Annotated in this window: 50 protein-coding genes and 4 tRNA genes; 11 read left to right on the top strand and 43 right to left on the bottom strand. The window is 40.9% G+C overall.

The genetic code is table 11. The annotated features are described in order from the left end of the window. Nucleotides 1-178 precede the first annotated feature (178 nt). Nucleotides 179-550, bottom strand: a complete 372-nt coding sequence (locus HY817_02610; GenBank protein ID MBI4836127.1) for a transcriptional repressor — start codon at nt 548-550, stop codon at nt 179-181. A 118-nt stretch (nt 551-668) separates the two neighbouring features. Here HY817_02610 and HY817_02605 point away from each other — a divergent pair, with 118 nt between their 5' ends. Beyond that, the gene (locus HY817_02605; GenBank protein MBI4836126.1) at nt 669-1,598 is read left to right on the top strand and encodes a zinc ABC transporter substrate-binding protein; all 930 of its coding nucleotides are present in this window, start codon (nt 669-671) and stop codon (nt 1,596-1,598) included. A 2-nt stretch (nt 1,599-1,600) separates the two neighbouring features. On the opposite strand, the gene HY817_02600 is transcribed toward HY817_02605, so the two are convergent. The 13 genes from HY817_02600 to HY817_02540 all read right to left on the bottom strand — a co-directional run bounded on the left by HY817_02600 (nt 1,601) and on the right by HY817_02540 (nt 13,593). Further along, nucleotides 1,601-2,224: an HD domain-containing protein gene (locus HY817_02600; GenBank protein MBI4836125.1), complete on the bottom strand. Its 624-nt coding sequence runs from the start codon at nt 2,222-2,224 to the stop codon at nt 1,601-1,603. Between the two features lie 93 nt (nt 2,225-2,317). Continuing rightward, complete coding sequence (locus HY817_02595; GenBank protein MBI4836124.1) at nt 2,318-3,235, bottom strand: CYTH domain-containing protein; 918 nt, start codon at nt 3,233-3,235, stop codon at nt 2,318-2,320. Nucleotides 3,236-3,280: 45 nt separating this feature from the next. Beyond that, nucleotides 3,281-4,180: a hypothetical protein gene (locus HY817_02590; GenBank protein ID MBI4836123.1), complete on the bottom strand. Its 900-nt coding sequence runs from the start codon at nt 4,178-4,180 to the stop codon at nt 3,281-3,283. 18 nt (nt 4,181-4,198) lie between these two features. Next, nucleotides 4,199-5,077 carry a hypothetical protein gene (locus HY817_02585; protein ID MBI4836122.1) on the bottom strand — a complete coding sequence of 293 codons (879 nt, stop codon included), beginning with the start codon at nt 5,075-5,077 and terminating at the stop codon, nt 4,199-4,201. A 133-nt stretch (nt 5,078-5,210) separates the two neighbouring features. Next, nucleotides 5,211-6,233 (bottom strand): hypothetical protein, encoded by a 1,023-nt coding sequence (locus HY817_02580; GenBank protein ID MBI4836121.1) that lies wholly within the window; start codon nt 6,231-6,233, stop codon nt 5,211-5,213. 65 nt (nt 6,234-6,298) lie between these two features. Next, the gene (locus HY817_02575) at nt 6,299-7,180 is read right to left on the bottom strand and encodes a hypothetical protein (GenBank protein ID MBI4836120.1); all 882 of its coding nucleotides are present in this window, start codon (nt 7,178-7,180) and stop codon (nt 6,299-6,301) included. A gap of 203 nt (nt 7,181-7,383) precedes the next feature. Then, the gene (locus HY817_02570) at nt 7,384-8,106 is read right to left on the bottom strand and encodes an NUDIX domain-containing protein (protein MBI4836119.1); all 723 of its coding nucleotides are present in this window, start codon (nt 8,104-8,106) and stop codon (nt 7,384-7,386) included. Continuing rightward, complete coding sequence (locus HY817_02565) at nt 8,103-9,104, bottom strand: hypothetical protein (protein MBI4836118.1); 1,002 nt, start codon at nt 9,102-9,104, stop codon at nt 8,103-8,105. The genes HY817_02570 and HY817_02565 overlap by 4 nt, the downstream gene beginning before the upstream one ends. A gap of 61 nt (nt 9,105-9,165) precedes the next feature. After that, nucleotides 9,166-10,542, bottom strand: coding sequence for a hypothetical protein (locus HY817_02560; GenBank protein ID MBI4836117.1), 1,377 nt, complete (start codon nt 10,540-10,542; stop codon nt 9,166-9,168). Continuing rightward, the gene (locus tag HY817_02555) at nt 10,532-11,224 is read right to left on the bottom strand and encodes a TIGR03943 family protein (GenBank protein ID MBI4836116.1); all 693 of its coding nucleotides are present in this window, start codon (nt 11,222-11,224) and stop codon (nt 10,532-10,534) included. The genes HY817_02560 and HY817_02555 overlap by 11 nt, the downstream gene beginning before the upstream one ends. After that, nucleotides 11,214-12,110, bottom strand: a complete 897-nt coding sequence (locus HY817_02550; GenBank protein MBI4836115.1) for a permease — start codon at nt 12,108-12,110, stop codon at nt 11,214-11,216. The genes HY817_02555 and HY817_02550 overlap by 11 nt, the downstream gene beginning before the upstream one ends. An 86-nt stretch (nt 12,111-12,196) precedes the next feature. Next, the gene (locus HY817_02545; protein ID MBI4836114.1) at nt 12,197-12,520 is read right to left on the bottom strand and encodes a hypothetical protein; all 324 of its coding nucleotides are present in this window, start codon (nt 12,518-12,520) and stop codon (nt 12,197-12,199) included. A gap of 116 nt (nt 12,521-12,636) precedes the next feature. Then, nucleotides 12,637-13,593 carry a hypothetical protein gene (locus tag HY817_02540; protein ID MBI4836113.1) on the bottom strand — a complete coding sequence of 319 codons (957 nt, stop codon included), beginning with the start codon at nt 13,591-13,593 and terminating at the stop codon, nt 12,637-12,639. A gap of 94 nt (nt 13,594-13,687) precedes the next feature. On the opposite strand from HY817_02540, the gene uppP reads away from it, so the two are divergent. After that, nucleotides 13,688-14,470, top strand: coding sequence for an undecaprenyl-diphosphatase UppP (gene uppP, locus HY817_02535; GenBank protein MBI4836112.1), 783 nt, complete (start codon nt 13,688-13,690; stop codon nt 14,468-14,470). 4 nt (nt 14,471-14,474) lie between these two features. Here uppP and HY817_02530 read toward each other — a convergent pair whose 3' ends face one another. Genes HY817_02530 through HY817_02520 form a run of 3 tightly spaced genes read right to left on the bottom strand, consistent with a single transcriptional unit; the run spans nt 14,475 to nt 17,262 of the window. Continuing rightward, on the bottom strand, nt 14,475-16,166 hold the full coding sequence (locus HY817_02530; GenBank protein MBI4836111.1) for a hypothetical protein: 1,692 nt from the start codon (nt 16,164-16,166) through the stop codon (nt 14,475-14,477). 56 nt (nt 16,167-16,222) lie between these two features. Then, the gene (locus tag HY817_02525; protein MBI4836110.1) at nt 16,223-16,852 is read right to left on the bottom strand and encodes a hypothetical protein; all 630 of its coding nucleotides are present in this window, start codon (nt 16,850-16,852) and stop codon (nt 16,223-16,225) included. An 8-nt stretch (nt 16,853-16,860) separates the two neighbouring features. Further along, the gene (locus HY817_02520; protein MBI4836109.1) at nt 16,861-17,262 is read right to left on the bottom strand and encodes a hypothetical protein; all 402 of its coding nucleotides are present in this window, start codon (nt 17,260-17,262) and stop codon (nt 16,861-16,863) included. Nucleotides 17,263-17,386: 124 nt separating this feature from the next. Between HY817_02520 and HY817_02515 the strand changes: the two genes are divergently transcribed. Further along, on the top strand, nt 17,387-17,878 hold the full coding sequence (locus HY817_02515) for a hypothetical protein (protein ID MBI4836108.1): 492 nt from the start codon (nt 17,387-17,389) through the stop codon (nt 17,876-17,878). A gap of 73 nt (nt 17,879-17,951) precedes the next feature. Next, nucleotides 17,952-18,026 (top strand) — tRNA-Thr (locus HY817_02510). A 56-nt stretch (nt 18,027-18,082) separates the two neighbouring features. On the opposite strand, the gene HY817_02505 is transcribed toward HY817_02510, so the two are convergent. From HY817_02505 to HY817_02495, 3 genes are all read right to left on the bottom strand, one after another. Then, nucleotides 18,083-18,712, bottom strand: a complete 630-nt coding sequence (locus tag HY817_02505; GenBank protein MBI4836107.1) for a transposase — start codon at nt 18,710-18,712, stop codon at nt 18,083-18,085. 865 nt (nt 18,713-19,577) lie between these two features. Beyond that, on the bottom strand, nt 19,578-20,084 hold the full coding sequence (locus tag HY817_02500) for a hypothetical protein (GenBank protein ID MBI4836106.1): 507 nt from the start codon (nt 20,082-20,084) through the stop codon (nt 19,578-19,580). A gap of 4 nt (nt 20,085-20,088) precedes the next feature. Then, nucleotides 20,089-21,687, bottom strand: a complete 1,599-nt coding sequence (locus HY817_02495; protein MBI4836105.1) for a hypothetical protein — start codon at nt 21,685-21,687, stop codon at nt 20,089-20,091. Nucleotides 21,688-22,161: 474 nt separating this feature from the next. Here HY817_02495 and HY817_02490 point away from each other — a divergent pair, with 474 nt between their 5' ends. Further along, on the top strand, nt 22,162-22,605 hold the full coding sequence (locus HY817_02490; protein MBI4836104.1) for an EVE domain-containing protein: 444 nt from the start codon (nt 22,162-22,164) through the stop codon (nt 22,603-22,605). Nucleotides 22,606-22,607: 2 nt separating this feature from the next. On the opposite strand, the gene HY817_02485 is transcribed toward HY817_02490, so the two are convergent. From HY817_02485 to HY817_02440, 10 genes are all read right to left on the bottom strand, one after another. Next, complete coding sequence (locus HY817_02485; protein ID MBI4836103.1) at nt 22,608-23,147, bottom strand: hypothetical protein; 540 nt, start codon at nt 23,145-23,147, stop codon at nt 22,608-22,610. A gap of 104 nt (nt 23,148-23,251) precedes the next feature. Continuing rightward, nucleotides 23,252-23,482 carry a hypothetical protein gene (locus tag HY817_02480; protein MBI4836102.1) on the bottom strand — a complete coding sequence of 77 codons (231 nt, stop codon included), beginning with the start codon at nt 23,480-23,482 and terminating at the stop codon, nt 23,252-23,254. 1 nt (nt 23,483) lies between these two features. Beyond that, nucleotides 23,484-24,317: a hypothetical protein gene (locus HY817_02475; GenBank protein ID MBI4836101.1), complete on the bottom strand. Its 834-nt coding sequence runs from the start codon at nt 24,315-24,317 to the stop codon at nt 23,484-23,486. A gap of 61 nt (nt 24,318-24,378) precedes the next feature. Beyond that, nucleotides 24,379-25,116 (bottom strand): hypothetical protein, encoded by a 738-nt coding sequence (locus HY817_02470; GenBank protein MBI4836100.1) that lies wholly within the window; start codon nt 25,114-25,116, stop codon nt 24,379-24,381. Between the two features lie 92 nt (nt 25,117-25,208). Then, nucleotides 25,209-25,943, bottom strand: a complete 735-nt coding sequence (locus HY817_02465) for a hypothetical protein (GenBank protein MBI4836099.1) — start codon at nt 25,941-25,943, stop codon at nt 25,209-25,211. A gap of 50 nt (nt 25,944-25,993) precedes the next feature. Continuing rightward, nucleotides 25,994-27,769 carry a hypothetical protein gene (locus HY817_02460; GenBank protein ID MBI4836098.1) on the bottom strand — a complete coding sequence of 592 codons (1,776 nt, stop codon included), beginning with the start codon at nt 27,767-27,769 and terminating at the stop codon, nt 25,994-25,996. A gap of 36 nt (nt 27,770-27,805) precedes the next feature. Continuing rightward, on the bottom strand, nt 27,806-28,489 hold the full coding sequence (locus HY817_02455; protein ID MBI4836097.1) for a hypothetical protein: 684 nt from the start codon (nt 28,487-28,489) through the stop codon (nt 27,806-27,808). A gap of 72 nt (nt 28,490-28,561) precedes the next feature. After that, nucleotides 28,562-29,062, bottom strand: a complete 501-nt coding sequence (locus HY817_02450; GenBank protein ID MBI4836096.1) for a dihydrofolate reductase — start codon at nt 29,060-29,062, stop codon at nt 28,562-28,564. A gap of 232 nt (nt 29,063-29,294) precedes the next feature. Then, nucleotides 29,295-29,370 (bottom strand) — tRNA-Met (locus HY817_02445). Nucleotides 29,371-29,459: 89 nt separating this feature from the next. Further along, entirely contained in the window at nt 29,460-29,774 is a 315-nt protein-coding gene (locus HY817_02440) for a hypothetical protein (protein ID MBI4836095.1), read from the bottom strand. 170 nt (nt 29,775-29,944) lie between these two features. On the opposite strand from HY817_02440, the gene HY817_02435 reads away from it, so the two are divergent. Continuing rightward, on the top strand, nt 29,945-30,712 hold the full coding sequence (locus tag HY817_02435; GenBank protein ID MBI4836094.1) for a hypothetical protein: 768 nt from the start codon (nt 29,945-29,947) through the stop codon (nt 30,710-30,712). Here the strand turns inward: HY817_02435 and HY817_02430 are convergent. The 12 genes from HY817_02430 to HY817_02375 all read right to left on the bottom strand — a co-directional run bounded on the left by HY817_02430 (nt 30,709) and on the right by HY817_02375 (nt 41,275). Beyond that, nucleotides 30,709-31,887, bottom strand: a complete 1,179-nt coding sequence (locus tag HY817_02430; protein ID MBI4836093.1) for a class I SAM-dependent rRNA methyltransferase — start codon at nt 31,885-31,887, stop codon at nt 30,709-30,711. The genes HY817_02435 and HY817_02430 overlap by 4 nt on opposite strands. Next, nucleotides 31,877-32,116: a glutathione S-transferase N-terminal domain-containing protein gene (locus tag HY817_02425; GenBank protein MBI4836092.1), complete on the bottom strand. Its 240-nt coding sequence runs from the start codon at nt 32,114-32,116 to the stop codon at nt 31,877-31,879. Before HY817_02425 ends, HY817_02430 begins: the two co-directional genes overlap by 11 nt. A gap of 16 nt (nt 32,117-32,132) precedes the next feature. Further along, nucleotides 32,133-32,519, bottom strand: a complete 387-nt coding sequence (locus HY817_02420) for a septum formation initiator family protein (GenBank protein ID MBI4836091.1) — start codon at nt 32,517-32,519, stop codon at nt 32,133-32,135. 11 nt (nt 32,520-32,530) lie between these two features. Then, complete coding sequence (locus HY817_02415) at nt 32,531-33,457, bottom strand: hypothetical protein (GenBank protein MBI4836090.1); 927 nt, start codon at nt 33,455-33,457, stop codon at nt 32,531-32,533. Between the two features lie 41 nt (nt 33,458-33,498). Then, entirely contained in the window at nt 33,499-34,548 is a 1,050-nt protein-coding gene (locus tag HY817_02410; protein MBI4836089.1) for a PD-(D/E)XK nuclease family protein, read from the bottom strand. 5 nt (nt 34,549-34,553) lie between these two features. After that, nucleotides 34,554-36,947, bottom strand: a complete 2,394-nt coding sequence (locus HY817_02405) for an S-layer homology domain-containing protein (GenBank protein MBI4836088.1) — start codon at nt 36,945-36,947, stop codon at nt 34,554-34,556. Then, a complete protein-coding gene (locus tag HY817_02400) occupies nt 36,944-37,399 on the bottom strand; it encodes an NUDIX domain-containing protein (protein ID MBI4836087.1) in 456 nt (151 codons plus the stop codon). The genes HY817_02405 and HY817_02400 overlap by 4 nt, the downstream gene beginning before the upstream one ends. Nucleotides 37,400-37,508: 109 nt before the next feature. Next, the gene (locus tag HY817_02395; protein MBI4836086.1) at nt 37,509-38,444 is read right to left on the bottom strand and encodes a hypothetical protein; all 936 of its coding nucleotides are present in this window, start codon (nt 38,442-38,444) and stop codon (nt 37,509-37,511) included. Between the two features lie 221 nt (nt 38,445-38,665). After that, nucleotides 38,666-40,231 carry an ATP-binding protein gene (locus tag HY817_02390; protein MBI4836085.1) on the bottom strand — a complete coding sequence of 522 codons (1,566 nt, stop codon included), beginning with the start codon at nt 40,229-40,231 and terminating at the stop codon, nt 38,666-38,668. 11 nt (nt 40,232-40,242) lie between these two features. After that, nucleotides 40,243-40,437 (bottom strand): 50S ribosomal protein L28, encoded by a 195-nt coding sequence (gene rpmB, locus HY817_02385; GenBank protein ID MBI4836084.1) that lies wholly within the window; start codon nt 40,435-40,437, stop codon nt 40,243-40,245. 109 nt (nt 40,438-40,546) lie between these two features. Beyond that, nucleotides 40,547-40,870 (bottom strand): RNA-binding protein, encoded by a 324-nt coding sequence (locus HY817_02380; protein MBI4836083.1) that lies wholly within the window; start codon nt 40,868-40,870, stop codon nt 40,547-40,549. A gap of 198 nt (nt 40,871-41,068) precedes the next feature. Beyond that, nucleotides 41,069-41,275, bottom strand: a complete 207-nt coding sequence (locus tag HY817_02375; protein MBI4836082.1) for a DUF2892 domain-containing protein — start codon at nt 41,273-41,275, stop codon at nt 41,069-41,071. A 124-nt stretch (nt 41,276-41,399) separates the two neighbouring features. Here HY817_02375 and HY817_02370 point away from each other — a divergent pair, with 124 nt between their 5' ends. Both HY817_02370 and HY817_02365 read left to right on the top strand, forming a co-directional pair. Continuing rightward, the gene (locus tag HY817_02370) at nt 41,400-42,929 is read left to right on the top strand and encodes a UDP-N-acetylglucosamine 1-carboxyvinyltransferase (protein MBI4836081.1); all 1,530 of its coding nucleotides are present in this window, start codon (nt 41,400-41,402) and stop codon (nt 42,927-42,929) included. Between the two features lie 160 nt (nt 42,930-43,089). Beyond that, nucleotides 43,090-43,701, top strand: coding sequence for a site-2 protease family protein (locus HY817_02365; GenBank protein ID MBI4836080.1), 612 nt, complete (start codon nt 43,090-43,092; stop codon nt 43,699-43,701). Here HY817_02365 and HY817_02360 read toward each other — a convergent pair. Next, entirely contained in the window at nt 43,696-44,289 is a 594-nt protein-coding gene (locus HY817_02360; protein ID MBI4836079.1) for a hypothetical protein, read from the bottom strand. The genes HY817_02365 and HY817_02360 overlap by 6 nt on opposite strands. Before the next feature lie 219 nt (nt 44,290-44,508). On the opposite strand from HY817_02360, the gene HY817_02355 reads away from it, so the two are divergent. The 3 genes from HY817_02355 (at nt 44,509) to HY817_02345 (ending at nt 45,424) form a co-directional block, all read left to right on the top strand. Further along, nucleotides 44,509-44,943: a hypothetical protein gene (locus tag HY817_02355; protein MBI4836078.1), complete on the top strand. Its 435-nt coding sequence runs from the start codon at nt 44,509-44,511 to the stop codon at nt 44,941-44,943. Between the two features lie 187 nt (nt 44,944-45,130). Continuing rightward, nucleotides 45,131-45,207, top strand: a tRNA-Pro gene (locus tag HY817_02350). Nucleotides 45,208-45,347: 140 nt separating this feature from the next. Further along, a tRNA-Pro gene (locus HY817_02345) sits at nt 45,348-45,424 on the top strand. Nucleotides 45,425-45,561: the final 137 nt, after the last annotated feature.

The raw sequence follows: 45,561 nt of genomic DNA, 5'->3' as shown, positions 1-45,561 counted from the left end.
GCATCTCGAAAGTTTCCTTAGCTCATGGCTAAGGTTAAAAAGAATCTCAATTATGAGAACTGTAAAAAAAGAAAACAAAATACTTGTTAGGCCATAATTATGGCAAATTCACCCGGCAAGTTAAGGTACATAAAATACTACGGGTGTAGTCTAGCAGTTATTACAGTTTTGTGAACAACTAAAGAGTGTTTTTTTGCAGACAAGTTTTACACACGCCAGCAAAGTCGAAACTATGAAATTTGAAGCCAGTTTTTTGCTCCCATTTTTCAATAGTATGATCAAATTCACAAGGCAAATGATATATCTCCAAACAGCGCTCACAACGAAAGTGGTGATGATGATCATGATCATCACCTAATTCATAAGCCTTTTCGCCAGTTGGCAGATGCATTTCTCGGACCATACCAGCTTGCAGAAAAGCATCCAGCGTACGATACACTGTAACCTTGTCGAGCATGGGATCAATACGCAAAATGTCTTTTGCGGAAACTAACTTCTTAGCATTTTTGATAATAGCCAGAATTTTCTCCCTAACTACAGTAAGACGCATAACTTGCTAATCACTCAACGAGCAGCGTAATCAAAAAGGTGACGCAAAGCAAAGTGCAACCAAGTTGCACTCAATCCTCCAACCAGCTAGTATGCAACTGAATTGCAAGTAACTAATTATGAAAACTCACACGTTCTTCGCAAGTTTGATCATCTGTAGTTTAGCATTAAGCAGTTGTGGCAATGCACAACCCATGACAGTAGAAACAAACAAAAAAGAGGTAGTAGCAACATTCTTCCCCTATTATGTCTTTGCTAAAAACTTAGCCGGTGATTATCTCAGCGTTAATTCACTTATTTCGAGTCAAGTTGGTCCTCATGATTATCAGTTGAAGCCCAGTGAAATCAATTTGTTGCGACAAGCCAACTTAGTAATTAAAAATGGTTTGGGCGTAGATGACTGGGTAGAGAAAGCAATTACCACTTCGGGAAGTAGGGCTAAAGTTTTTACCGCTAGCCAAGAATTGACCATCTTGCCTCCTATCGAGGAACAGGTGCTGATTGGTGCCCACGAAGAAGAAGAGGACGAACATGGACCACATGATCCTCATGTCTGGGTGTCGCCACGCAATGTTTTGCAAATTTTGCCACGTATTAGTGCCCAATTTCAACAATTGGCACCTGAACACAAAGCGGAATTGGCCATATTACTTGATCAATACACCAGACAGATCGAAGCACTTGATCACAGTATCAGAACAGAAACAGCAAACTTAACAAATAAACAATTTGTTTCCTTCCATTCTACTACACAATACTTCGCTCGTGATTATGGTTTCACAGTCACTGCCTCTATCGAAGAATATCCCGGTGAAGAGCCGACACCATATTATCTCAAACAGCTGATTGATTATATTAAAAATAATCACATAAAAGTAATTTGTACCGAGCCCCAGTTTTCTCCCCGTATTGTCCAAACTTTAGCCCAGGATTTAAATTTACAGATAATAGAATTTGACCCAATGGAAACCGGTATCTACTCTCCGACTGCATATCAAGATGTCATGCTCAAAAATGTTCACGCCTTAGCTGCTGCTTTAAAAGCGTAGTATTAAGATTTAGCTAAAAAGAACAAAAAGTTGGGCATTTGATCAAGCGTTTTTAGCCAATCATTAATCAGATTAGTTAGAGACTTTTGGATTTTGGGACAGCTCATTAATTGAATCAGGCGATATAGTGCTGGTACTGCCATATCAAGATCCGTAGCAGAAAGGGCGTTAACAAAGTTTTTGTACTGTAAGCATTCCAGATAGTCAGCAAGCTTTGCCAATCTCGCCTCATCAGTTTGGCAGAGATGTGCGGCATCTATTACCGCTTGGATATGTGTCCGTTGCTCACCAAAGTATTGAAGTAGGAATTGATTATTCTCCTCTTCAAAAACCTTAGCAGCTTTGCGGGCAGCAGGATTGTGCTTGGCATAGAACCAATTAATATCACCGCCGAATAATTCACCCAAATCGTGAACCAAACATATTTCCAACACTTGCATAGTATTTATATTGGCACCAGCAAACTGACAATGAAGAGCCATTTGCCAGCCGATAAAAGTAACTAAATAGTGATGTTGAGCAAGATCACTCAACTTTTCTTTGGGCACACCGCTGAGCAAATAACCATACTGAGTTTGGGATCGGGTGAGTTGCAGCAACTGTAGTAATTGACTAAAAGAAGACATGGTAAAAATAGCTATCACTAGCATAAGTGACAGTTAGTAGTATGCATACCGAGTCGGCTCTCGGTATCTACCCATTTTTCAGATAAACCTTCTTTAGGATTGCCTTCGCGAAAACTCTTTTCTTAGTTCAAACCCCTGCGCTTGGGTGATAACATGTGTCTCTACCAAACGAGCCACATCTTGACGTCTCAAATCGCCAGTTGCACATAATGCTTTTAACTGTTTATGAGTCAACTCCCCATGGCGAACAAGAGCTTGCAAACGATCAGTTGGTAGATGTCGCCATAAACATAAAGTAGCACTGCCAGGAACCAGAGGCATCGCTCCTAACTCATTAAGACGCATTCCTATCCAACGGCGATTATTCCCCTCCACCCTGCGAACCAATGCTCTGAGTGCACCTTGACTAATCTCCTGATTTACTTGCTCAATTCGTTCTGCCTCTAAAATACTCCTGACCCTATCAGGATCATGCATGCAGGTACTATCGTCAATAGTTAGAGTTGTCGGACCAGTGCGACTTTTACGGGTAAATTCTTTTCTATCTGTATGGATACCACCGACAATTTCATAATTAGCTCTTTCCAATGCTGTGACCAGTGCAGCAAAACGATCACTTTCGCCATTCAAGGACAAATTTAATTGTCTAGCAATCTCTGCCGGATCTTCAATCTCTCGTTTGGTTCTTTTTTGTCCTCCATCAATCACAGGTAACTTAAGAGTAGCTTCTGTTGGTGAAGTGGCCAACAGATAGCGCAACAACGATAAACGAGTAGTGGCACGTGCCTCATCCATAAACATCATCACTTTTTTCATGTCAGGTTGATAACCACGCACTCGCAATACCACCCCATGTGAACGTAATTGCAAATTTGGTGTATCAACTAAAACGTTTACATAACGCATTTCACGAGGATCACCGAATCTTTGTCTCAATATGTCAGCCGCTTTTTTACGTTGACCTATTGTGAGCCGATAGCGATCTTCTACCTCAATCTTGGCAACTTTCATGGAATAATATAAGAAGACACTATAGTAGACGATCTTTTATTCAAGTCAATGCTCAAGCCGCATTGTTTGAATTGCTTGGTATTGTTCAACAGAAATAATTTCTGCTCTTTGTAGCAAAGCCAAACGTTCATGATCAATTTCACCTACTACTAAAGCTTGGCGGACTTGAGCAGCTTTTATACCACGTTTTTTTAAGATTGCACGGACATCATCTATTGGCATATGGTTAATTACACACAAGGCAGCTGTACCGGGCACTCTAGGCCAATCAGCAATATTTTCTCTTACCCAGGCATTATTTTGTTCTTCAGCAGCTCGTAGCAAATCATTTCTTCGCGCCGCCGTACTAAGAGGATTAATTTCCAAACATGTTTCTACTTCGATAATAGATCTCGGACTGTCTGGTCTTTCTAATTGATGCCCACAATAGTCAGTATTCCAAGCAACTGTCATTTCACCAGTAGCGACCAAAACTTTTCTAAAGTTTGTCCGTTCGGTCGCAATGAGATTGTGAATATCATACCCAGTTGAGATAAGTGCCTCGAGGAGATCGCGCACTGTATCACCCGACAGCTTTTTCACCTGCAGCTCTCGGGCAATGCTTGCTGGTTCATCAATTTCTTCTTTGCCCGCACTATTACCACTGGGCTTTTTTAACATACAAGATACCGCCTCATCTCCCTTTAAAGATGCCAGCAGAGTAGCTAAGTGATGCCTACTTTCCATTACTAAACAGGCAAAGTCTCTACCGACACCTGACAGACGCATTCGCAAATTCCAACCTTTGGCTTGTATCGGCAAATGCTCGCGCGCACCAGATAGCTGATCAAGAAGAAAACTAACAAAACAAGTGTGTTCTGGTGGGTGCCATCCTTTTTTCATCAAGCGGCCCATCTCATGAACTGAGTTACCCTTTACTAAATAGCGTTGCTCAACTTCAATCATAGACATAAGCACTACTTATTATTTTACTCCACTAATATCAATTCCCTGCGATTTAAGTCGTATTAGTTTCCGATCGGGAAGAAAACCCGCGTCTCTGACAGATGCAATTTCTGACACATCAATTGCGCCAACCCTTACTAAAGAAGCTAATCTGGCAGCAGCTCCGTCACGAATTAGGCAGGTGGTATCTGGGTCAGGCATAGAATGACAATTAGCAGCGCAAATTCGCGCGATACGCCAACGTTCATTTCTACTCATTACATCTCGCACTAAACGTTCACTGACAATATCAGGAAGTGTATTGGGAAAAGCAAGCACTGTTTTCATCTCTAGAACCCGGTAGGGTTTACCAGTAATATCCTGAGCAGGGTGAATACAATCATGTTCCAACCATGTTACTTCACCAGGAGCATGGGGATCTAATGCCAGCTGGCGAAAACTATCACGATGAGAAACTACCGCACTATATAAGCTATAGGCTGATGACAAAAGTAATTCAACAATTTCACGAACAGTCTCGATACCATGCCTATCACCTACTAATACCCGAGCCAACTCATCTAAAACTGTTTCCCGGTAATACTGATCAGCATTCATGTCATTAACCCATAACATTGGCTGAAGCAGTTCGGGAGCTATTTCTTCTAATTGGCGCAGCAATAATTGAGGATTACGCATGACACGCAAAACAGCATCTCTAGCTAAACCTTTAACACACAAAGAAAATCCTACTGGCACAACTCCACTGCGCAGGCTTTCATTTACTGGGGCACTAAATACAAAAGTACAGGAATCGTTACTTTCAACTCTTTCCCAGCCAACCATAGCCTGCGCTTGAACTTTTTCATCAACACTTTCCGGTACTAACCTTGCATCTAGCACATCAATTCGGGCCATGAAAATAGACAAGTAGCAACACTACTATATTCAAAGATCTCGTCAAGGAGCAAAATAGAATAAAGGAACGAAAGAGGAGATCATAAAAGACCAAGACCGAGACGAAGACAAAGACAGGAACAAACTGGAAAACTTAAGCCCACTGTTCAACTGCAGCAATGATCTTTTTTGCCATAGTTACTGACCGACCGGGAGTCAAACTGATACCAGTTTCTTTGGCTAGCATAATGCCATCAGCCCCATCTAGAACAATATTAGTTAGATCCAGAACTTCAGCGCGAGAAGGAATGAAAAAGTTCACAATACTATCTAAAATTTGGGTAGAGACAATTACCTGTTTATGGCCAGCTTTAGTAGCTTTCACAATTTGTTTTTGAAAAATGCCTAATTGTTCAATTGGGCAAGTGAGGCCCAAATCCCCTCGAGCAACGAGTACAATGTCCACTGCTGCTACAATATCAGCAATGTTTTGCACGCCTTGCAAGGTCTCTACTTTTGCCACAACTTTTGGTTGCCAATCAATAGTGAGATGAGGCTGCAATAATGCCTGCGCTCGCTTCATATACTCCGCACTATTTACAAAAGAAAAAGCGACCCATTCAGGTTTGAGGACAGCCAACTGTGCCAAATGGGCAAGCATTTGAGGAGTGAAATGATCGACTGAATCCATAACGCTACCCAAATTGATTCCTTTGAACTCGGAAAAACTAGCAGTACTAATCGCTACCGCTTGAAAGCTTTTTTCATCGAGCAATTCGGTCACTTCAAAGCCGGTCTCACCGTCTCCCAAAGTTACTATTTGGCCAACAGTTACTAGTTTTCCAATATCTTCCCAGTTAACTGCTAAATATTCATGGGGATTATCTGAATGCTTCCCCTCTTGAAAACGCATTTTCTGGCCTGCCTGTATTTTGATTTCTCCTCCCGCGAAACTTCCCAAGCGAATCTTGCTACCAGGTAAATCTGCTAGTATTTTCACTTCGCCTTCTTTACCCAATTCACTAATCACGGCTTGAGCTATTTGCACTTTGGCATGCATTTCTTCAGGTGTACCGTGACTAAAATTGAACCGTAAAACAGTGGCGCCTGCTTGAATAATTTCTGCAATTTTTTCTGGGGAATAAGAATTTTTGGAAATGGTGGCAACGATAAACATAAGAATTACAAATTACGAATTACTAATTACGAATGGGAAAAGGAAGAAAGGAAAGAAGTTATGAACTATAGATTACGCATTAGAGGAAAGAATAGAGATGATAAAGCTTCACGCATTTCAACCGACACTTGTGATAGTATTCTGTGAAGATGATCGAGGGGCAACTCGGTATTGGTAACCAAAGCACTTAACTGCGCTGGGACAATACGCTCAGCCTCAATCAGTCTAGCGACATACCTGGGATCAGTGTGAGCGGAGACACAGGCAATTATGGTACTAGGAATGGCTGCCGTTAGTGCCACATCACCTAGTGCGCCAGTCACCACATCACGAATTTTTGCTCTGGCCTCAGCTTCCGCTCCGGCGATAGCCATGATTTCTACTTCAGTCACTTGGCGAATCACTGGGAAATAACCACTTATACCAGTATGAATACAGGTACTATCATCTGCAGTCAGTATCATGCCATCATCAGTCCCATATTCTTCTCTACGTGTAGAAAAACCAGCATCAATGGTATAACCATCACGTTGTAATCGCTCTAGTAGCTCAGCTTCGTTTCTAGCATCACTTCCTAATTGTGCTGCTATTCCTGCCACATCTTCAAATTCTTGGGCAAAACCTAAAGTTGGTTTTGGTAACTTTAGCGTAAACTTGGGTCTCAACCCTAATGCAATCAATAAAGCCAGTCTCTTTTCCTGGGTTATTTCTACCATTTGCTTGATCATTGCCTGATCAGGATTTGCCACCCGAGCACGTAGCCAATTTCCCTTTATTCGCAGTCCCCTCTCAGTCAATGGCTCTCTATGCTCGATACCAAAGTTTACAAAATACTTCTTTGCTTTTAGCTTCGCCCCAACGCATCGCCGCAGGACGCCACGCTGCTGCTCAGAAAAAGCAAATCTTTCTTCTACTTCCCGATCAGCATTCAAATTGGCTAATGTCATAAAGTTTAGGTGAGAAAATAAAATATACTATTTTGTCTGAGAATCTACCGAGCGAGTACTAGGTAGGGATAACAATTCTGAATGCGGAATTCAGAATTCGGAATGGACAGTAAGACGAAAGTTATTTCATAAACTATGATGTATATTTTTCTTAACCAGACTAAAAGCGGGATAACCTCCTCCCTCAATTTTAAATTCAGCATTCAGAATGCTGAATTTAAGAGGCTTTTCTTTTCCCAATAAAATAACGGTAGATCACGAAAGTTTTGTTTTTTGAGCGCTGTGAAAAACTTTACTAATAATTGTAATGACCCATGATGTTTTTTGTGTTCTTGAATCGCCTGTTCAATAGGGCACCAAAAATTTTCTCCGTAGTCAGTCTTCGCTAGTAATTCACCTTCAAATAAATCTGTGCAACAAATATGAAACAGCACATCTTCCACAACCAGAACATTCTGTTTATCTAGATTCACTTGGCGAATCAGACCACACAGCTTGAGATTGGCAGTTAGACCAGTTTCTGTTTTCAATTTGCGCTGAGCAGCTTCAGCCACCAGCTCCCCTTTGCGGATAGTACCACCCATCACGCTCTTTGAATCATAAAAAGGGTGGCGTTTGCGAGTTTGCATTAGTACTTCCAAGTTTTTTCCTTGGCCTCGCAGCACTACTGTGAGTACATTCATTTTGAAGCGATCTGCAGTACGACCGCTGGGACTCAAAGGGTTTTGCTCGGCAACATGATACTTACCCAAATTACTCAGACTATAAATTTTGTCATCTTTACTTACCAAACCCATTTTAACCAGATGCTGTAGATGATAGTTAAAAAGATCATTGCCAATTCCTTCCGGATGAATATCCCCATACTTTAAGCGATCAGCTTTCAACAGTGTTGCTAAAATTTCTTTTTTGACATCTCGCTTCATGCATTTGTTAGTAAAGCTTTAGTAATACACCCTCTTAATTTTTCTACCAATCTAGCACGATCAGGCACTTTATGAAAAACTCCGCCCAACATAATTGCTGAAACTCCTGATCGTACTTGGACAGCAATGTCTTCTCTATCGGCAGCGGAAAGATCCCACTCAGAAAGCATAGAAGAGGCGAAAGCGCCACGGACAATAATTGGCTTACTGGCTGTTCTTCCCACAATATCATCAAATGTGTGGGCACCATAACGATCCCCCATATCTATTACTAATTGGCGTCTGTTTATGACAATGCCATCAGACTTTTGAGCAATGGCAGCTAAGTTTTCGATTCCTGTACCGCTAGCAATCTCTGCTAATACTTTCACACCAGTATCAGATAATTGCACCTGCGCTCTGGTGACAATATCCGCATCTCTCACATCACCTAAAACTATCTGATGGGGACGACGCTCATGCACTGTTAAGCGACGAACAGAAACCACTTGATTATCTGCTATTTGACCATGAGCAACCAAATTATCTTTTGCCCAATGAATAGATTGCTTTGCCAATATACAGCCAGCACATAATGCTTTGGCAACCAATCTTGAACGATCTTCCGCCAGCGATTCTACCTGAAAGGCAATACGGCCATCGCCCATAGTAAAGATATCACCGACCTCGAGACTTAAGGGAATGGTGGCGAGATTGACAGGAATAAATCGACTACCATGATCTAATTTAGGCTGACAAACAAAACTGATTAACTGCCCCTTGATTAAATTTAATGAACGTCTATTCCCCAAGTCCCCAGTGCGTATTTCTTGTCCAGGAATGTGGACTAACACTTGAGATCTTGCAAGTAGCTCTGCTAAAGATTGCCTATTGGCCTCAGCAACAAACTTCTCTACACCCATGCAGACACCATCGATACCAGCAGTAGCAGCTGGACAAGCTGACGACACATCATCAACACATGTTAGAATATTTATCTTATTCGGCTGTCTTGTCATATTAATTCATAAGTAAGCACGCTACTCTATGGATTATTTAGCCACAAGTACCTTTTTATTACTAAGGCAAAAACTGCATACCAGCACCCTGAATATGAAGATCTTTCTCTTCCCCACTAATAAAATCTTTTAGCCATAATTTACCAGTCACAATTTTCCCTTGATAATCATTCCAGCCTGTGAGCACATAGCCCTTATTGTCATTTTCTACACATTGCCAGGCTAATAAAGAGCCATCAGGATTGGGAGTGGGATGGAAAGCAGCACAATCTTCTCGATCAATGACAACTTGGAAGGTATTTTTTTCATAATCAAAAGCGACAATCTTGTCTCTCCGTTCTTTTCCTAAACTGATTTCTTGGGTCCAAACAATCTTTTTTGTTTGAGGGACAAACATCATATCAAAGTTCGTGCTCTCGGGCAGTGGAATCTCTTTTTCATTCCCTTCGGCATTTACTAAGATTGGTTGATTGGTAAGATCAAAAGCATTGACGCTTTGGGGAGCGATGTAAGCGAAATAATCTCCTGTCTCATTGAAACCAACAATATCAGTAAACGTCGTAGCAATTAAAGCACCATTACCTTCAGGCATATCACCCAAAATCAAAGCTCCGTCACTATTGATGTATACTATTTTATTGCCATCGGGCGTGAAATAAAAACTATAAGCACGGGCCTTTCCTGTGGCAATCTCCTGGACTTTTTCACTGGCCATTTCATACCAAGCAATCCCCTCGGTATTGTTGCTCATATTAATAAATGTATATCCGATGCCACTGCCATCTGGTAGCCACTGTAATTCATCTAACACTTTTCCCTGCTCATTATTAACTAATTGTAGGTTGCCCGCATTGAGATCATAGATATACAAACGGAACTCACTACGATCTGTACTATTATCTTTGCTAGTGGTGGCCAATAGAGCCAGATGTGTTCCTAGAGGGGAAACAGAAAACTGTTGGACAAACAAATGCTCCGGCGTAAGCGACTTTACTGTATTAGCCGCCAAAACTAATTGCTGAACCCTTCCCTGTTCATCTAAGAAAAGTAATGATTGCTCCTTCGTTTTTGCTTGGAGAGTGATAGCTGGCATTACCTTACCAGCACGGTCATGAGCGCCAATAAAGGTAATCGTGAAATGCTCATCATAATGCAAAGGTGCATCTGCTGTGAAAGCAAAAGTTCTTCCAGACCAGCTGAACTTACCTTTTATTGCAGGGAAAATACGAAATGAGCTCTCAACGCTTTTTTCATCCATGAGTCGATTGAAGCGAAATAAAAATTGCCCTGTTTGAGCGGCAATAGCTTGTTTTTGACCATTAAAATATTGGATACGTGGCTCGGTGAAATCACCACCAGCCACCATACCGATAATGAAAAGGCTCAATATCAGAACAATACTCCAAGCAACTTTGTCGAAAAATGATCTAAATTTCATAAGGGTCTTCAGGTATAGCAATTAGATCAACCTTAGTGGGAATAACAATTAAAGAGCGCTTACCATCTTTCTCTTCAACTGCCATTTTACCCATCACATGTACCCATTGATCATCCTTGAGGGTAGCCACGCTTTCCTGAGTGCTCTTGATAGGCAAGCTCAAGACACGAGCATCAGCCGCACAACAAGTCAAAATGAAACGCGCGACCAAAGTCTGTCCCTCTTGATGCATAATAAAACCTTTCACATTCACCGCCTGACCTTCATAATGACTAGGTTCAGGGTCGGCATTCAGAGCAATTACCCATTGATATAATGAACGCTTCTCCGGTTTGGTAGCAAAACCACCAGTAGTAAAGCGCCGCCCCACAGTTAAGGCCCCCGTGTTTATCCCACGTTCTGCCGCAGCAATACTGGATAGAGGTTTGAGATCAGTGAAGCAAATCAGTAAAAGGGGCAAGCACAAAAGGAGTATTCGCCATCGCTTCAGCTTCACAGCATGATAATGAGCTAAGCTAAAAATACTGAAAGCAACCAACAACATGATTACTGCAGCGGCCACAGCTAAAGGAACGAAATCTGGGTGTAAGAAAAGTAATAGCTTCTTTTTTGCCAACAACCAGAGAAAGCCAAGCCCGTAACCAGCAAAAAGAAAAATGAACAGTCCTTTTTTAGCTAACATAGAGATTCATTAGCAAAGTGAGCACAAATACCAATTGCAGAGTAAGGATAGTCATGAGCACAATAGCCTTGGTTTTGAAGGTAGTCGACATCATAATGAGACTTTTGATATCAATCATAGGGCCAAAAACTAAGAAAGCGAGAATAGCTCCGCTAGAAAAAGTGGAAGCATAGGCTAGAGCAAAGAAAGCATCAACATTGGAACAAATAGAAACCACAAAAGCTAATAACATCATTACCACAATTGATATCACTGGCCCGGTACCCAAAGAAGTGATTAACTGTCTCGGTAAAAATGTTTGTACGGCAGCTGCGATCAAACCACCAATCACCATCAATACCATCATTTCAGCAAATTCACTTTGCATATTTTGCATAAAAGTAGACCAGCGAGAATGGGTATGGGCATGTTCGACATGACAATCCACAATGCTAGTTTCTTTGACAATTTCACGTTTGTCCTTGGCAAAGCTAAAAATATAGCCAACAATAATAGCCACGATAAAGGCGAAGACAAAACGCAGAATTACTATTTCGGGAATGTCACGGAAGGCAGCATAGGTTGAGAATACTACTATTGGATTTAAGACTGGTGCTGCTAGAAGAAAAGTGACTGCCAAATAAGGAGGAATACCTTTCATCGTAAACTTTCGAGCTAGAGGAATATTGCCACATTCACATACTGGGAGCAGAAAGCCGGTAAGAGAGGCATAGAGCAAAGCTAAGAACTTATTACGAGGAATAAAACGAAGCACTTTTTCTTCGGTAATAAATAAAGAAAGTAAACTCGAGAGTATTACGCCAAGTAAAATAAAAGGCAAAGCTTCTATCACTAGACCTAAGAAAATGATGAAGAAATCATTGAGTTGCGATGGGAGAGAGAACATGGGGGCAAGCAATTACGAATTACGAATTGCGAATTACGAATTATGAATTATGAATGAGGTTCAGAAAAGAGTGATAAATAACAGAACTATGCTAATGATTTTGCTTCCCTAGTTGTTACTAGCGCTTTCAATGTTTGGCGTAATGCCATTTCGTTACGAGTGCTGTCAGTAAGCCTTAGAGCGTCATCCACATCCCGTTCAAGAATACTTTTCTCTAACATATTTGCTAGGGCCTCCTGCCAAACAGTCTCATCCCAAGGAAAATCTATCATACTTTGTATCTTTATCTTGATCCGTGCTTCGGAAATAGCCTCCGGATATTGATAAAGAAATATCATAACAAAAGCAATCACTATGCGCAGCATTGACTGTTGTGACTCGGGATTTTCTATGGATTGAGCGAGACTCATATAGTACGAAGCTTACTAGCCTGTAGTATATAGATAGAACTGAATTAGGAAAACTTGACTGGGAAATAGGGGGATGGAGAGCTAAGAGCTAAGAGCTAAGAGCTAAGAGCTAAGAGCTAAGAGCTAAGAGGAATGCGGATTACAGTTTGAATGCAATCCAATGCTACTAGATTGCTTGTTGGGATACACTCGGTAATCAAACTAGGTGGGCCTGGTTGGATAGCAGTACTACTAGAGGCTTGGCAGTCATCAGCAAATGTCACTTGGGGATGAGAGTCCTCTAGGGTTTTATTACCTGCCGCTATTACCAGATTGTATCTGTCTGGAGCCTGAGCATTAGTAGCTAGTTTTTGGACAAACATCAGGTATACCTCTTCTAAAAGAGCAGCCGATACACCAGTACCTGCCAATGCTTCCACTGCATCATCTAACTTCACTAAAAATCTCCCTTCATCTCCAGGAATAGGACCAGGAGTTTCTCTGTACGCAGCTGGCGCTAATGCTCCGAAGGTAGTTTTGCGCAAGGACAGCAGCCATGGAGGACAGTCTTCTTTTGACTGAATTGTCCTACTTACATTGTAATCTAACATGCGTGGTGCAGCATCTAAATTATTATAGTCACATACGGTAAAATCTTGACCTAATCTTTTCTTCAAAAAACGCTCAGTCCATTTATACACATCGGCTAAAGACATTTTTCCGGGAACAAGAGATAAAGCTTCATAGCCTTCTGCTTGCTTTGCGATATAATAAGCAAGATTATCTAGTATCGCCGCTACAATTTCTGCCAATTGAGGAAAACAATGAAAGCCTTGATTATCATCTTCATATCCCAATTCTCCACTGTTTGCTGATACCTGAATAAAGTTTGCTTCCCGCAAAAGATCCCGCCACTCAGCATATTGTTCTGCTAACTTTAAGCTCCTTAAGTAGGCTAATGCAGTGGTTTGATCGAATTCTGGAGAGATATTATCCCCTTGATCCTCAATCCAGCATTGCACCATGACAGGAATCTGTCTGTTATCGTCGATATTGTCATTGGTTAGTATATCAGGAGATCTTGATGAAGCCATATAGATAGTAACTATTTAATTAAGAAGCATACACTTTTCTGAATTATTGTAAATTACAATTCATCCTTGTACTTTACTAGTACAAACTTATTCTATGCTCTCCTTTATTCTCCTTGGCATTATTCAAGGTCTCACTGAGTTTTTACCTATTTCTTCCAGTGGGCATTTGATTTTGGCCAGAGATATTTTAGGATTTGTTACCCCCTACCCGCTGGCTGTAGATGCTATATTACAACTAGGTACTATTGGAGCTGTTTATATTTATTTTGCTCCTGAACTTTGGCAGTTATTAAAAAGCTTTTTTCAGGGAAAGCGCACGCTTGGTTGGGCAATACTAGTAGGCACAATACCCGCACTACTTATTGGCTTGATAGCAGAAGAATATATTGATCTTTATTTACGTTCCGCTTGGGTAGTAAGTATGGTGTTGATTGTCGGAGCATTGCTTTTTTTGCTTACCGAAAAGTTCTTCTCTCAAGGAAAGGATCGAATTGAACAAATAACCATAAAAAGTGGCTTGATTACTGGCATAGCCCAATGTTTAGCCTTTATTCCTGGATTCTCTCGCTCTGGCGCTACCATTATGGCTGGTATGACGCAAGGATTAAGCAGAGAAGCTGCCGCACGCTTTTCTTTTTATCTTTCTTTGCCGATTATCACTTTATCAGGACTGAAAAAACTTTATGACTTATCTCAAATAGGACTGCCGCAAGGAATTGGTTTAGAATTAACTATAGGAACAATCATTGCTTTTATTGTCGGACTAGCTTGTATTCATCTCCTATTGAGCTATCTCAAAAATCATTCTTTAGCAATCTTTGCTTGGTATCGCATTATTTTAGCAATGCTCTGTTTATTTATGCTCATTAGCCGCTAAGCTACTAGCTATGCTCTGCCAGATAACACTGCTCACAATAAATATTTGCATTATTGTCAGGCTTATACGTTGTATAAAATTCCTTGCCATCTTTGGGGCAATTACGTTTATAAAAGATCTTGGCATTACGAGCATGAACACGATGCAAATGGCGAATATCAGGGTGACTATCAGGTAGCGGTATGTTATTAGCACGATAGAAATCTAATTCTTGGCGGATAATACGAAAAGGTTTTTCCGTTTCTTTGCAGAGAATAGCCTGATCCAAAATGGAATCAGAAACATCAGCAATAATTGCTGGTAAAGTGGCCACCGCTACTGCTGGCACTTGTGGCAGTGGCGCTTGGTAATCGCTCCAATTCATCCCCTTCTTTAAGGCCTCTTCTTTGCTCAAAGGATATGCTACTGAGGCAATAGTTTCATTGTAGCTAAAGGGTGCTAAGTGAGCAGGAAAAAATAATCCCCATTCTCCAGTTTTTTGCATATGCTCAATAATCTTGGGTACTAACTCTTCATATACTTCTTTGGTGTATTGCTTATTGAATATACAATAACGGGCATGATTTCTAAGACCAATACAGCCGAAACAATCTTCTACATTGAAACAATGATCACAGTAGATAACATCTCGTGATCCCCAGACAAAGGTAGTACAAATAGCATGATAGAGCTTGAGTCCAGCACTCATCACATTGAAACACAATTCAACCCCATCGGCTCCCTCACATGAGTCCACTGAATCTACTATTCCTCGAGCAAACCTTGTGACGTAAACGCAATCTTGAGCCTCCTCCAGATCGAAACAATAAAGACAGTTTTTGCAATCAACTAGATAGTCACCTAAACAGCTCTCAGCATTACGCAAATATAAGGGGCGATGAGGTAATAGCTTGGCAAAATCGGCAAATTGTTTTTTTATTTCCTCAATTTTCTGTCGTGATAAGTGTCCTTTAAATTCTGTGAGCCTCTGCTCGAATTCCTCTTTGGTAAGTTGCTCATTGAACCAACAATAACTTTTGCTACGCAAACCGAAACAACCAAAGCAGCTCTGACAGCCAGAACAATCTTCACAAAAATAAATATCACTGCAATGACCACAGTCTTTAGAGAAAAAGGAGCGATAACAATGATCACAGTGAATAGTATCGTAGGAAACTTCATTAGCTAAACTCATATAACCGTCTACCACATTTTTTGAATGGTACAATACACCACCATACATACAGTCTTCATTTGCTGTGGATGGCGAACAGAGATAACAATTCCTATTATCTGAGCCAATAGCAATATAGTCACTATTGTTGGGATTTTTGTTAATCATCGCCAAACGTGGCACAGCCTGCATCAATTCAGCAAATTGCTCAAAAAAAGGCCGCGAGAAATCAAAATCCCTACCATATGCCAGTGGATCCCACTGATCACTCCACCAAGCAGTCATGCTATAGACTGGAAAAGACTTTTCTGGATGATAGACAGATAAAATATCATTACCAGTTAAAGCACACTTTCGGCGATACAGATTTCTATCATTACGAAAAGCCAAACGATTTCTCAGTCTTTCTTGGGGGCAGATTGTGGGTAAGGGTAAAGCAAATTTACGCCCATTAATTACTGGACTAATTTTGTCGAGTAGTTGCTCTTCTAAAGGAAGAATTTGAAACGGTGTTCCTGTGATACGGCAATTTACTTCTTTCATAATTCATATTCATTTGGCAATAAAGTAGCATAAGTGCCCTCAACCGTCGCGCGATTTTATTTGCCTTCAAGGACACGGCTGATCTGTTCCCTTAACACATGCCGGACATGCTCATATTGCTCATTACTCCCTGCTCCAATCCGATAACGCATAAATTCATTCATTGCTAAACGTTGGCACCATGGCAAGGGCTTTTCTAATAAAGCAGCTAATTGTTGTAAAACAGCCGGCTCAGGATAGGCATTCACTACTGCAGTGACAACGGAATGAGTATCAAAAGCCGCCCCCATTCTTTGACGTAAAGATGAAGATAAGGATAATGTTAAGTTTCTCAGGTCAAAAGCATGTTGCTGGAGAGTAGGAATTTCCCGACGATAACTAACTTCAGCATCTACCCAAATTGGCAAACCATCTTCAGTAAACACAAGATTAGGCAAAATAGCTTCACCAACCACTTTCCCTTGGCTGTGCATATATGCCAAAGCTGTGGTCATGGCTGGTATATGTTCTATCCAGTCCTCTGCTGACATATCCCCAGCCCACTCAAAAGGGCCCCAGTCACTAACTTCATGCGGACGAGCAATAGCATCATAGGCATTCACGGAAGGAAGAAATGGCTGTAATATCAATCTTTCTCCAGTTGGGTCAGGATTTTCTCGTCCCCAATCTGAAAGTGCAGGGAGCATAGTGTTTTCTACCACCTGTTGTTTCCATTCATTTGGCCGTGGTTTGCGATTTCATCACCAATTAGAAATTCTATTAAGCGATCGGTTTGTAATCGTCTTCGTCCTGCTCGATAATTATATACAGCCCATAATTCTAATCCTGCTTGAGATCTTAGTATCCGTGACTGTGTGGTCCAGCCTTGTACTTGGGCATCATAACTCGCTGGCACTTTTTTACCAGGAATTCCGTCTCTATCAGCCATGCGCATCCAGGGATGTAATAAGGCTGCTAATTCTTTTCGGACACTATCAGGGAGATTAATTTGGTTGTTTGCCTCATCCCGATATTCTTGAGAAATATTCCCCCAAATTACTGGTGCTAATTTCTCCCCATATTCATGCACTGATATTGAAGCAAGTGTATTAGCCATATATTTGGGTAAGTTAAGATTAAGATAACATAATTTGGGCTCTTGCTAAAAAATAATTTGTATTGCGATGCACTCTTGATCTTACATTTTATTCTGCTATTTTGACCGTCGCTAAGATATACTCATGTCCCACAACTGTGTTGAGACCGATTTTTCAGCTTCGCAAGGAATTGCTTTTGAGCATAAGAAAAGAGAAGTAAGTCCTCAGGAAATTGAGCTAAGAGCGTTGTTACTTTCGATTAGAAAAGTTCTTGGTACTATCCTGAGAGCTGATCATGATATTTATGCACCTCCATTAGTAGATACTGCTAAAGTAAGTGTTATATTTGATGATAGTAAGGACACTGCTCGGGCTGAAGCAATACTGAGTTATATTGATCCTCAAGAGAATCGCCGAGTTTATTTAGCAGTACCAACAGAATTTTCACAACACGCGATATTTGGTGAAATTAGCATTGAAGATGGCATATCATTATTGCGTGAGTTCTATGCTAAGTTACAAAATCCTTTAGCAGTGCGCCTACACTTTCATAATATGTTCCCGGCAGCTTCAAATGGTTCTCATGATGGGAATGATCCCACGCTTTTACATCAAACAGACAGACAAGTTTGCTAGATGAAGGTTATTTGCCATAAAAGTCTTGAAGAAAATAAGAGAAGCCAGTAAGATGCTGACGTTTTGGCAATAGGCCACTTTAGCTCAATGGTAGAGCAATCGCTTTGTAAGCGAAAGGTTGTCGGTTCAAGTCCGACAAGTGGCTCCACGAGCTCGCACCAATCCAGGCGAGCGAGTGGATACCGTCCCAAAATGGGTTGTTTTTTAGTGAAATAAGCTAGGTAAGAAGCCATTTCGTTTTTTTGTTCTTCCAATCGAGTTTGTACCATTCAAATATTTGAACTTACGGCTACAGTCTGTGAATAGCTTGTATCTTCTTCTGAGTATGTATGCATTCAGCCAGAGCCTCGCTGTCCGAAATGTTTCAAACCCCTTTATACTCTTTAATCTCCCTTCAAGATGGGAGTTGTACAACTCAATGAGATTCGTATCTCTCGGTGCTCCTACATATTCAGCTGCTGCTGTTAATAAACCTGTATAGCTATCTATCTTTAGCATGTACTGAAATACTACTGGATCGGCTTCATACCTCCTCATGATTCGGTATGCTTTCTTCTCAAAGTCTGGACGCGTAATCTTTTTACGAAATAAGAGATTCACTATGTCCGTAAGAAACGGTCGGAACTTCTCTTCTGTTCTGGTTTGTAATGCTCTTCGGATATTCTCTACAAAGTGCACCTGACATGTTTGGATACGCACATGAGGAAACATATACTGTGCTGCTCTCATAATATTTTCATTGTCATCACAGATGACTAAGCTTAAGGGATAGTTTGCCGATTTCAGGAGACCAAAGTACTTCAGCCATGCTGCATAGCTTTCTGATCGTGCCAACGTAAAGACTGGTAGATCATGCGTGAAATAGTCTATTCCCCAGAGTAAGGGTATTTTCTTAGCAGCCCCTTTGACCCGAACATACTTCCCATCTACGACTAAGATGCCACAGAACCGGTTACAGTACTGAAACGTTATGTCATTGTTATGCGGTAGTTTTTCTAACTCTTCTAAGTACTGTCTTCCTACGACTGATTTTGTGCTGTGTGTATGCCGGGCTATGTTTCTGATTGCTGTTCCATCGATGTGATCTCTGAGGATGTGTTTCTTTCGTGGCCGGTAATCTATGCTAAAGCTCCGTTCGCATTGATCACAGAAAAATCTTTGCAGGCCTCGTCGCTTCCCGTGCTTTCGTACTTGTTCCTTGGAACAGAACTTACACCGAGGCTTTTTTGTGCATAGTAAGTTACCTAAATTGTCCTCTTTACTCTACCACATCATCCAAAACCCCCATTTTTAACACCCATTCTGGGACGGTATCTTCCTCGTTCCTCATTCCTAGGAGCATTTTTGTATCTAGGCCTTTTTGCGAGCTCAAGGAATCAGGAGCAAGGAACTAGGAATTGATTGAATAAGAATATTTTCATAATTTATTTAGTAAAATAAACTTGTGTTGCTGTGTTGAACTTGTTACTAGAAGATGAATTACAGATCGATCAGCGCATGAAATGGAAGCAGGCGTTATTGATTATACACAAAATGTTGAGTGGACTAATCACCTCCATGATTCAGAGTAATTCACCAAGAAATTAGTCAGACTTTTTTAATTTTCTCCAAACTACAACTAGCAATCGGGTAACTCAGATCTTAAACAAAATACATACCCAATTTCATCCTCTGCTATTCAGTTTTTGGATGACAATTTCTATAGGTTCTGCAAATTACCAGCAACGCGAATTCTCTCTCGGGCCGCATTTAGTAATGCTGGTACGATAGTAGTAAGGTCGTCAGTGGTAGGTAAATCGATACGACCGGCCTGCCATACAGCTTGTGGGATAGCACTATATAAAGGTTCTTTATAGATAGTCTGGTCTGCATGATAAGGAATGCATGCTAAGTAGTCGCCATTACGCAATTGTTCTTCAGTCCACGGTACACCTATGTAGGTACACGGAAGAACTACCAGCACAAAGGCTGTCCCTACGCCATGATGTGGCCGTTGTAACTTAGCTTGCATGCGGCTCATAAATGCAGCCCACGCTACTTCCCCAATTGCTGGTGTTAGTATCTCTTTGAGTGCTTCTAAATAATCTTTTATCACGATGACCTTAGGGTTAGTGGCATCATTAAGAGCCATCTTAGCTAAGGCGACCCCATGACAGAAGTCAGTAATTACTGATGAAGGCTTATCCGGATCCGAAAGCTTAAGCATAAAATTAATCAGGTAATTGGGCAAAACTTTGATAGAGACCATCTAACTCGCCTGTTGCCATACATTGTGATGCCACTCTTTCCAAATCTTGAGCAATGTCTCTTAGCGAACGTAAATTCGCAACTGGCACATTCATATTACCTAATTCATCCACTAATGCGAGCAGACCATGAAGCGCTGGAGTAGGAAACTGCGTCGGATCTAAGGCTAGTTTCACTTTAAGATCAGATACACGATAAATCTCAGGATTTTGCCAATCAGCATATATGCCGCTAAGAATGCCGGCACTTTGGAGAAGATCAATTATCATCACTGCCAAAGCCTGTCGGTCAATTACTCTGATATCGTGGCCTTGCTCAAAAGCCTGAACTATATTTACAACATTTGCAAAAACTGGAGTTAAGCCAATTGGTTCTAATACTTCTCTATCACCCTGCGTATAGGCACGGAATAGTCCCCCCTTACTGGGATGATCATCAGACAGTTCATATTTAAGCCTCTCATCAATCGTTGTGGTACTACCTGGATCAGAAAGTATCAATTCACCTCTATGATTTACTAATGTGTTCTCAGGTTTAACATCACAATGAGCCAGTCCTGGATCTTGGTAATTAGCAATAGTATTACACAAACCAGCTAAGGCAAGAATTTTCCGTGAAGGTAGGATACTTTTGTCTTTAGCATAATCAATACCGTCACAAACCTTGCCATTTTTGTCAGTAATCTTTTCATAGACTAGTACTGGCAAACCATTGGGCCGAGGTTCGGTGACTGCTAGACATCTTGCCACACCGGGAATGGGATCTCTTAGATAGAGATTCGCATTAGTCGCTTCTCTCATATATGCAGTGATCCGCTCTTGTTCTTTTCTTTTTTCCTCAGCTCGCTTTGCCGCATCTTTACCTTCTCTGTCTGCTAAAATAGGCTCTTTGATTACTACTCTCGTTAAAACATTATTCTTTAAAATATAACCATCTTTCACCACGCCAACGCCGCCTTTCCCCAGAACACCGCCTTCTTTCAAGGAAGCCAGGGTATAAATACTGACAACACTACCATCTAAATCTCTCAAATATTCGCCACCAATACACAAAGCTTCGCGTAGGGCAAAGTCATTAAAAACTGCTTCACGATTGGCAATCACGGCATACACTACTTCATTTGAAAGTGCAGGATATTTACCAAGATAATCATTAGCATTTGGTCCAGTCCAATTGCTGCCAAATGTACTGTAGATGTCATCCAGCAAACGCGCTAACTGTGCTCGTCTCTCCGCAAGTACCTGCTTTAATCGTTCTATTTCTAATTCAGCATTATCTAAATCAGGTCCCGACTTAGATAATGCTGATAAAGCAGGTTGAGGCAAACTTGATGCCATTACTCCTGTTGCTCGTTCATCATCTTCCTTATCCCTATCATCCGATGGATGGTCTACCACAGTATTTCTCTCCTGCTGAAGAGTAGTGTTTGCTGTTAAGCCACTAAGTATACGGTTAAGAGGCCCACCATCTAACTTAAATCGGGTAGGATCATAAGTAGGCACTGTGGGTTCTGGCTCTGTTACAGCTCCAGCACGTAATTTCTGATCTAATTGCTCAGCCATTGCCTATATTTTTGTTTTCAGATAATTGTACCATAAAATGGATAACTAGCGGACAGGTAGTATCCTAGCAGGGAGGACGAGGGACGAGAGAGAAGATCATGGAAGACCAAGACGAAGACTAAGACAGAAGACAAGATATTAATTTTGAGCGGCACACTTTTTATTATGTCACAAGTATCCTTCATTTCGATGAGCAAAGCTTTCCAACTTTTTCTAGTTTTTTTTCTGTCTTCGTCTTGGTCTTTGTCTTCGTCTTTATGATCTTCTCTCTCGTCCCAATTCGTTCCCTAAAGTATTATTGGACAAAATGCCTCGTCCCAACACAATAATGGCAGCAGCAGGAGTAATCATTCCCATAACTTATGTGTTATCAAAAACCTTTGACTTGCCAATGGTACCTTATTCTTGTTCATCTCCACCACTTGTATTTATCTTACTCAATTGATTAAGTGTTTAGTGTAACCTGTTTACTCTATGAATTATTGGATTCTAAAAAGTGAGCCAGAAGCTTATAGTTTTGACCAACTGAAGAAGGATAAAAGCACAGCTTGGACTGGAGTGAGAAATTATACAGCCCGCAACAATTTAAGGAAAATGGCAGTCGGAGATATTTGTTTCTTCTACCACAGTGGAGACGAGAAGCAAATTGTAGGTATAGCAAAAGTGATAAAAATTGCTTATCCAGACCCAACTGCATCAGGCGAAAATTGGACCACGGTGGATATTGCATATATAAAGCCCCTGAAGCCTGTTGCTTTGAGTAAGATGAAAGCCACCGAGTCACTAGAAAATATGGCCATGCTGAAACAAGGACGCTTGTCAGTAAGTCCTATTACCGAAAGCGAGTACTCTCAAATCTTGTACATGAGTGATCCTGCTCAATTTCTCAATGATAATGCCTGTATCGCTGTTAAATAAGCTTATTCACTAATGGTATCAGCAGGTCCCTTATGATAGAGCTGTTTCATCTTGGTAGAATCAGCCAAGGCTTCTAATAAACGAGTGCGAAAGGTTGCGGATGACCACAGGTGACTTTGATCTGGTACGATATCTCGACAGGAAATATCAAATGGAAGAGTAGGTGCTTTGTAAATACCTTTATCAGTAACACTATCAGGCAATAAAGAAACATTTGCCTGCGTATCCAAACCAAAGGGAATCAAAATCTCCAATCGTAAAGAACCTTTTGAAGTAGCTGGCTTGATAAAAATTTCTAATAAACAAACTCTCACTCCAGCCACCTCAGCCTCAGATAATTGGGAAAAGCGTACATCAACACTTGCTGTATGGTCTGCAGCAACAGGAATATGATCGAGGCTCCACTGTAAGTGTGGTTTTTCATGACGAGCTGCCTCTGAACAAAGTCTATGTAGATAATCTCCAAATTTCGCTGTTTGGGCGACAAAGCTACGATCCAAAGCACGGATTAAACCAGAATGGTGTCTACCAGGATGACTCATAATAAATAACTTATGTCATAAAAAGAATGACAAGTTATTATAAAGGGCTTACTCAAGAAGTCAATGCTCTGTTGTGTGTAATACTGTTCAGCAACTAAGGTTTGTTAGAATCCAATACGCCTTTTTCTGGGAAGACTCCATGGCAACTGTTCATAGGGAGACGGTACTTGGGGGACAAAAGGTTCTCTCGCCGGCACAGGCTGCGGGGCTTCAATTGGCAGAAAGCCTGGCGCATAAGGACCTGCAGGAGATTCGTGTTCTACAATTTCCCGAATCCCACTACGGAAGTGCGCATCACTTCCTATATGCCGCTTTCTTTCTAATTGTTCTGGCATACTAAGCTTTAGCCTTTATTGCACTCAACATCGCTCTCGCAAGCAAGGGTGCTACCGCAAGATCAATGCCCATTACATCAGGCTTGAAAGGGGTGGTTGGGGTTATTTTTTCCGGACAAAAATTTGGAATCATTTCTCCTTGATTCGACACACGATAAGAGAACCATACGCCAGCAGGAGTACGCCGCACGGTCATTTCATATTTGTTTCCATTCGGAGCAAAAGCGATTGAATCAAAGCTTTCACCTGGTGCCATTAGATTGCATACTGCTACCAGGTAACCAGCTAAAAGCTGTGATTCCGGAGCAGCACTCACAGCAGCCTCCTTAGTTTTGAATTCTGCCAAAGCCGTACCCTGCATTGCTGGCATTGCTTGCGTTAGTTTACCCACCGGCAACATTCCCACTGACGAAACTCTACCATCACTGGTAGTGGCTGTCATAAAAACATTTAATACTGCTTGAAATACAGCAACCATTTCTGCTGTTTCGAAGTCACCATAAGTCATTATCTGGTCACGTTCATTTAATCTTCCCATAAACGTGGGCAAGGAAGAATCTCCTAAAGTGATACAAGAGAATTCTAATCCCTCCTGACTCAAATTGAAATCCACACTATAGCGCTGCCCATTAGGCACAGCAACAACATCACCAAACGATGCTAAGCCACGCGCTTTCATTTGGGCAACACAGGCACTTAAGTGTGGCTTCAGCCCTCTGCCTTTAGCTCCTTCCATTGCCGCAGCAACCATTACACGAGTTTTGCGTAATTCAACAAGATCAGCCTCCATCCCATCCCCAATCTCAGGCCCTTTGCCAGCTAATACATCAGTCATAATTTAATTTAAAGAGAGTGCAGTGTAACAAGAGACACATTTAGACTCAAGAGCCATCTCCTCAAATTACTGCCCGCCACAAAGGAGTTCCCCTCAATAATTGACCTTCTTCTACCATCCGCCCATGGACTACTCGGCAATAAGTTCCTTGCTGCAAGAAATATTGTGTATCCATTAAGAGTACTGAATCTGCATGCCAATGATGGCGATATATCCAATCTTGATAATGTTTAGCTACTTCCGCCATAATCTCACGTATAGCGTGTCTCGTGTAAGGACAAGGGACATTAAATTCCTGAAAAGCCTTTTCAAATGCTGAAACTGTAGGACTTTTATCGGGGCCAAATAATCTGATCAAAGTATCGCGCACGGATTCTTGATAAGCAGCTAACTTCATTTGGGTCATTATTTTCAAAGCAAGAAAAATAATATCCGCTGATGCCACAAAAGTATCAGGCTCTCGAAGAGTATCGCCGTGGGATTGGGCTAACATAATTAACTTTCTTCCATCTGCACCATCAGAATGCCAAGGCAAACAAGGCAAATTCGGTTCGACGCGCAAACGTTTCCAGCGTAAAAGATTGTGATCTTTAATAATTGCCTGTTCAATAGCTAGCGTGCCCCAAGTGTGTAGAGCAGCCAGAACTTCGGGAAGATTGCTATCCAGCCAGTCATCAAATACAAACTGGCCATCTTGAGGCTGTAGTCTCTTACCAAAGCCTCCAGGGAAATAGCCGGTTCTTCCCTTTGGACATAGCACAGTAGTTTCAAAAAGTTTACCATTAATACTCTCAATCATTCCTAATACAAAAAGCTTCAGATACTCTCAATGTTACTATGAACTGTCAATGTCTTCCTATAATTTGCCTATTCACAGTATCTGCTTTTATTTTAGATAGCACTATGCCATGGTAAGTCCCCTTGTGCAGTCTCATCTTCAGGAATCATACGAGCATGAACTACTCGACTAAAGTTACGCGTGCCTCTGAGAGTATATTTAGTATCGATAAGCAATACGCTTCCTGGTGACCATCTATGCTCGTAGACCAAGTCCGCTCCCAGACGTTTCGCTTCATCTATTATTCTTCGTAAAGTGTGCCTGGTAATCCTACAAGGTTCATTAAATTGATAATGCAAAGCAGCAAAAGTATTGGCACATGGTTCTTGTTCGGCAGCCAATAAAGGTTGTAGCTTAGCTCTAATATCCGGGCGTATGGTTGCAGCTTGTGCTTGAAAAACTTGCTGCAAAAGACGGAAAGTTGCTTTTGCTGGAGCAACTAATGTGGGCATATTTCGTGGTCTATCCTTTACCCCTTGAGCCAATACTATTACTTCAAAGCCCATCCCCCCATCAGCATGCCAAGGAGCAGAAAATCTGGCACATGGCCCATGGAGACGAACCCATCTGGGCAACTTCTCGCGAATAGCTGCTGGATTAATAGCAATAGCCCCCCAAGTTCTCACTAGAGCTTGCACTACTTTACGATCACGATCTAACCAATGATCAAAATCCAAGCAATGATCAGGAATTAATTCTCGGCCAAAACCTTCAGAATAAGTCTGCGATCTCCAATTGGGACAAAGTATATTTCCCGAAAATTGAACGCCATTGATAATCTCAGACATAGTAAAGTAACGCGGCCGTATCTTGCCACTTCCCTTTTTATGCTGTCAAACTAAGACAGCAGCACTCTACCAGATTGAGCATCAAGAGTCACCATGTCACCATCTTTCAAAAGTTGCGTGGCTTGTTTAGTTCCCACCAAACAAACCTTTTTCAATTCTCTTACGGCAATTGCTGCATGACAAGTGATCCCCCCTTCATCAGTAATTACTCCAGCAGCTTTGCGCATAGCTGGGTAATAATTCACATTGGTCATGGTACACACCATAATATCTCCAGCCTCGACATGATCAATATCTTCCCGATTTAATACTAATTTCACTTTACCACTCACTATTCCTGGATAGGCAATATCGCCTTTTAATTCAGTAACTTGTTTGTCGGCCAAAATTTCAGGATTCAGTAAATGATTTTCAGTACAGAACAGGTTGAAATCTTGCTCGGCAAGCAGCCGATTATCTTGGATAATGTATCCATTCAAGCGGCGCTCAATCACCGACCAATCCAATGGTGATTGATCAATATAAGCCAGTACTTCCTCCAAGCTCATAACATGCGCCCATTTAGGATTTCGGCCATCTAGCTGCAATAGCTGCTGTAAAAATTGTTCTACTTTTTCGTCTACTTCATAGAGCACACCTTCTGACATGTGCCGTGATTCCCAAGCCTCTGGTCGAGCCTCCACAAAAGCATCTCCTACCACCAACATGTAGAAACTCATACTGCGAGCAATTAAATCAAAGATCTCGGTAATATTTTCTCTAGAAATATCTTTAATAGCTTTTAATTCGCTAATGTCTGCTTTGAATTGTGTATTAAGCCGCTGGAATAAAGTCTGATCATGAATGACCATAGGAATAATCACTTTTTTAAAACAAGAAAAGTCACTTAATCTAGGATAAAAATTTACTTTCTTACCGTCGTAATAAAAAAAGGCCCGATGTGTATAGCCATAGCTTTTCTCAAAGTATTCGCCATAACCTTTTTGCCAAGCTTGCACTGAAAAAAGCGACAAATCTCTTTTCACAGTTGGTCGCAAAGTATTGTCATCATTGGTAGTGACCTGAGTGGTAACTGGCCTGCTTTGGAGGATAAAAAATTCACTACCGACTTTAGCCCATTCCACGTCCACAGGACATTGCATCTGTTTTTCTATCATTTTAATGATAGCGGACAATTGAACAATTTCATGATCAGTAAGTGTAGTGCTATGGGCGCTGTGCTCTATTACTTTGTCACTACTTTTTTCTACTACAAATCTATCCGGTGTCACTGCACCAGAGACGAGACTCTCTCCTATACCACTCACTGCTTCGATCAAAATTTGCTCCGTGCTTTGGGTGACTGGGTGTAGGGAAAAAGCAACACCTGCTACTTCACTAGAAATCATTACTTGAATCAATAAGGCTAAGGGATTTTTACTGATGTCTATAGCATGTTGAGCAGCATATGCCTTTACTCTGGTACTACTAGCAGCTTGCCAACATTTGAGCACTGCTGCCACTAGCTGGTTTCTTTCTACATTAAGCACAGTTTCAAACTGTCCAGCCCAAGAAGCTACTTTGCCATCTTCCCCAATGGCACTCGAACGCACAGCTACTTTTTCTGTGTCTAAATGATCAAATGAGGCTAATAGTTCAGTTTGCACTGCCGTGCTAATTTCTCTTTTACCATTTTGTTGCCACTGTTCAAAGGCTTCAGTAGTGAGAATAAAGCCTGCAGGAACATTGGTACCCAATCGCAATAATTCAGCCAATACAGCTGCTTTTTTCCCTATTAGTTTAGTATCTTGCTCTGAAACCTCACTTAAATTCTTAATAAATGACATATAAGAAATTGTGCAGACCAACTATAACACAACGTTTTATCTGATAAGCGCACGAAAGAATGGTCCACCCCACAATTTTTCTCCTTCATAACCAAATAAGCGGGCATGAACAGTATTAATAGGTGGACAAGATACATCTACCAAGAGTACCGCACCATCATTTTGCCACCAGTCATGACAGTACATATTCGCCGCTTCAGCTTGAGCGATATCACGCTGAATATCTAATATTGCAGCTTGGCGCCTAGGTAACCAATGTTGATACATTACTTCATGAAGTAAATATTGCTCAGGATTTGGCTGTGCCAAAAGGCCACGCATACTTTGGCGTGATGGCGTCTGATAATACTTTTCCTTTTTCAAGGCCTCATTCACCACACTGGCTGGAGCAATCAGCGTCCCTGGAGAACGAGGTAACGCTTGAGCGTGTTGAGTCAGCAGTACTATTTGATCACCACAATAACCATCAGTATGAAAAGGGATTTCTACAAAAAAGATATCTTCTGCTTTTACCCATGGTATTGTTCCATGTCTAAATTGTGTAACGGGACAATGCAAAATCACAAACCCTCTAGCCCGCACAGCTGTTCGCAAATCTTGCTCATTATGCTGCCAAACTGATTCAAAAGAAGCATCATCATCTACTCGCCAATCTTCGCCAAAACCATCAAATTCTGCGGTTTGAATATGCGGACAAACTACCTTTCGGACCAAAGCCATGAATATTTATCAAAGATGACAATCTACTTATATGATCATTAATCGCCTAGAGGAGCATAGCTCATTTAGCGATTAGGCTCTTCTATAATGTAACTGGACAAGGCCATTGGCCAAAGATTTGGTACCAATTAGCGAAATATTTCGTACTGTGACCAAGCCTCCAAATGGTTTTATACCTGCCCCCAAAATCAAAGGATGGACAGAAAAGAATATTTCATCAAGGAGATTCGCTTGTAAAAATGTAGCACTAGTTTTTGCTCCACCAGCAATTAATAATCCTGGGCAACCTTGTTCTTGGGCTATTTGTAAGGCTCTTGCAGGAGAATCCGCAACCATTATATTTTTTGCCTGAAAATTATCATCATGAGTCAGTACAATATTCAATACATCTTTTACCGGATAGATCTTATTTTGATATTGCTGAAATGTAGTTTTCCCCACAACTAAACAACCAGCATCATGAGCGCGCTGGATAAAAAGGTCCTCGTCAGCTGGTAACACCCAGTCTGAATTACCATTTGACTCTGCTATAAAACCGTCAGCTGATATCGCTAAGTGAAGAATAGTTTTCATATAAAGATTTTCCTACTGGTATGATTATAGCCTTGAGACATTAATTCATATTCACCACTATTTCCAATAGACTCAGAGAAATAGCCCGGATTGAATACTCCAGAATTCCTCATTTTATCCTTATACTTATCCTGATCCTTCGAGCATCGTCAAAACTGCTTCTGGTGAAGGAGAAGGTATAAGGGGAGGATAAGGATTAGGATAAGACACGCCGCACCTACGGTGCTCGTATTGGTTGCGGGGGCTGGACTCGAACCAGCGACCTCAAGGTTATGAGCCTTGCGAGCTGCCAACTGCTCTACCCCGCGTCGATAAAGTAACCGGAAGAACTGTCAGCATTTTACTCAGTTATTATAAATACGCAAGTACACTTCAGCAAATATGGCTTTCAGATCATCTAAGAATTGCCACCATGCCTATTGGCATCACGTAGTGCTTTTTCCTGCCAATAATCGGGCTTTTTGCGCCGAGGCGCCCGATGATGTTTTTTTTCAGAACTAATTCTTCCATCAAGCTGCTGCCGACGACGATCACGAGCAAGCACGGCACCAATTATTTGTCTTTGATCCATACTATGAACGCGAAGATGATCACGCCCTGTAGTAACAAAACTGAACTCAACGACATCCCGAAAACTTTTTCTATACTCCGATCCTGAAGAAGGAAGACCTAATGCTGCAAGCAGTAATAATTCGGGAGTTCCTAATGGCATAGAAGTATTGTGAAGGTTTCACTGTACTAAAAATTTCCTAGACTTTCTAACAAAGGAATTAGACAAAACAACTAATTATTTTGGCGCAATAAGCAACTATTAAATGCCTTCATTAAGTAATGATTGACTTCTCATTTTATTGGTATAAGATAGCCATTCACAAATTTATTATGACAACCAAAGCACTAAATCTAGCCAATTGGGAGAGTATCATGGCACAAGCCGCTGAAGCAGTGGGGAACGGAGAAGTGGCAAAACCGATGACGGAACCAGCTTCAGTAAGAGAAGAAATACTAGCTTATAGTAAAGATGCCAACCTAAATAATCTTGGCCCTCAATTTGCCGCCTATATTTTACAAGGAATAGCAATGGCAAGAGCTGGTGAAACTCGTTATCCCTTAAGAGCTGAATTGGCCTTACAAAAGATACCTCAAGGTAAAGCCCGGTTTGAACATTTGAATAATCGCATCGCTCACGCATCACGATGGTGGATAACAGCAATCTTAAGTGGCGGTGAAACCAGGAAACAAATTGTAGATAGTTTTAATGGTCAGTACTCGCTAGATGCAGCTCGTTTTTGGCAATGGGTTGCTGTAACTGACAATTTACGTGAACAGGCCTATATTTTGCTATGCAGCGACGATATCGAGCAAAGAAAAGAAGGTGCCCAATTAATGGAGTTGACTAGAATTATTGTTGAGGAAATGAAAAGACAACTAACTGCGTGGGAAAGAGCTATCATTGGCTCACGTATAGGCAACCGCGACACTATCGCTCGCATCATTGGCCCATTGGGATCGTTATTTCAACAACACCACGAACTAGAATCATTAGCAAAAGTGCGCATTGTTATTGACGAAATCGAAACACAACAAATTGCTGCTGCTGAAGCTGATGCTGTAATAGCTCAACGAACTGCTACTAGAACTAAGTCTTAATTCGCTCGCTGATATACAGCATATTTCAGATACTCTCCCTCAGGGAAAAAAACTGAAATAGGGTGGTCCCAGGTATGTCCGCTTTCTGCGATCAGCTTTAATACTACGCCATTCTTTTCACATGCCCAAAAAGCGATTTTGTGAAAGAGTGCTCGATCTACCCAGCCAGAACATGATGCCGTAATGAGTATACCATTGCGGCTTAAACGTTTTAGAGCTAATTGATACAATACTCGATAAGCATTTGTCCCCGCTTGTAAATCTTTTTTTGACTTCACAAAACCAGGTGGATCGAGAATGATCACATCAAATTGCTGATCAGTTTTTTTTAGGTATTCGAACACATCTTCACAACTGAATAAGCATTTATCAGCTACTTTATTTTGCTGGGCATTCTCTTTTGCTAAAGCAATAGCACTTTCGGAACTATCTACGCTAACTACTTGTTTAGCATCAGCCAAAGCGGCATGAATACTAAAGCCGCCAGTATAAGAGAATGTATTCAATACAACTTTATCTTTTACGTATGGGGCAATACTTAAGCGATTTGCTCTTTGATCTAAGAAAAAACCTGTTTTTTGACCATTGATAACATCAACTAAAAAGGTAGCATTACCCTCTTTTATCTCTACCATACCGGTTTTGAGTTCTCCCCAGAGCAAACCATTACTTTCTCCTAGTCCTTCAATAGCACGACTTTCGCTTTCACTTTTTTCATAAATAGAGCTAGGACTCAAAACATCCACGAGAGCTTTGACAATAGTATCTCGCCACCTTTCCATACCAAGAGTAGAGATTTGGATCACCACCACTTGATCATAGACATCAACAATCAGTCCTGGCAAACCATCAGCTTCACTGAAACATAAACGATAGGCATTAGTTTCAGTCAGAAATGGCTGACGTTGGATATAAGCCGAACGTAATTTATTAGCAAAAAATGCTTGGTCAATCTCTTCAGTTTGATGCCAAGTGAGAATACGACAAGCAATGGTGGCACTGTCATTAAAATAGCCGCAGGCTAAAAACTGTTCCTTGTTATCAATAATATCAACAATATCACCCTTTTGCGCGTCAACTTTAGTAATTGCCCCTGAGAATACCCAAGGATGAAATTTCTGTACTGACCGTTCTCTACCAGCCCTGAGCATCACCACTCCCCTTTTATTTGCCATAAGTTTTTTCTAGATACGCTACTATATCATCAGATTCATACATTAGCACGCCGCGATCAATATCAACTAAAAACGGAACTTGATCGATGCCACCCAATTTTATTTGAATATCTCTAGCAGGATAACCACTTTTGGAATTAATAGAGACAAAGGAAAGCTGCAGATTAGTGAGAGCCAAGCGAACTTTAGCGCAATAGGGACAACTCTCTTTTTGGAATAAGAGCAACATAGATATTGGTTAATAACTATCTCAAAAAGAACTTCCACCACCTTTCAGGATTAGAAAGTGCTAACCATGAATTTATTTGCTGATTTTGGGCTGAATCTACTTTTTCTAATCCTTGATTGCGGATAATAAAGACATCTTCATTCGGATTCTTAACATTTTTAATTCGCTTAGCCTCCTTCTCTTTGTATGCTTCGGTATCTAAATACTTTAAGTATTCCTGCATATGACGGTTATCCTGTTCCAATTGGGTAATTTCAGCTTCACCTTGGCGAATTTGTTGATTGATTTGATAATCTTGATAGCTTTTCACGGCATAGGTGTACATCTGGTATATGGCCAGAAAAATACACACTCCCAGGAGCATGCGCATGGTGATGTTCTCTTGCCATTTACGACGAAGCATATGCGAAAAGACTACGTGCCAATACTAACACAAAATTGGCTAAGAGCTATTTTCGGATCCACTTTCCCTTGCTTAGCCAACAAATCAATTTGCAATAAGTTTGCGAGCCACATTTTAGCTTGAATCAAAGTAAATGCTCGCTTTTGTTGTAGCAACTTTTTAGCCACAAAAGCATGCACCCTCATTTTTTTCAGTAAACCATCGATATCGCCGCCCTTATCTTCAGCATCAAGGACAAAAAGGATCTTTTTCATATGGTTGATAAGCATAGTGAGAAGCATCAGTTCATTTTCCCCTTGTTCTAACAAACTCTTTAACAATGAAGTTGACTTGCGGACATCACGAGCAAAGATACTGTCAATAAAAGGAAATACCGAAAGCGACATTTGAAAGTCACTAAACACTTGATTAATCAATTCTGGATGCCCTGCTCTTTGCAATAGCTCTACTTTTTTCATTTCTTGTTTTGCTAAGGCACTATCATCAGCATAAACTTGATCTAGATAAAGCTTTTGCTCTGTAGTTAAATTAGTATTATGGCTAAAGCCTCTCCCCTTACGACAAAAGAACACATATTTAGGATCTAATAGTGTTCGCTTCTGAAGATCTTGAATGAACTCAGATTTTTGCGCCTCAAGATTCCCCTCTTCATAATAAATAACTGTATGTAATGCGCCACCTGAGTGCAACCAAGGAATTAATTCTTGAGCATTCTTCTTTTCCAATTGAGGAATGAGGCCTTTGAAAATAAAAAGCTTTTTGCTGCCAAATAATGAATCCGTAGTTAACAAATCTGCCATGATATCTAACTCAGGTAAATCATCATGATAAAGAGTAATCACTTCACCATCAGGATACATTTTACTAAACTGTGATTTAAAGGCAGCCAGTTTGTCTCTGAGCAGAGCGCTGTCATCGCCGTAGAGAAGAAGGTGCATAGAAATTACGAATTACAAATTACGAATGGAGAGACGAGGCGCTATATTTCTTCTATGGGGGTTAATGATTGACTAATCACTAATCTACTTTCAACTTTGGTTTCGATGAAGTCGGATAGATTGCCTTGGGCTTCTAAATAGGTTTTCACTTGGGCTCCATTCAATCGGCTTACTTGGCTAGTGGACTTGCGGACAGCAGCAGTAGTGCCAAATACTTGTTGCACTTCATTGTTGGCAAAGAATTGATCCAAATGCTCTTTAGTTTGATCAATTTGTGCTTCGATAGCCTTGCGTTCAGTTACCAATTGCACATAGGTATCAGCTAAAGTCTTACCCGCTTGGACTGCTTCAGGCTTAGCATATTTGTGTTTCATCATAGGACAGACAGATCTATAGGAACAGCGCTGGCAATGAGAACCAACTGTGGGGCCAAAATCACTTTGCTTAATACTGGCAATTACTGTTTTCAACTTATCTAAAGACATTTGCTCAAAATCCAGACCTGGTTCGAAACTGACAGCCATGTCGGGACGCAGATAGTAGAGCGTTAGCTTTACTTTTTTCATGTTTGGCCATAGAGCCCGTAAGGCAACATAGTACACTGCTAATTGTAAGTTATTTTCCAATTCGCCTTGAGACGGCACCATGCGGCCAGTTTTGTAATCAATAATTTCCAAAGTTTCATTATCCACTTTATCGACCCGATCAATGCGGCCTCTAACTAAAAAATCGTCAATCACCTTAAAGATGAAAGGCTTTTCCAAACCAATAGTATGATGAGCAATTGGGCTTTGCCTCTTTTCCCATTCTCTACTAGCAATAGCAATCGCCTCCTTAAAATCTTGTTCCGCTTGAAATTGATCCGACTGATACAGATCACCACGCCATTTATTACTAATAATATTGATCAACTCATCTTTACTTACCGGTAACAAATTGGTGGCATAGAGCTCTTCCATGACTTGATGGAGCAAAGTGCCAAAATGCATACTCGCCGTCTGTTCACCAGGGAATTTATCTAGGTAGGCGTACTTATACTGTAAAGGACAAGTGCGAAAAGTTTGTAAAGCGGAATAAGAAAGGGTGGGCATTTTTGCTAATAAAACACGACTCGGGTATGCATGCGTTCCCCTACAAAAGCAATACCCATAATCATTTTAGTGATACCTGGCTCGGATAATGCGGTTTGCAAGGACAACTCTGCTGGCAAATGAGGGGAATAATCAGTTTCAATAGAAAGTACTCGGCCACGTTTCATACCAGCTGCCAGTAATAATGATTTCAGATCGGTACCTTTGGGATTTGCTTCCCAAGTATCAATAGCCCCTTGAAATTCTGTGCCGATAGTTAAGGGGAATAAATGCTCATTAGCACGGTTAAGATTCAAACGTTCCAAAGTCATCGTTTGCAATTCTTGTTGCTCAGCCTCCGTCATAGGCCGAGCAATAAATGAACGGGTGGAGAATTCTTCTACAGCATAGAGCAAACCATCACTGCCTCGAGCAATACCGATACCTACTTGGGCCCATTGAGCACGTAGCGTATTGAGACGGTGGACAGCACTGCGATTCAAGCCCTCATCGATAGCATCAATATCAATACTCAAAGCAATATTTTCTCCTACTGGTAAAGTAACATCAAAACGCTGCCTTCTCTGATCAGGACCACGGCCACTTTTATCGCGATGGGAAAAATAATTTTGGGCAACCATATCATCAGCATGCGCTTGAGCAAAAATGCTCAAAGTAGTATCCAAAACCACAGGATCTCTGTCTTGTGATACCCGAAGAGCATTGATTCTACGCAATAATTCTTGCACCATGTCAGTTCTCTCTGAAGGTGTCAGGGGGGTCTTGTTGGTGATCACCACACCTTCTTGCTTGGCAATGAAATCTGGCAGTACAGGGATACCTTTTTGGCGGTAAATAGGCGTATTCAATACCGCTAGCCCCTCAGTATCATTAATTTCTAAAAAATATACTCCAGTTTCATTGAGATCTACCTGTAATTGCCAAGGAATATCTGAATTCAGCACTTCCTGATCTCCTGCTTGCAAAGAAAATGTTTGGACATTTCCTGAAGGTAAAATAATTGCGGCAGTATTGGCCAAAGGGATTTTCGCTTTCCCCTGTAATGACAATGAATTCGCCTCAGTAAATAATGGTAAAGCACCTGTCAAAGTCAGATTCTTTTGATCCCAAGTACGGAAGTGGTGAGTAATAGCAGGAAAAGACCAGGAATAAGCAGAACTAAGCGGTTGCTCGGTTGCTATAGTTGACTCAGCATTGGCTTGAGCTAAGGAACAATTAATATTGCCTTCAACAAAACCATAGAACATTTGATAATCTAATTCCCATTTTTCGCCTGCTGACATGAGTAACCGAGTCACTTTTTTATTCCCCTGTTCACAGGTAAGTTGCAATAATTTTCTGCCAGCTGCTCCACTCCACATCAACCACATACGCTGATTTTCATCACCAGAAAATTGGGCACCAGCAATAGCCTCTAGTGCTCCTTCACTACCAATGAGCCATTTCTCCAGTATTGCCACAGGCAATGAAGCAGCTTGCTTACTATCATCAGCGAGGAGAGCAATATGATACTGACCAGGACTAGGAAAAAAGATATCAAAAGTCGCTCGACCATTTTCTACCTTATATTCCCAAACCGACTGTTGCTCATGATTATCTTCAATAATCACTTTCACTATTGCAGCTGTAGTCGTTACTGAAATTGGATAATAAGTATTTGCGACCATGGTTTTAGCAATCGGTGTTTGGACAGTAATATTTTTAAAAACATCAACTGGGTGATTACCTGTTACTACCACAATAGAGGCTGTATTTTCAGGATACTCAGAAAGATTGTTTTCTTTCAGATAGAGTAAGCGATACATCATTTCGGCCACTTCCCCACGTTTAATGTGTTCTCCGGCACCAAGATTTGTTGCTTCATACTTCGCTGGAATCACTTTCTTTTCTCGAGCAGTCATCACAAAAGGTGCGATCGGATCATTATTACGCAAATCCTGATAGGGAGACCTGGTAATTGCCGGAGGAACTACAATGGCGTTGACATTAAGTAAAATCTTTATCGCCTCAGCTCTGGTGGTTGGTTGATTGGGACGATAACTGCTGTCTGAATACCCTGAGACGATATTATTTTCTTTAGCATAAATAACATACTGACGCAGAGAGTGCTTCGTATCCAAGTCAATAAAAGGTGAAGCGCTATTCTTTTGATCTGAGGTGTCAATATCAGCACCTTCCAAAGCAATTTTCAAAAGCTCCGCTCTGGTGATTAATTGTTCAGGACCAAATCTAATGCCATCGTAACCTCTAACAATACCTTTATCCTTCAGTACTTGAATGGCGTGGGCATAAACATGATCGACAGGGACATCACTAAAATTGCTAGCAGCGCTGACACTTGAAGAAGCGAGCAATACTTGAAACAGTACTACTAAAGTAATGAACTTATTACTTTTCATGTCGAAGCAACCTTAAGTATAGGAGCAAATTCTTTTAATACTGCTTCACACGTTGATTTACGAGCAGGATAGATCTTTTCTACCACTACCTCTGGCTGTACCCATTTAAACTCAGTAAGTCTGCCCCCCTTTTCCAATTCGATTTCACTATCAACACCCCAGAACAATACTAAGAAAAAGCGTTGTTCTTGACCAATAATTTCATCTCCTTCGCTTTCCTTACCGCGTCCGGGCCACTCATAGCGGTAGAGGTTTTTAGATTTATACAATAAAGAAAATTTATTAGAACCAAGCTCTTCCTGTAGCTCACGCAAAACTGCTTGTTCTTCAGTCTCTCCCTCATCCACGCCCCCCTGAGGAAATTGCCAATGTTCTTGCGGAACATTGCGCTTACAGATCATAATCTCTTTATTGTGGTTCACTACCACAGCAGCAACATTAGGACGGTACATAACAAAGAAAAATTCACCTATAAAATATCACAGTATCGGATGAACTCATAGCAATATTAATACTAATTTCTCCCTAAATTCACGGGAAAATAAGTAATTGAGCCTAAAGCTACAAACCAATCCGGCTGCCTCGTGAATGAACGAGCGCGTCAAAATCTTCCGGAGCTACAGTCGCCTTAACACGACCACTTATTTTGCGCCGCCTTCTTATTCTCTCCGTTACCGCAGAACTACCATAGCCAAGTAAAATTATTTGTTCCCCTTCATCAGCCAAAAAATGCCCATTTCCTTGATCTCCACGGCACTCTTCAACCAATGCCCTTACATCTCGCACCTTTTGGTCAAAAGCTATCTTTTCATTGAGATGCTCGAGACGAAGTACGACCACATTTTCCAAAAGCCTATCTAATTCCATACCAAAGGTAACACCACGAGCCACTGAAACTTCGTTCATGAGGGGGACATGACACCTGCGATCTCGATCAGTGCATAAATAATAATTTATTAAAGTTTCCACATGGTGACGAATAAATTCTCTACTTACCAGCAGATGACGATATCTTCTCTCCAAAGACAACAAAATGGCACGTACTACTTGACGCTGCTCAGCCACAACTAACTCTCCAGCCAAGTCATCACCCAATTGAGCACTGTCACTACAAGCATCCAAAAGAGCATAATCACTTTCATTGATAGTATCACGAACACTCTTGACCGTGATGGATTGCAAAGTCCGAGCAAGAACTATCCTTATATTGGCCAAAACATGACAGAATTCGGCAACACTCCAATATCTTCCTTTTTCTAATTGAGCAACAACTTTCAGTGCATCTAAGATATTTCGACGAAATGAGCTTCGATCTTCTTGAGCTGCTTTATATGCCCGCCAAAAGTCACTACGAACGTCTAGTTTAACACCAGAAAAAGTGAATCCAGCTCCAGCAATGGAAGCTTTATCCATAGTAGAGCTAAAGTATTGACGTAATCCTTTATTCACGACACGCAACACGGCATCTGATTGTATTGGAGTTGTCACTTTTGCCATAAAAAACATAAAGATTGGATCCTAATGTATTTTTCCACTTTTGCAAAGTTGGGCAAAAGACCGCATTCAATTCTTGCTGACCATAATTATTCCTTTCCTCCCTGCACTTCCCTTAAACTTCAGGCAGCAACAGTTAACAAAAACATGCAGCATTTCCCTATCACACAACTCTCTGCCATTCGTAGTGACATACCTTTCTGTGATCTCAACATCGGTTCTAATTAACCAAATAATTCCTCCACTGCTTTATCAGTATTTGATTGAAGAGTTTTATAGAATTCTTCATCATATTCACACACCCGCACTTGAGTAGGAATAGGTAAAGCATGACCTAGCAAGAGCACTTGTTTTTTACTATCCAAAGTAGATAACCAATACTTCAATGATTGTTTATCAGAAACTCCAGTGAATACTGCTTCGATATCGTCTGGATCATTGAGCATAGCAACAATACGTGTACCTATTTGAGACAAAATCTCTCGGTCAATGGAAGATGGTCGTTGATCAATAATTAATAATGTCACTGAATATTTACGCATTTCGCGAGCGATGGTACCAAAGGTAGTACTTCGCGCTACTCGGCCCTGCAAAAATTTATGCGCTTCTTCGATGACAATCATCAAGGGAATTACCTTGTCACTCGCCTGCTGACTTTGCATAAATTGCTCAGTAGCATGAACATAGCGCTGATAAATCAAACGAGTAAGAATATTTGCTACTAACATATATGTCACTACACTATTTTGATGACCGAACTCAAGGATAACGGTTTTACCACTTTGCAGTGCTAAAGCTAACGTTTGTAAATGGTTTTCACTACTTTCGCGCAAAAATGGTAAAGCAGTAATTCGATGCAACTTTCGATGCAAAGCTAATAGGGTGCCCTCGCCGACACCAAAAAATTCGCTATCATCTTTCACTCGTACAGGATCGATATCAGTGAGACGCTTCATCCAACCATCCCCCACTTTTTTTTGTACCATCGCAATACCATCCAACATCGGTTGGGAAAGATCCAATTCCTCACTTAGTAATGCAATATCATCTACGGTGATCATTTCCGGAGCAATATTCAGTACATGATCGGGCTTTACGCCTCTAGCTTTTGATGCTTCCGGGTCCAAAGTAAAAATAAGCACTTGGCCAGGAAATAATTGACGTAATCCCTTCACTTTACCTGAACCTTGCTCACTGCGACTCTCCCAACCATATTCATTGTGCATATCAAAAATAAGATTTGCTACTTTCTGGCCATGAATCAATTGAGCTAACACAATTCTAGCTAAAAATGACTTACCCGTACCAGATTTGCCAAATATGCCATTACTTCTCTCGATAAACTGTTGAGCATTAATTACTACTGGCACATTCATTTCTAAAGGTTCACCGAGGTAAATATGATCTCCATCACGAGGACCATATATCAGAGCAATATCTTCTTCTGTAGCAAAACGCACCTTAAGACCAGGTAAAGGGATTGATCTCACCGCCAGCAATTCCCCACCGTTATAGGCTTTCACCGCTCTCACTGAAATAGTATTTTCAATAAAGAGCTGCATTAGGTCGGCTCTTTTGGGAATGGTATGTAATATAGGTTGATCTTGCAGATCGTGAAACCAAGCGGTATGAAGATTATTAATCTGAGCATAAAACCATTCATTGGTTGAAGATTCTATGACAATTAATTGACCGATACGCAAAGAGGACATTGCTTGCGGATTTGTTACCCGCACACAAATGCCCTCTATAAAGTCACTCGTCAGCACATAGCCAATGTCATGGACCATGTGAGAATTGATTATTTTACAAGATTTTTGCTCAATGTGCGAAGTGCACGAGTAGAAACCTTTAAGGTAATAAATTGGCCAGGACCAATTTGCACACGACGCTTTTGCAGATTAGGCAGAAAACGTCGCTTTGTCGCCTTTAATGAAAAAGGACGATTGTTGCCTGCACTTGGTCTTTTGCCAGTTAAATCACAACGACGAGCCATAGAAATTACGAATTACGAATTACAAATTACGAATGGTAGGAAAAAGAATGGCGCAAGTCTAAAAAATTTAGATCACGAACATTCTTTTGCCTGTCCACCGCTAATTTGACTAACGAGCGTCGCGAGGACGTGCTTCGTTTACAGTCAATTTGCGACCTTGAACTTCAAAGCCGTGGAATTTTGAGATAGCTCTTTGAGCATCCTCTTTAGTAGCGAATTCTACAAATCCGAAACCACGAGGACGGTTGTTATTCATTTTATCTACTGGGAGATAAACTGAAGTGACTTGAAGATTTGAATCCTCAGCATCAGCGAAAAGAGTTTGAACCTCATCAGCAGTCATCGCATATGGGAGACCACCAACGAAAAGTTTTCTGCCTTCAGCAGCTGCATCACCTTGAGAACGAGAAGAAGAATCGGAAACTTGAGACACAAAAGTTAAGTTAAAGATAGTTTGTGGTTCAAGTTTGCCCCACAAGACCCTTAACTAGACCCTAATGGATACAATAAAAACCTGAAACCGAAGGTAACTATACTCAATGCTGGGAGAAAGTCAATAAATAGAGCTAAGAGCTGAGAGCGAAGAGCTAAGATTGGCGAACTCTTAGCTCTCAGCATTTAGCTCTTAGCTCTATTTCAGGTTCTTCGTTCCCAGTAATGCATGCACATAACACCACCCCACCACTCCCTGGAATAGAATGGCATAGCTAACTACGATGCCCAACCAAAACAACCATAAAGGAATTGCTGCAGAAAATAGAACCACCAAAAAGTTAACTACAATACCCGTCATTCCACGCATTAAACGATTTTGAGGACCAATGTTGCATGAGAGCATGAGACGTAAAAATTACGGATTACGAATTACAAATTACAAATAACAAGCCGCAACTACAAGTAGGCCCCAACCACTTTACATTATATCGTATGTGATATATTTGTATTACAGTTAACACTTCTCAATGTCGACTACTTTAATCGCAAAAGAACAGGGCAAGATTGGCAATTTCATTCGTGAATTACGAGAGCTCAGAGGTCTCACCCAGGAGGATTTTGCTGAACTCATTGGCACGAGTCAAAGTGCAGTAGCTAGGATGGAAAAAGGCGAGCAAAATTTCACTACGGAGATACTCACTAGAGTAAGTAAAGCTCTTAATCATAAAATTGTTAGCCTAGCAGAAGGATCAATAGATTTTGAAATCGAGGGGGGCAGAAAGCTTTCCGGGGAAATCACCACCAATGCATCCAAAAATGGCGCTATGGGATTATTGTGTGCTTCTTTGCTCAATAAAGGCACCACCACACTACACAACATCCCTCGCATTGAAGAAGTAAATCGCATGTTGGAAGTGCTCACTAGTATTGGTGTGCAAATAAAATGGACAGCGAAAAATACTTTGGAAATAACGCCACCAGCTAAGTTAGCTTTGGACAAAATCAATACTAATGCAGCTATCAAAACTCGTTCAGTGATTATGCTAATGGGACCGTTAATCCACCTATTTAATAAATTTTCTCTCCCCCATGCATCGGGCTGCAAACTAGGCAAAAGAACTGTAAGCGCGCATTTATTTGGCTTGGAAGAAATGGGCGTTAAAATTAAAGTTACCCGTGATAGTTATGATGTTTCAATCAATAAGCTTCGTGGTACCACGTTAGTAATGTACGAGGCTGGAGATACGGCAGCAGAGAATTTAATTATTGCAGCCGCTAAGATTCCAGGCAAAACAGTAATCAAATTTGCCCCCGCCAATTATATGGTGCAAGAAACTTGCCGCTTTCTCCAAACATTAGGAGTCAAAGTAGAAGGGGTAGGTACTAGTACGGTAACTATCGAAGGCATAAAAGAAATCGATCAAGATGTAGAGTATTGGAATAGTGAGGACCCAATTGAAGCGATGATGTTCCTCAGTGCCGCCATCACCACGGGCTCCCATCTGATGATCAAGCGCTGTCCAATTGATTTCTTAGAACTAGAATTATACAAACTAAAAAAAATGGGCCTAAAGTTTAAGCGTTCCAAAGAATACTTTTCTCAAAACGGCTTTACCAAATTAGTTGATCTAGAAGTATTACCATCTACATTACAAGCCGCAGAAGAAAAAATTCATGCCCAGCCTTATCCTGGTATCAATCAAGACAATCTCCCCTTCTTCGTACCCATAGCAGCACAGGCTAAAGGAACAACACTGATCCATGATTGGACTTTCGAAAATCGCGCTATTTATTTTATGGAACTGGCAAAGCTAGGAGCGCAAATGATTCTTGCCGATCCTCATCGGGTATTCATTGAAGGTCCCACCCCTTTTAAGCCCACTCAATTAGTATGCCCTCCAGCCTTGCGTCCAGCCATGATTATTCTTATCGCTATGTTGGCCGCTCCAGGAAAGTCAATTTTGCGTAATGTATACTCTATCAACCGAGGCTATGAAGAAATCGCAGAAAGATTAAACAAGCTTGGCGCTAAAATTCGTGTTATAAGAGAAATGTAACTGAATTCTGAATGCTGAATGCAGAATTCAGAATGGACAGGGGGATGAAAGCTGTTGAGTAGACGATGATGTATAATTTTTTCAACAAAATTAAAAACGGCGAAGCCTCCTGCCTCAATTCAGCATTCAGAATTCAGCACTCAGAATTATTTCCCTTTCTATGTTTGACATCCCAACCCTCATTGCTGCCATCATTGCTTTCCTTGTCGCCATTACTATCCATGAATGTGCTCATGCTATAGTAGCCAATTGGCTTGGAGATCCAACAGCTAAATTTGAAGGGCGAATCAGTCTCAATCCTTTGCGACACTTGGATCCTATGGGTACTATTTTGCTTTTTTTAGTACGATTTGGCTGGGGAAAACCGGTACCCGTAAATCCACAGAATTTACGTTCGCCCTTACGCGATCAGGCATTGATCTCTCTCGCTGGTCCGGTAAGTAATTTATTGCTTGCTATGCTTTTGGTAATGCTCATTAAATATGGCCTTGTTCCCACTGGTGGCATTTTAAGTACTATTTTCTTTTTCACTATTTCACTCAATATTGCTTTGATGGTATTTAACCTTCTACCCATTCCCCCACTTGATGGCTCAAAAGTTTTATTTCTTTTTTTAGGTCAAAAATATGCTTATATTTCTGACTGGCTAGAGGACAATGGACCATTAGTACTTTTTGGCTTAATCATTGTAAGCAATTTCTTTGGTTTGCCAATTTTGCAAACATTCATTACTAGAGCTGTAGATTTTGTTCTGGCTGCTTTGTATTTATAAAGCAACGGGATTCTTCATTCTTTCATTAGGCATACGCGGAGCAACAATCAAGGCACACATAATTAAATTGATCACAAATATATAGATCGGATATGCAATATTCTCTAGTATTAGTTGATCAATAGCAAATAAAGTAAATACCGCTGCGATCGTATCAAGAAGAAAAAAAGTGACAATCTCTGTTTTCGGAAAACGATAAGTTTTGATAATTGCTGGAATCATGCCAGTGAAGTCAGCAAGAATAGAAAAGTACAGTCCCAATATAGGATTATTGGTAGTCTGCCAAACAATTATCCCCACTACAGCAATAATTAGACAAAGAATATCTAGCTTCGCCCAACCTCCCATGCCGTGTTTAATGCTTAATGCAAAAATAATAATTGCCTGTAACGTTGATACCCCAGCTAACCAGACTGCAACTGTATTATTATTTGCTAATAATGAAGCAGTGGATAATGCAGTGATCACTAATAATACAAAGCGCGTCGTCCGATGAGGCTTTGCTTCTCCGCGTAAAATTGCCCGGGCGTAAACGATAGGAGAAATCAGCGCAAGTACACTGCTAATAACGATGTAGATTGTTTGCATAAAAGAAAATCCTAGCAGTATCTTACGTTATTAAGCAGCAAAGTAAATCGCCTTTTCACATTGTTTCAATCGATCGTAAACACAAAAGATAGGTTTTCCTATAATCCAACTCATTGCGTTTAGCAGAAGTATTTGCTATTAGTGCGCAGTCTCATTTATGCAGACCGCCTCACTTCTCCAATATAATTTATGATACAATGATAAGAATTAATAATTTTTATGGCTTTAAATGAAGGTGATAGATCGGTAGATCATGTCGAAGAAAAGTTTAGAAAAGGCGGGCGTGAAGGAAAGATTTTATTTCTTTTGAGTAGGAGTTTATCCCCCAGTAGCCCTACCGCAGCTCAAACGGCTGAACGTCTTAGCAATATATTCGCTATGGCATTGGGCTCTGACCATGAAGTAAAGAAATTAGGCAGACCAAGTTTTGATGATGAAATGCGTTTTGAGGTAGACTCACAAAGAGGCATCGTCACTTGTCATATTAGTAACGTCAAAGGGAAGTCAGCAGCAGTGAGTATAGCTATAGCCAGAATGGTGGGCCCTGCCAGAGCAACACCAGATACAGTAATGGCAATGTTTCCGACAACACCAACGACTTTACAAGAAACCGACGTTAGGGCGTCCACAAGAAACAATTTAAGAAAAGTGTAATATTCGCTTCACTACTAATCATACCTAATAAGCTTGCTAAATGGCTCAGTATTAAAATTATTGAGTCATTTTCATTTAGCATTGGTTATTATTTCATTTTGAGACACATGAAATGAAGGATGCAGAAACGACGTAATAAAAACTACTCGCGCATGAAGAAAACTTATGCTACATTCGTGGCGCTCAACGGGGTGTAGCGCAGTTGGCTAGCGCGCTTGCATGGGGTGCAAGAGGTCGGAGGTTCAAGTCCTCTCATCCCGACCATATACCAGAAGCGGTACATGGCAATGCCTGTTTTCTTGATTATAAGCTTTAATCAATTATTCTGTATCGGAACAATTTTTTATAATCTGGATCATAGACTATATTGTTTTCGCAATTCCCACTTATTCTTGTTCTACTAACGGGGTGTAGCGCAGTTGGCTAGCGCGCAGCGTTCGGGACGCTGAGGTCGTCCGTTCAAATCGGATCACCCCGACCACACGAGCACCGTAGGTGTGACGTATCTTATCCTAATCCTAATCCTCGTATATTGTTATGAGGCTTTTTGAGTATATTTAAAAAGCAAGCAAACATGGGAGCCACGTCCTCATCCTGGAGAATCCTGTCTCGCGGCAT

It is taken from the genome of Candidatus Abawacabacteria bacterium (assembly GCA_016207805.1).
In the GTDB taxonomy this organism is placed as follows: Bacteria; Patescibacteriota; Gracilibacteria; order RBG-16-42-10; family RBG-16-42-10; genus JACQZO01.
This window is presented reverse-complemented; position numbering and strand designations above follow the sequence as displayed.

Excerpts from the sequence above, each read along its gene's own strand:
- HY817_02610 (MBI4836127.1), bottom strand. The coding sequence starts at position 550 with ATGCGTCTTACTGTAGTTAGGGAGAAAATTCTGGCTATTATCAAAAAT.
- HY817_02605 (MBI4836126.1), top strand. The coding sequence starts at position 669 with ATGAAAACTCACACGTTCTTCGCAAGTTTGATCATCTGTAGTTTAGCA.
- HY817_02600 (MBI4836125.1), bottom strand. The coding sequence starts at position 2,224 with ATGTCTTCTTTTAGTCAATTACTACAGTTGCTGCAACTCACCCGATCC.
- HY817_02595 (MBI4836124.1), bottom strand. The coding sequence starts at position 3,235 with ATGAAAGTTGCCAAGATTGAGGTAGAAGATCGCTATCGGCTCACAATA.
- HY817_02590 (MBI4836123.1), bottom strand. The coding sequence starts at position 4,180 with ATGATTGAAGTTGAGCAACGCTATTTAGTAAAGGGTAACTCAGTTCAT.
- HY817_02585 (MBI4836122.1), bottom strand. The coding sequence starts at position 5,077 with ATGGCCCGAATTGATGTGCTAGATGCAAGGTTAGTACCGGAAAGTGTT.
- HY817_02580 (MBI4836121.1), bottom strand. The coding sequence starts at position 6,233 with ATGTTTATCGTTGCCACCATTTCCAAAAATTCTTATTCCCCAGAAAAA.
- HY817_02575 (MBI4836120.1), bottom strand. The coding sequence starts at position 7,180 with ATGACATTAGCCAATTTGAATGCTGATCGGGAAGTAGAAGAAAGATTT.
- HY817_02570 (MBI4836119.1), bottom strand. The coding sequence starts at position 8,106 with ATGAAGCGAGATGTCAAAAAAGAAATTTTAGCAACACTGTTGAAAGCT.
- HY817_02565 (MBI4836118.1), bottom strand. The coding sequence starts at position 9,104 with ATGACAAGACAGCCGAATAAGATAAATATTCTAACATGTGTTGATGAT.
- HY817_02560 (MBI4836117.1), bottom strand. The coding sequence starts at position 10,542 with ATGAAATTTAGATCATTTTTCGACAAAGTTGCTTGGAGTATTGTTCTG.
- HY817_02555 (MBI4836116.1), bottom strand. The coding sequence starts at position 11,224 with ATGTTAGCTAAAAAAGGACTGTTCATTTTTCTTTTTGCTGGTTACGGG.
- HY817_02550 (MBI4836115.1), bottom strand. The coding sequence starts at position 12,110 with ATGTTCTCTCTCCCATCGCAACTCAATGATTTCTTCATCATTTTCTTA.
- HY817_02545 (MBI4836114.1), bottom strand. The coding sequence starts at position 12,520 with ATGAGTCTCGCTCAATCCATAGAAAATCCCGAGTCACAACAGTCAATG.
- HY817_02540 (MBI4836113.1), bottom strand. The coding sequence starts at position 13,593 with ATGGCTTCATCAAGATCTCCTGATATACTAACCAATGACAATATCGAC.
- uppP (MBI4836112.1), top strand. The coding sequence starts at position 13,688 with ATGCTCTCCTTTATTCTCCTTGGCATTATTCAAGGTCTCACTGAGTTT.
- HY817_02530 (MBI4836111.1), bottom strand. The coding sequence starts at position 16,166 with ATGAAAGAAGTAAATTGCCGTATCACAGGAACACCGTTTCAAATTCTT.
- HY817_02525 (MBI4836110.1), bottom strand. The coding sequence starts at position 16,852 with ATGCTCCCTGCACTTTCAGATTGGGGACGAGAAAATCCTGACCCAACT.
- HY817_02520 (MBI4836109.1), bottom strand. The coding sequence starts at position 17,262 with ATGGCTAATACACTTGCTTCAATATCAGTGCATGAATATGGGGAGAAA.
- HY817_02515 (MBI4836108.1), top strand. The coding sequence starts at position 17,387 with ATGTCCCACAACTGTGTTGAGACCGATTTTTCAGCTTCGCAAGGAATT.
- HY817_02500 (MBI4836106.1), bottom strand. The coding sequence starts at position 20,084 with ATGCTTAAGCTTTCGGATCCGGATAAGCCTTCATCAGTAATTACTGAC.
- HY817_02495 (MBI4836105.1), bottom strand. The coding sequence starts at position 21,687 with ATGGCTGAGCAATTAGATCAGAAATTACGTGCTGGAGCTGTAACAGAG.
- HY817_02490 (MBI4836104.1), top strand. The coding sequence starts at position 22,162 with ATGAATTATTGGATTCTAAAAAGTGAGCCAGAAGCTTATAGTTTTGAC.
- HY817_02485 (MBI4836103.1), bottom strand. The coding sequence starts at position 23,147 with ATGAGTCATCCTGGTAGACACCATTCTGGTTTAATCCGTGCTTTGGAT.
- HY817_02480 (MBI4836102.1), bottom strand. The coding sequence starts at position 23,482 with ATGCCAGAACAATTAGAAAGAAAGCGGCATATAGGAAGTGATGCGCAC.
- HY817_02475 (MBI4836101.1), bottom strand. The coding sequence starts at position 24,317 with ATGACTGATGTATTAGCTGGCAAAGGGCCTGAGATTGGGGATGGGATG.
- HY817_02470 (MBI4836100.1), bottom strand. The coding sequence starts at position 25,116 with ATGATTGAGAGTATTAATGGTAAACTTTTTGAAACTACTGTGCTATGT.
- HY817_02465 (MBI4836099.1), bottom strand. The coding sequence starts at position 25,943 with ATGTCTGAGATTATCAATGGCGTTCAATTTTCGGGAAATATACTTTGT.
- HY817_02460 (MBI4836098.1), bottom strand. The coding sequence starts at position 27,769 with ATGTCATTTATTAAGAATTTAAGTGAGGTTTCAGAGCAAGATACTAAA.
- HY817_02455 (MBI4836097.1), bottom strand. The coding sequence starts at position 28,489 with ATGGCTTTGGTCCGAAAGGTAGTTTGTCCGCATATTCAAACCGCAGAA.
- HY817_02450 (MBI4836096.1), bottom strand. The coding sequence starts at position 29,062 with ATGAAAACTATTCTTCACTTAGCGATATCAGCTGACGGTTTTATAGCA.
- HY817_02440 (MBI4836095.1), bottom strand. The coding sequence starts at position 29,774 with ATGCCATTAGGAACTCCCGAATTATTACTGCTTGCAGCATTAGGTCTT.
- HY817_02435 (MBI4836094.1), top strand. The coding sequence starts at position 29,945 with ATGACAACCAAAGCACTAAATCTAGCCAATTGGGAGAGTATCATGGCA.
- HY817_02430 (MBI4836093.1), bottom strand. The coding sequence starts at position 31,887 with ATGGCAAATAAAAGGGGAGTGGTGATGCTCAGGGCTGGTAGAGAACGG.
- HY817_02425 (MBI4836092.1), bottom strand. The coding sequence starts at position 32,116 with ATGTTGCTCTTATTCCAAAAAGAGAGTTGTCCCTATTGCGCTAAAGTT.
- HY817_02420 (MBI4836091.1), bottom strand. The coding sequence starts at position 32,519 with ATGCTTCGTCGTAAATGGCAAGAGAACATCACCATGCGCATGCTCCTG.
- HY817_02415 (MBI4836090.1), bottom strand. The coding sequence starts at position 33,457 with ATGCACCTTCTTCTCTACGGCGATGACAGCGCTCTGCTCAGAGACAAA.
- HY817_02410 (MBI4836089.1), bottom strand. The coding sequence starts at position 34,548 with ATGCCCACCCTTTCTTATTCCGCTTTACAAACTTTTCGCACTTGTCCT.
- HY817_02405 (MBI4836088.1), bottom strand. The coding sequence starts at position 36,947 with ATGAAAAGTAATAAGTTCATTACTTTAGTAGTACTGTTTCAAGTATTG.
- HY817_02400 (MBI4836087.1), bottom strand. The coding sequence starts at position 37,399 with ATGTACCGTCCTAATGTTGCTGCTGTGGTAGTGAACCACAATAAAGAG.
- HY817_02395 (MBI4836086.1), bottom strand. The coding sequence starts at position 38,444 with ATGGCAAAAGTGACAACTCCAATACAATCAGATGCCGTGTTGCGTGTC.
- HY817_02390 (MBI4836085.1), bottom strand. The coding sequence starts at position 40,231 with ATGGTCCATGACATTGGCTATGTGCTGACGAGTGACTTTATAGAGGGC.
- rpmB (MBI4836084.1), bottom strand. The coding sequence starts at position 40,437 with ATGGCTCGTCGTTGTGATTTAACTGGCAAAAGACCAAGTGCAGGCAAC.
- HY817_02375 (MBI4836082.1), bottom strand. The coding sequence starts at position 41,275 with ATGCTCTCATGCAACATTGGTCCTCAAAATCGTTTAATGCGTGGAATG.
- HY817_02370 (MBI4836081.1), top strand. The coding sequence starts at position 41,400 with ATGTCGACTACTTTAATCGCAAAAGAACAGGGCAAGATTGGCAATTTC.
- HY817_02365 (MBI4836080.1), top strand. The coding sequence starts at position 43,090 with ATGTTTGACATCCCAACCCTCATTGCTGCCATCATTGCTTTCCTTGTC.
- HY817_02360 (MBI4836079.1), bottom strand. The coding sequence starts at position 44,289 with ATGCAAACAATCTACATCGTTATTAGCAGTGTACTTGCGCTGATTTCT.
- HY817_02355 (MBI4836078.1), top strand. The coding sequence starts at position 44,509 with ATGGCTTTAAATGAAGGTGATAGATCGGTAGATCATGTCGAAGAAAAG.